The 53992-nt window shown below is 71.1% G+C and carries 50 protein-coding genes and 1 pseudogene; 25 read left to right on the top strand and 26 right to left on the bottom strand.

Features of this window, described 5'->3' with window-relative positions; genetic code table 11:
- Window positions 1-223: 223 nt before the first annotated feature.
- The 3 genes from ACFWYW_RS53795 (at window position 224) to ACFWYW_RS53785 (ending at window position 2674) form a co-directional block, all read left to right on the top strand.
- Window positions 224-628 (top strand): RrF2 family transcriptional regulator, encoded by a 405-nt coding sequence (locus tag ACFWYW_RS53795; RefSeq protein WP_379624445.1) that lies wholly within the window; start codon window positions 224-226, stop codon window positions 626-628.
- Window positions 629-820: 192 nt separating this feature from the next.
- Window positions 821-1132 (top strand): hypothetical protein, encoded by a 312-nt coding sequence (locus tag ACFWYW_RS53790; RefSeq protein ID WP_379624443.1) that lies wholly within the window; start codon window positions 821-823, stop codon window positions 1130-1132.
- Window positions 1133-1243: 111 nt separating this feature from the next.
- Entirely contained in the window at window positions 1244-2674 is a 1431-nt protein-coding gene (locus ACFWYW_RS53785) for a Gfo/Idh/MocA family protein (RefSeq protein WP_379624441.1), read from the top strand.
- A gap of 51 nt (window positions 2675-2725) precedes the next feature.
- Here ACFWYW_RS53785 and ACFWYW_RS53780 read toward each other — a convergent pair whose 3' ends face one another.
- The gene (locus ACFWYW_RS53780) at window positions 2726-3373 is read right to left on the bottom strand and encodes a TetR/AcrR family transcriptional regulator (protein ID WP_379624439.1); all 648 of its coding nucleotides are present in this window, start codon (window positions 3371-3373) and stop codon (window positions 2726-2728) included.
- A gap of 75 nt (window positions 3374-3448) precedes the next feature.
- On the opposite strand from ACFWYW_RS53780, the gene ACFWYW_RS53775 reads away from it, so the two are divergent.
- Window positions 3449-4348 carry an arylamine N-acetyltransferase gene (locus ACFWYW_RS53775; RefSeq protein WP_379624437.1) on the top strand — a complete coding sequence of 300 codons (900 nt, stop codon included), beginning with the start codon at window positions 3449-3451 and terminating at the stop codon, window positions 4346-4348.
- Here ACFWYW_RS53775 and ACFWYW_RS53770 read toward each other — a convergent pair.
- Together ACFWYW_RS53770 and ACFWYW_RS53765 are read right to left on the bottom strand one after the other, a co-directional pair.
- Window positions 4296-5069 carry a BTAD domain-containing putative transcriptional regulator gene (locus ACFWYW_RS53770; protein ID WP_379624435.1) on the bottom strand — a complete coding sequence of 258 codons (774 nt, stop codon included), beginning with the start codon at window positions 5067-5069 and terminating at the stop codon, window positions 4296-4298. The two genes, ACFWYW_RS53775 and ACFWYW_RS53770, sit on opposite strands and share 53 nt — an antisense overlap.
- 102 nt (window positions 5070-5171) lie before the next feature.
- Window positions 5172-6110 carry a LysR family transcriptional regulator gene (locus tag ACFWYW_RS53765; protein WP_379624433.1) on the bottom strand — a complete coding sequence of 313 codons (939 nt, stop codon included), beginning with the start codon at window positions 6108-6110 and terminating at the stop codon, window positions 5172-5174.
- A 113-nt stretch (window positions 6111-6223) separates the two neighbouring features.
- Between ACFWYW_RS53765 and ACFWYW_RS53760 the strand changes: the two genes are divergently transcribed.
- Window positions 6224-7129: an NAD(P)H-binding protein gene (locus ACFWYW_RS53760; RefSeq protein ID WP_379624431.1), complete on the top strand. Its 906-nt coding sequence runs from the start codon at window positions 6224-6226 to the stop codon at window positions 7127-7129.
- Between the two features lie 19 nt (window positions 7130-7148).
- Here ACFWYW_RS53760 and ACFWYW_RS53755 read toward each other — a convergent pair whose 3' ends face one another.
- The 4 genes from ACFWYW_RS53755 to ACFWYW_RS53740 all read right to left on the bottom strand — a co-directional run bounded on the left by ACFWYW_RS53755 (window position 7149) and on the right by ACFWYW_RS53740 (window position 9457).
- The gene (locus tag ACFWYW_RS53755; protein ID WP_379624429.1) at window positions 7149-8387 is read right to left on the bottom strand and encodes a serine hydrolase domain-containing protein; all 1239 of its coding nucleotides are present in this window, start codon (window positions 8385-8387) and stop codon (window positions 7149-7151) included.
- Window positions 8388-8449: 62 nt separating this feature from the next.
- The gene (locus ACFWYW_RS53750; RefSeq protein WP_379624427.1) at window positions 8450-8776 is read right to left on the bottom strand and encodes a DUF1048 domain-containing protein; all 327 of its coding nucleotides are present in this window, start codon (window positions 8774-8776) and stop codon (window positions 8450-8452) included.
- Window position 8777: 1 nt separating this feature from the next.
- Window positions 8778-9134, bottom strand: coding sequence for a DUF1048 domain-containing protein (locus tag ACFWYW_RS53745; protein ID WP_379624425.1), 357 nt, complete (start codon window positions 9132-9134; stop codon window positions 8778-8780).
- A complete protein-coding gene (locus ACFWYW_RS53740; RefSeq protein WP_379624423.1) occupies window positions 9131-9457 on the bottom strand; it encodes a PadR family transcriptional regulator in 327 nt (108 codons plus the stop codon). Before ACFWYW_RS53740 ends, ACFWYW_RS53745 begins: the two co-directional genes overlap by 4 nt.
- Before the next feature lie 169 nt (window positions 9458-9626).
- Between ACFWYW_RS53740 and ACFWYW_RS53735 the strand changes: the two genes are divergently transcribed.
- Window positions 9627-10751 carry an MBL fold metallo-hydrolase gene (locus tag ACFWYW_RS53735; protein WP_379624421.1) on the top strand — a complete coding sequence of 375 codons (1125 nt, stop codon included), beginning with the start codon at window positions 9627-9629 and terminating at the stop codon, window positions 10749-10751.
- 172 nt (window positions 10752-10923) lie between these two features.
- On the opposite strand, the gene ACFWYW_RS53730 is transcribed toward ACFWYW_RS53735, so the two are convergent.
- Window positions 10924-11886: a transcriptional regulator gene (locus tag ACFWYW_RS53730; protein ID WP_379624419.1), complete on the bottom strand. Its 963-nt coding sequence runs from the start codon at window positions 11884-11886 to the stop codon at window positions 10924-10926.
- A 58-nt stretch (window positions 11887-11944) separates the two neighbouring features.
- Between ACFWYW_RS53730 and ACFWYW_RS53725 the strand changes: the two genes are divergently transcribed.
- The gene (locus ACFWYW_RS53725) at window positions 11945-13195 is read left to right on the top strand and encodes an MFS transporter (RefSeq protein WP_379624417.1); all 1251 of its coding nucleotides are present in this window, start codon (window positions 11945-11947) and stop codon (window positions 13193-13195) included.
- On the opposite strand, the gene ACFWYW_RS53720 is transcribed toward ACFWYW_RS53725, so the two are convergent.
- The 5 genes from ACFWYW_RS53720 to ACFWYW_RS53700 are packed head-to-tail and all read right to left on the bottom strand — an operon-like array spanning window position 13113 to window position 18124.
- Window positions 13113-14198 carry an ABC transporter ATP-binding protein gene (locus tag ACFWYW_RS53720; RefSeq protein WP_379624415.1) on the bottom strand — a complete coding sequence of 362 codons (1086 nt, stop codon included), beginning with the start codon at window positions 14196-14198 and terminating at the stop codon, window positions 13113-13115. The two genes, ACFWYW_RS53725 and ACFWYW_RS53720, sit on opposite strands and share 83 nt — an antisense overlap.
- Window positions 14174-15253, bottom strand: coding sequence for an ABC transporter substrate-binding protein (locus tag ACFWYW_RS53715; RefSeq protein ID WP_379624413.1), 1080 nt, complete (start codon window positions 15251-15253; stop codon window positions 14174-14176). Before ACFWYW_RS53715 ends, ACFWYW_RS53720 begins: the two co-directional genes overlap by 25 nt.
- On the bottom strand, window positions 15250-16062 hold the full coding sequence (locus ACFWYW_RS53710; RefSeq protein WP_379624411.1) for an ABC transporter permease: 813 nt from the start codon (window positions 16060-16062) through the stop codon (window positions 15250-15252). Before ACFWYW_RS53710 ends, ACFWYW_RS53715 begins: the two co-directional genes overlap by 4 nt.
- Window positions 16059-16976: an ABC transporter permease gene (locus tag ACFWYW_RS53705; protein ID WP_379624409.1), complete on the bottom strand. Its 918-nt coding sequence runs from the start codon at window positions 16974-16976 to the stop codon at window positions 16059-16061. Before ACFWYW_RS53705 ends, ACFWYW_RS53710 begins: the two co-directional genes overlap by 4 nt.
- 8 nt (window positions 16977-16984) lie before the next feature.
- The gene (locus ACFWYW_RS53700) at window positions 16985-18124 is read right to left on the bottom strand and encodes a M28 family metallopeptidase (RefSeq protein WP_379624406.1); all 1140 of its coding nucleotides are present in this window, start codon (window positions 18122-18124) and stop codon (window positions 16985-16987) included.
- 150 nt (window positions 18125-18274) lie between these two features.
- On the opposite strand from ACFWYW_RS53700, the gene ACFWYW_RS53695 reads away from it, so the two are divergent.
- Window positions 18275-18904, top strand: coding sequence for a helix-turn-helix domain-containing protein (locus ACFWYW_RS53695; RefSeq protein WP_379624404.1), 630 nt, complete (start codon window positions 18275-18277; stop codon window positions 18902-18904).
- Window positions 18905-18923: 19 nt separating this feature from the next.
- Here ACFWYW_RS53695 and ACFWYW_RS53690 read toward each other — a convergent pair whose 3' ends face one another.
- From ACFWYW_RS53690 to ACFWYW_RS53680, 3 genes are read right to left on the bottom strand one after another with little or no spacing between them, the layout of a single operon-like run.
- Entirely contained in the window at window positions 18924-19826 is a 903-nt protein-coding gene (locus ACFWYW_RS53690; RefSeq protein ID WP_379624402.1) for a hypothetical protein, read from the bottom strand.
- Window positions 19823-20146, bottom strand: a complete 324-nt coding sequence (locus tag ACFWYW_RS53685; protein WP_379624400.1) for a PadR family transcriptional regulator — start codon at window positions 20144-20146, stop codon at window positions 19823-19825. The genes ACFWYW_RS53690 and ACFWYW_RS53685 overlap by 4 nt, the downstream gene beginning before the upstream one ends.
- A gap of 37 nt (window positions 20147-20183) precedes the next feature.
- Window positions 20184-21650 carry an MFS transporter gene (locus tag ACFWYW_RS53680; RefSeq protein ID WP_379624397.1) on the bottom strand — a complete coding sequence of 489 codons (1467 nt, stop codon included), beginning with the start codon at window positions 21648-21650 and terminating at the stop codon, window positions 20184-20186.
- On the opposite strand from ACFWYW_RS53680, the gene ACFWYW_RS53675 reads away from it, so the two are divergent.
- A complete protein-coding gene (locus ACFWYW_RS53675; protein ID WP_379624395.1) occupies window positions 21649-21960 on the top strand; it encodes a hypothetical protein in 312 nt (103 codons plus the stop codon). The genes ACFWYW_RS53680 and ACFWYW_RS53675 overlap by 2 nt on opposite strands.
- Here ACFWYW_RS53675 and ACFWYW_RS53670 read toward each other — a convergent pair.
- The 3 genes from ACFWYW_RS53670 to ACFWYW_RS53660 are packed head-to-tail and all read right to left on the bottom strand — an operon-like array spanning window position 21893 to window position 24917.
- The gene (locus ACFWYW_RS53670) at window positions 21893-23374 is read right to left on the bottom strand and encodes a tripartite tricarboxylate transporter permease (protein WP_379624451.1); all 1482 of its coding nucleotides are present in this window, start codon (window positions 23372-23374) and stop codon (window positions 21893-21895) included. The genes ACFWYW_RS53675 and ACFWYW_RS53670 overlap by 68 nt on opposite strands.
- A 41-nt stretch (window positions 23375-23415) precedes the next feature.
- Window positions 23416-23922, bottom strand: coding sequence for a tripartite tricarboxylate transporter TctB family protein (locus ACFWYW_RS53665; protein ID WP_379624393.1), 507 nt, complete (start codon window positions 23920-23922; stop codon window positions 23416-23418).
- Window positions 23919-24917: a Bug family tripartite tricarboxylate transporter substrate binding protein gene (locus tag ACFWYW_RS53660; RefSeq protein ID WP_379624391.1), complete on the bottom strand. Its 999-nt coding sequence runs from the start codon at window positions 24915-24917 to the stop codon at window positions 23919-23921. The genes ACFWYW_RS53665 and ACFWYW_RS53660 overlap by 4 nt, the downstream gene beginning before the upstream one ends.
- 104 nt (window positions 24918-25021) lie before the next feature.
- On the opposite strand from ACFWYW_RS53660, the gene ACFWYW_RS53655 reads away from it, so the two are divergent.
- The 5 genes from ACFWYW_RS53655 to ACFWYW_RS53635 all read left to right on the top strand — a co-directional run bounded on the left by ACFWYW_RS53655 (window position 25022) and on the right by ACFWYW_RS53635 (window position 31022).
- Window positions 25022-26638: an ATP-binding protein gene (locus ACFWYW_RS53655; protein WP_379624389.1), complete on the top strand. Its 1617-nt coding sequence runs from the start codon at window positions 25022-25024 to the stop codon at window positions 26636-26638.
- Window positions 26635-27306, top strand: a complete 672-nt coding sequence (locus tag ACFWYW_RS53650; RefSeq protein WP_379624387.1) for a response regulator — start codon at window positions 26635-26637, stop codon at window positions 27304-27306. Before ACFWYW_RS53655 ends, ACFWYW_RS53650 begins: the two co-directional genes overlap by 4 nt.
- Window positions 27307-27358: 52 nt before the next feature.
- Complete coding sequence (locus ACFWYW_RS53645) at window positions 27359-27946, top strand: dihydrofolate reductase family protein (RefSeq protein WP_379624385.1); 588 nt, start codon at window positions 27359-27361, stop codon at window positions 27944-27946.
- Between the two features lie 10 nt (window positions 27947-27956).
- Window positions 27957-29063 (top strand): serine hydrolase domain-containing protein, encoded by a 1107-nt coding sequence (locus ACFWYW_RS53640; RefSeq protein WP_379624383.1) that lies wholly within the window; start codon window positions 27957-27959, stop codon window positions 29061-29063.
- A 114-nt stretch (window positions 29064-29177) separates the two neighbouring features.
- Window positions 29178-31022 (top strand): M4 family metallopeptidase, encoded by a 1845-nt coding sequence (locus ACFWYW_RS53635; RefSeq protein ID WP_379624381.1) that lies wholly within the window; start codon window positions 29178-29180, stop codon window positions 31020-31022.
- On the opposite strand, the gene ACFWYW_RS53630 is transcribed toward ACFWYW_RS53635, so the two are convergent.
- A complete protein-coding gene (locus ACFWYW_RS53630) occupies window positions 31012-31950 on the bottom strand; it encodes a TetR/AcrR family transcriptional regulator C-terminal domain-containing protein (protein ID WP_379624379.1) in 939 nt (312 codons plus the stop codon). The genes ACFWYW_RS53635 and ACFWYW_RS53630 overlap by 11 nt on opposite strands.
- A 155-nt stretch (window positions 31951-32105) precedes the next feature.
- Between ACFWYW_RS53630 and ACFWYW_RS53625 the strand changes: the two genes are divergently transcribed.
- The 5 genes from ACFWYW_RS53625 to ACFWYW_RS53605 all read left to right on the top strand — a co-directional run bounded on the left by ACFWYW_RS53625 (window position 32106) and on the right by ACFWYW_RS53605 (window position 38507).
- Entirely contained in the window at window positions 32106-33452 is a 1347-nt protein-coding gene (locus tag ACFWYW_RS53625; RefSeq protein ID WP_379624378.1) for a carotenoid oxygenase family protein, read from the top strand.
- Between the two features lie 145 nt (window positions 33453-33597).
- Window positions 33598-36180, top strand: a complete 2583-nt coding sequence (gene rph / locus ACFWYW_RS53620) for a rifamycin-inactivating phosphotransferase (protein WP_379624376.1) — start codon at window positions 33598-33600, stop codon at window positions 36178-36180.
- A gap of 355 nt (window positions 36181-36535) precedes the next feature.
- Window positions 36536-36724 (top strand): FAD-dependent monooxygenase, encoded by a 189-nt coding sequence (locus ACFWYW_RS53615; protein ID WP_379624374.1) that lies wholly within the window; start codon window positions 36536-36538, stop codon window positions 36722-36724.
- A gap of 426 nt (window positions 36725-37150) precedes the next feature.
- Window positions 37151-38137: an ArsR/SmtB family transcription factor gene (locus ACFWYW_RS53610; RefSeq protein WP_379624372.1), complete on the top strand. Its 987-nt coding sequence runs from the start codon at window positions 37151-37153 to the stop codon at window positions 38135-38137.
- A gap of 28 nt (window positions 38138-38165) precedes the next feature.
- Window positions 38166-38507: a hypothetical protein gene (locus ACFWYW_RS53605; RefSeq protein WP_379624370.1), complete on the top strand. Its 342-nt coding sequence runs from the start codon at window positions 38166-38168 to the stop codon at window positions 38505-38507.
- 156 nt (window positions 38508-38663) lie between these two features.
- Here ACFWYW_RS53605 and ACFWYW_RS53600 read toward each other — a convergent pair whose 3' ends face one another.
- From ACFWYW_RS53600 to ACFWYW_RS53590, 3 genes are read right to left on the bottom strand one after another with little or no spacing between them, the layout of a single operon-like run.
- A complete protein-coding gene (locus tag ACFWYW_RS53600; RefSeq protein WP_379624368.1) occupies window positions 38664-40406 on the bottom strand; it encodes an ABC transporter family substrate-binding protein in 1743 nt (580 codons plus the stop codon).
- 29 nt (window positions 40407-40435) lie between these two features.
- Window positions 40436-42415, bottom strand: coding sequence for a serine hydrolase (locus tag ACFWYW_RS53595; RefSeq protein ID WP_379624366.1), 1980 nt, complete (start codon window positions 42413-42415; stop codon window positions 40436-40438).
- Window positions 42412-44007 (bottom strand): amidohydrolase family protein, encoded by a 1596-nt coding sequence (locus tag ACFWYW_RS53590; RefSeq protein WP_379624364.1) that lies wholly within the window; start codon window positions 44005-44007, stop codon window positions 42412-42414. Before ACFWYW_RS53590 ends, ACFWYW_RS53595 begins: the two co-directional genes overlap by 4 nt.
- Window positions 44008-44158: 151 nt before the next feature.
- Here ACFWYW_RS53590 and ACFWYW_RS53585 point away from each other — a divergent pair, with 151 nt between their 5' ends.
- The 3 genes and pseudogenes from ACFWYW_RS53585 (at window position 44159) to ACFWYW_RS53575 (ending at window position 48060) form a co-directional block, all read left to right on the top strand.
- Entirely contained in the window at window positions 44159-45139 is a 981-nt protein-coding gene (locus ACFWYW_RS53585) for an ABC transporter permease (protein WP_379624449.1), read from the top strand.
- Window positions 45132-46004, top strand: coding sequence for an ABC transporter permease (locus tag ACFWYW_RS53580; RefSeq protein WP_379624361.1), 873 nt, complete (start codon window positions 45132-45134; stop codon window positions 46002-46004). The genes ACFWYW_RS53585 and ACFWYW_RS53580 overlap by 8 nt, the downstream gene beginning before the upstream one ends.
- Window positions 46001-48060: pseudogene (locus tag ACFWYW_RS53575) on the top strand (dipeptide ABC transporter ATP-binding protein). Before ACFWYW_RS53580 ends, ACFWYW_RS53575 begins: the two are co-directional and overlap by 4 nt.
- A 4-nt stretch (window positions 48061-48064) precedes the next feature.
- On the opposite strand, the gene ACFWYW_RS53570 reads toward ACFWYW_RS53575, so the two are convergent.
- Window positions 48065-48319 carry a hypothetical protein gene (locus ACFWYW_RS53570; protein ID WP_379624359.1) on the bottom strand — a complete coding sequence of 85 codons (255 nt, stop codon included), beginning with the start codon at window positions 48317-48319 and terminating at the stop codon, window positions 48065-48067.
- Window positions 48320-48433: 114 nt separating this feature from the next.
- Between ACFWYW_RS53570 and ACFWYW_RS53565 the strand changes: the two genes are divergently transcribed.
- Window positions 48434-49720, top strand: coding sequence for a cytochrome P450 (locus ACFWYW_RS53565; protein ID WP_379624357.1), 1287 nt, complete (start codon window positions 48434-48436; stop codon window positions 49718-49720).
- Window positions 49721-49826: 106 nt separating this feature from the next.
- Window positions 49827-50396 (top strand): hypothetical protein, encoded by a 570-nt coding sequence (locus ACFWYW_RS53560; protein WP_379624355.1) that lies wholly within the window; start codon window positions 49827-49829, stop codon window positions 50394-50396.
- Between the two features lies 1 nt (window position 50397).
- On the opposite strand, the gene menD is transcribed toward ACFWYW_RS53560, so the two are convergent.
- Together menD and ACFWYW_RS53550 are read right to left on the bottom strand one after the other, a co-directional pair.
- On the bottom strand, window positions 50398-52053 hold the full coding sequence (gene menD / locus ACFWYW_RS53555; RefSeq protein WP_379624353.1) for a 2-succinyl-5-enolpyruvyl-6-hydroxy-3-cyclohexene-1-carboxylic-acid synthase: 1656 nt from the start codon (window positions 52051-52053) through the stop codon (window positions 50398-50400).
- Window positions 52050-52994 (bottom strand): o-succinylbenzoate synthase, encoded by a 945-nt coding sequence (locus ACFWYW_RS53550; RefSeq protein WP_379624351.1) that lies wholly within the window; start codon window positions 52992-52994, stop codon window positions 52050-52052. Before ACFWYW_RS53550 ends, menD begins: the two co-directional genes overlap by 4 nt.
- A 30-nt stretch (window positions 52995-53024) precedes the next feature.
- On the opposite strand from ACFWYW_RS53550, the gene ACFWYW_RS53545 reads away from it, so the two are divergent.
- The coding region (locus tag ACFWYW_RS53545) for an AMP-binding protein (protein WP_379641365.1) at window positions 53025-53992 on the top strand (968 nt) is incomplete at its 3' end.

Below are 53992 nucleotides of genomic sequence, written 5' to 3'. Positions count from 1 at the left end.
GTTTCGTGATGGCCGCGCTCGGCACGCCGAGCGCGGTCTTCGCGCTGCCGCTGGCAGACGAGCTTCGCGCTGCCGGTGGAGAGCTTTGCGCTGCCGCCGGAGACGAGCGCGCCGCGGCCGTCCGGGCCCACCCCTGCCGCCCCACCCGCCCGCACCTCCCGTCAAGGACACCCCGACACCAAGGAGCCCCTTTCGTGAAGCCGAGCCATCACCGGAGCGGCACATGACGCGCACCTCCGCCCGTACCCAATACGCCCTGCGAGCCATGGTCACCCTCGCCGCGGCCGACGGACCCCTGACGGCCGGGCGCATCGCGACCGGCCAGGACATCCCCCGCCGGTTCTGCGACAACATCCTGCTCCAGCTACGCCGCGGCGGCCTCGTGATCAGCATGCGCGGCCCTGAGGGCGGCTACCGCCTGGCCCGCCCGCCCGAGACGATCTCCCTGGCCGACGTCATCGTGGTCGTCGAGGGCATCGACCAGGACCAGGACCACTTCCCCGGCGCGGCCGCGCCCCTCGCCGCGGTCTGGAGCGAGATCCGCGAGCACGAGACCCGGCTCCTCAGCGAGATCACCCTCGCCCAGATCGTCACCACCTTCCGCGGTCGCAGCACCCGCGCCTCCTGAGCCCTCCCCACCGGCGGCCCGTCCGCGATCCCGGCCCCGCCCGGACGCCGGGTCGCCGGACGGGCGCGCGGGGTTGACGTGTCACCAGGGGCACGTATCTTTCGCTTAGGAAAGTTTCCTAAGAATTCCCTCTGCCGCACGACCCGGAGTCGGGGCGTGCGGAACCATCCGTCACCAGTACTAGGAGAGGGTATGAGAAGAACCCTGCGCGCCTTAGCCGCGACCGCGCTCGCGGCGGGAGCCATCACCGTCGCGTCGGGCGCGCTGAGCCCGGCATCAGCCCAAGCCGGTGACTGTGAGTACGCCATCGGCCAGAACTCGTTCTCCGCCCGATGCGCCACCAGCGGTCCCGCCTATCAGTTCCGCGCGTGGGTCCAGTGCGTCAACGGCCGCCGGGACGGCGGCTGGACGACGACGAACAGCGGCCAGTGGAGCATCGCCAGCTGCGGACCATGGTGGATCGACCGCCTGAGCTACGGCCTGGACACGCGCCCGGTCCCCTGACGTGGACAAGGCGGTACCGCCGCGGCGATCGCCTTGATCTCTGACACCGGACAGTTGACACTGCTCACTATCGGGGAAAAGTCACTGTCCGCCCTCCAGGGAGTGATCGCCGTGGCCCCTCCGCATCCTCACACCCCCTCCCGCCGCCGATTACTGAAGTCCGGCATCGTCCTGGGCGCCGCCACCGGCATCGCAGGCACCACCACCGCCGCCGCCTGGGAACCCGCTCGCGACCCGCGCGAGAAGAGCATGGTCAACGTGCCGTTCGAGGGTTTCGAGAAGGTACGGACCGGGCTCATCGGGCTCGGCAACCGGGGCGGCGGCCAGGATCTGCGGTTCGCCGCCGTCTCCACGGTCACCGCCGTGTGCGACATCCGGCCCGAACGGGTCAGCCGCACCATCGCCCGCATCATGGAGCAGGGCTTCCAGGACGTCGAGCCGGTCGGATACTCGGCGGGCGAGGAGGACTTCCTCAAGCTCGTCCAACGCGACGACATCGACCTGATCTATATCGCCACCCCCTGGGAGTGGCACTACCGCCAGGCCAAGGCGGCCATGGAACACGGCAAGCACGTCGCCGTCGAGTTGCCGATCTCCCCGCATCTGGAGGAGATCTGGAACCTGGTCCGCACCTCGGAACGGACCCGCAAGCACTGCATGCTCCTGGAGAACGTCAACTACTTCCGGCCGGAACTGCAGATGTTCAACATGGTACGGGCGGGGCTGTTCGGCGACCTGCAGCACGGTTCCGGTGGCTATGTGCACGATCTGCGCTGGCCGTACCTGTTCGGCGGCGCCTACCACCCCGAGCACTGGCGGCGGCGCTGGCAGACCCGGATGAACGCCCTGCACTACCCCATGCACGGCCTGGGGCCGGTGTCGGCGTCCATGGGCATCAACCGCGGCGACCGCTTCGACGAACTGGTCGCCGTGGCGTCCCTGCCCAAGGCGCTGGCCCTGTTCCGCGAGGAGGACTCCAGGGTGGGCCCTGACCACTCGTCGTGGCAGGACAGGCCGTACATCTCGGGCGACCGGCACACCTGCTTCGTCACCACCGCCGGTGGCCGGTTCATCCGGGTGGAGCATGACGTGAACTCCCCGCATCCGTACACCAGGGAGACCACGCTCACCGGGACCAGGGGGTCGATCGAGCTCGACAACGCCCGGGTCTACCTCGAGTCGCTCGGCCACCACGACCACGCGTGGCGGACCGGCGGCGCGTACACCGGCATTCTGAAGCAGCACGACCACTGGCTGTGGCCTTTGCTGGAACGGCTGGCCGGCCAGTACGGCGGGCACGGCGGCGGCGACTTCGTCTCCATCTTCCGCCTCGTCCAGCTGATGCGGCTCGGCATGACCCCCGACATCGACGTCTACGACTCGGCGGCGTGGTGCTCGGTGATCCCGCTCAGCCACGAGTCGCTGAAGACCGAGCGGCTGCGCCCGGTCAAGGTGCCCGACTTCACCCGCGGCCACTGGAAGGACGCACGGCCCACCTTCGACCGCCCCCAGCCGGACGACCCGCAACTCCGGGGCAGATAGCCGGCTGGCGGCGCGTCTCGGTGCCCCGCGATGTCCGAGCGAAGGGTGCCGTCAATCGCCGCCGAGGTCGGCCAGGCCGATGTCGCCGTCGGGCAGGCGCCGGTTGTCCGGGTGGGCGCGCAGGCCGTCGAGCATGAGCGCCAGGTAGCGGTCCACGCCGCGCTGGGTGAGCTCGGTACGCAGGCCGGGCATGGGCCGCAGCAGCAGGGCCGTCATCATCGCCAGGTCGCCGGCGTCCACGTCGCGGCGCAGGACGCCGTCGGCCTGGGCGCGGTGGACGAGCCGGTCGAGGATCTTCAGCAGAATCCGGCGCAGCCGCCGTTGCTCGGGGTCGTCGTGGACCCGCTCCCAGGTACTGGCGAACCAGATCGACAGCCAGGTCGCCAGCCGCAGCTCGGCGGCGGCCCGGTGGATGAAGCGCGACAGCGCCTGCCAGGCGTCCGGCTCCTCGTCCTCGGCGTCGCGCGCGATGGCGACCACGCGGTGGAAGCCGTCCAGCGCGACCTCGCGCACCAGCGCCTCGCGGTCGGGAAAGCGGCGGTAGAGGGTGGCGGTCCCGACGTCGGCGCGGCGGGCCACCTCGTCCATCGGCACCTCGGCGCCGCGCTCGGCGAACAGCACGCGGGCCGCCTCGATGATCTGCTCACGGTTGAGCCTGGCGTCGGCTCGGAGCTTGCGGCCGGGGCTCTCGTTGTCCACTCCAGCAGTATACGGAAGGATCTCAGTCATTTATGCTAAGTAAGTGGGTGATCTTCTCTCACTTAGGAGGCGTACATGACCGCAGAGATGACCATCGGCCCGATGCTCCACAGGATCGGGCATCACGGGCCCGTGGCCGCCGACCTGGAGACGCTTGTCGCCCTGCACCGGGCCTGGCGGCAGGCCGTGCCGTACGAGAACCTCGACATCCAGCTCGGCAGGCCGATCAGCCTCGAACCTGAGCCGCTGTTCGACAAGCTCGTACGGCGGCGCCGCGGCGGCTACTGCTTCGAGCAGAACGGCGGCCTGGCCATGCTGCTGCGCCTGGCCGGCTTCCAGGTGACGATGGTGGAGGCGGCCGTCATGCGCGCGGCTCGCGGCGCGGCGATGTGGGGCAACCACAGCGCGCTGCTCGTCGACCTCGACGGCCGCCGCTGGCTGGCCGACGCGGGCATCGGGGACGGCTTCGTCGAGCCGCTGCCGCTGCGCGAGGGGTCGCACACCCAGGGAAACCTGACCTACCGGCTGGAACGGCTCGACCCGGACACCTGGCGCTTCCACCACCACCCCGGCGGAACGATCGCCTCCTACGACTTCCGGCTGCGACCGTGCGACATCGCCGACTTCGCCGCCCGCTCCCGTGAACTGTCCACCTCCACCGAATCGGCGTACGTCACCACGCTCATCGCCGCCCGGCCGAGCTCCGGCCACACGCTGGTACTGCTGTCCCGCACGCTGCGCCGGCTGGGCGCCGGCGACAAGGAACCCCGCACCATCGGCGACGCGGACGAGTTCGCCAGAACGCTGTCCGCGGACTTCCTCGTCCCGCTCGGCGACCTCGGCCGCAACGGCATCGCCCAGCTCTGGCACAAGTCAGGCGCCCAGGACGACCTGTGGCGCGCACGCGTCAGCAACACCCCCCCTAACCCAAGGACGACGCATGCCCACGGGCGTCCAGAGCCGGGTCTCGCCTGAGCACCGCCTGGTGCAGGGTACGCAGTGCCGGTCCCGGCTCGATGCCCAGTTCGTCGGCCATGACGCGGCGGATGTCCCGGTACACGTCGAGCGCTTCGGAGGGGCGCGACGCCCGGTAGAGCGCCAGCATCAGCTGCGCACGCGGTCGTTCCCGCAGGGGGTGCGCGGTGACGTGACCGGCCAGCATCGGCATCAGCCCGTGGTGGTCGCCGGCGGCCAGGCGCAGGTCGGCGTGGTCCTCCTGGGCGGCCAGGCGTTCCTCCTCCAGGCGGGCGGCCTCGGCACGGGCCCACGGGGCGCGGACGCCCGCCAGCGCCTCCCCCCGCCACAAGGTCAGCGCCCGGTGGAACAGGCCGTCCGCCGTCGTCAGGTCTCCCTGCGTCTTCGCGGTACGCGCCCGGCGTACCAGGAGCGAGAACAGCAGGGCGTCCACGTGTTCACGCGGAACGTTGAGCTGGTATCCGCCGGAAACGGTGGCGATGCCCGCGTGCGGCGAGAGCAGGCCACGCAGTTTCGACACCACGATCTGTAACTGCTTGGCCGCCGTCGTCGCGGTGCTCTCGTCCCAGACCTGGGCGAGCAGGTGGTCCGCGGAAACCGGCTGCCCGGCACTCAGCGCCAGCCTGGTCAGAACCCCGACCCGTCGCGCGCCTGCCAGCGGCAGCCGCGTACCGCCTGCGCTGATCTCCCAGGGTCCCAGGACGTTGATCTGCATTCCCATCAGAGCGTGCTACCGCGACCTTTCCGTCCGCCTCTCAGGTGATTTCCACTGTAAGGATGGGCCGGGCCGGGCAATGTCCGGTGAACGCCCTACATCGGGATCTCATGGCCTGTCGGCGCGACGGAGTACGCGGCGCACGGCGCCACGCAGCCACTGGTGGCCCCCGTCGGCGGTGTGGCGCGGGTGCCAGGCCATGCCGATCGTCAGCGGTGGCAGCGGCAGCGGGATTTCCAGCAGGCGCAGCCCCATCGTGTGCGCGGCGTCGCTGAGTGGTGAAGGGGGTTCGCCCGGTAGCGCGGCCGGCACCAGGCAGACCACGTCGCCGGCCGCGGCCAGCGCCATCGCCGCCAGATGTCCGGGCAGGACGGCGCTGACCCGCCGGGTGAGCCCCTCCTCGGCCAAGGCCGCGTCCAGCGGGCCGGTGAAACGTCCCCGGCGGCTGACCGCCACGTGCTCGGCCCCGGCCAGCCTGGCGGGTGTCAGCGTTCCGCCGGCGAGCGGGTGCCCGGCCCTGACGCCGGCCGCCATCCGCAGCGTGACCAGCTCTTCCACCCTGGTTTCCGGGTCGACGTGGTCGATGGCCCCGATCTCCAGATCGATCCGGCCTTCGCGCAGGGCGGGGCCCGCCTCCCACTCCTCGGCCAGTACCCGCAGCGAGACGCCCGGCGCCCGGCGCCTGGCCAGGTCGAGCAGTCCCGGCGCCAGCGCCGTACCGACCAGGTCCGAGGCCTGGACGGTGAAGGTGCGCCGCAGCGCGGCGGGGTCGATCCCGCCGCCCGGGGTGAGCAACGCCTCCAGCTGACGCACCACCGCGGCGGCCTCGTCCCGCAGCGCCTCGGCGCGGGGTGTGGGCACCATCTTCTGTCCCGCCCGTACGAGGAGCGGATCCTGGAGCACCCGGCGCAGCCGGCCCAGGGTACGGCTCATCGCCGCGGGCGAGGTGCGCAGCCTCGCGGCGGCCCGGGTGACGCTCTGCTCGGTCAGCAACGCGTCGAGGGCAATGGCGAGGTTGGCGTCGAGGTTCGGATCTGGGCTGGTCACCGGAATCATTCCATTTCGGGCAATGATTGGATGCTGAAGTTCCCATTGTGGCAATACGGTGGGACTCCTCACGATGGGGGCTGTACCGATCCGGCACCTACCGCGAGGTTTTCATGATCGTCATTACCGCTCCCACCGGGAACATCGGCCGGCGGCTGCTGTCGCTGCTGGTCGAGGCCGGGCCCGCACTACGCGTCATCGTCCGCGATCCCGCCCGGCTCCCCGAGACCGTGCGCGAACGGGTCGAGGTGGTCACCGGCTCGCACGGCGACGCCGCGACCGTCGAACGCGCCTTCACCGGGGCCGACGCCGTCTTCTGGCTGGTGCCGCCGGACGCCTCCCTCACACCGGACGAGGCGTACAGCGGCTTCACCCGCCCGGCCGCGCGGGCGTTCGCCGCCCACGGCGTCGGCCATGTCGTCGGCGTCTCGGCGCTCGGCCGCGGCACCCCGCAGGCCGCCCGGGCCGGGCTGGTCACCGCCTCCCTGGCCATGGACGACCTGATCGCCGGCTCCGGCGTCGCCTACCGGGCCCTGGCCAGCCCGTCGTTCTTCGAGAACCTGCTGGAGGAGGCCGATTCGATCCGCGAGAACGGCGTCTTCACCGACACCGTCGCCGCGGACCGCCCGGCCCCGCTGGTGGCCGTCGCCGACATCGCCTCGACGGCGGCCGGGCTGCTGCTCGACCGTTCCTGGACCGGTGTCGGCAGCGTTCCGGTGCTCGGCCCGCAGGACCTGTCGCCGGACGACCTGGCCCGCATCATGACCGAGGAGCTGGGCCGCCCGGTCCGCTACCGGCGTCAGCCGCTCGGGGAACTGCGCTCCACCATGCTCGGTTACGGCCTCAACGAGGCGTTCGTCGAGGGCATGGTCGACATGAAGCGCGCCAAGGACCAGGGCCTCGACTCGGGCGTGGACCGCTCACCGCAGGCAGGCCCGGCCACCGGATTCGCGCAGTGGTGCGCGCAGACCCTCAAGCCCGCCGTCCTCGCCAGGGCCGAGGCGGTCGACGCCCCCTGACGGAACCGGCCCGTAGATGTCAGCCGAGGCAGGAACGGACGGCCTTGGCCAGGTTCGCCGCCCTCGGGTCGTCGGGCCGGAAGTTCCAGAGGTTCGTGACGTAGCAGAAGCCGACCTCGCCGTCGGGGTCGGCCAGGGCGATCGATCCACCGGAACCCGGGTGGCCGAACGACCCCGGCCCGATCATCGGCGCCGGCGGGCAGGCCCGCCAGAACCCCAGCGACATGTAGAAGGACCGGTCGGCCGGGATGTCCAGGCCGGGCGGCAGCCCGTACATCCGCGTCTTGTCGGTCTGGACGGCCGTCATCGTCTCGACCGCGGGCGGATCGAGCAGCCGTACCCCGTCGACGTCGCTGACCGTGGCGGCGTACATCCGCGCCAGCGAGTGCGCGTCGGCGAGCATGTTCGCGGCCGGGAACTCGGCCGCGCGCCAGGCCCGCGTGGTGTGATAGTCGGAGGTGTTGTCCAGGGCGCCGCCGAGCTCGCCGGCGCGCATCTGGATCGAGCCCGGACTCCACAGGGATTGGACCCATGCGGTGACCGTCTCCGCGTCGAGGCCGGTGGACGCGATCATCCCGGCGAGCAGTTCCTCCACGCTGAACGCGTCGGCGTAGTGGAGGCGGGCCACTCGCTCCTCGTGCTCTTCCGGCAGCCCGATCCAGGCGCTCAGCCCGAGCGGGGCGGCCACCTCCTCGGCGAAGAACGTGCCGAGCGACTTGCCGGTGATCCGGCGCACGACCTCCCCGACGAGAAAGCCGTAGGTGACGGCGTGGTAGACGTGCTCGGTGCCCGGCTGCCACAGCGGCTTCTGCGCCTCGATCGCACGGATGACCGGGTGCCACGCGCACGCCTCCTCGAACGTCAGCGGTCCGTCGAGGAGCGGGAGGCCGGCCTGGTGGGACAGCAGCCAGCGTACTTTGATCTGTTCCTTGCCGTTGGCGCCGAACTCCGGCCAGTACTGGGTGACCGGGGCGTCCAGGTCCAGCTCACCGCGCTGTGCCAGCATGTGGGCGCAGATCGCGGTGGCGCCCTTCGTCGTGGAGGCGACCTGGACGATCGTGTCTTCGCGCCACGGCCGGTTCGCCTCGCGATCGGCGAGGCCGCGCCACAGGTTGGCGACGGGGCGGCCGCCCACGTAGACGCTGCACGCCGCGCCGACCTCGCCGGGGGCGTCGAAGTTCGCGTGGAACGCGTCGGCGACCTTTCCCCAGCCTTCTTCGACACCGCTTTGTGGGGAGTTTTCCTGGTTGGTGGTCATGCGGCTATCCGTTCTCTCGTTCGTGGCTTGTCACTTCGCGGCTCACCGCCGGCCGATGGGTGTTACTTCTCGGTCGTGCCGGGATTGTCGATGAGGGACTTCTGGTAGAAGTCGGCGTGGGTCGGCGTGTCCTTGATCAGGTCGTCACAGAAGGCGGCGACGTCGTTGCCGATGAGCTGCAGGACGCCCTTGCCCGCGGCGACGCCTTCCTCGAAGAAGTCGACGATCCCCGGCAGCAGCGGCCCGTCGGGCAGGTCGACCGGCCCGACCTTGAAGAAGTACCGCTGCATCTCCTTGTAGACGATCTGGTAGTCCGGCGGCAGCGCCTTCACCCGCGCCATGTGCGCCCGCCACTGCTTCTTGCCCTCGATGATGTCCTGGATGCCCATGTCAGCCTCCTAGCCGGCCAAGTTTCCTGGCCACGTTCCTGTTCAACTGCTCGCGCCAGCGATCGCGATAGCTGCGAGCCCGCTCGCCCCCGGCCAGCGCCGCGCAGAAGCCCGCGATGTCGTCGCCGAGCACCTCGTCCACGCTCTGCCCCTCGGCCGCGCTCTCTTCGAGCAGCCCCAGCACGCCGTCGAAGATCGGCATCAGGTTGCGGCCGGTGAAGTCCCCGTGCAGGGTCAGATGACCCTTGATCTCCTCCCAGGCCCCCCGGTAATCGGCGGGCAGCGCCCCGGCCCGAGCCTCGAACGCCTTCCATTCCCTGGTGAGATCACTGCCTGTGATGGTCTCCCAGAAGTTCATCGCCCACCCTCCTTGAGTGTGTCGATCCGTGATGTCACGTACTCCCACTTCACCCAGAACTTCGCCAGCTCCGCGCGCCCGGAGTCGTTGAGCGCGTAGAACTTGCGCGGCGGGCCCTGCCCGGACGGCCGCTTTGTCACCACGACCAGCCCGTTCCTCTCCAGCCGCAGCAAGATGGTGTAGACCGTGCCCTCCACCACATCGGCGAAGCCGAGCTCGTTCAACCGGCGGGTGATGGCGTACCCATAGGTCTCCTCACCGCCAATGATCTCCAGCACGCAGCCCTCCAGCGTGCCCTTCAGCATCTCCGTCAGGTCGTCCATCGCGGTCCTCTTCGCCCTCTCGGTACTTTGTAGTACCGAGTACCACTATACAGTACCACAGAGTAGTGAGGTAGGTAGATATCACCGACGCGAAAGCGCGGGGCGGCGTGGAAGTGTCATCTCGTCGAGGCTTCACCGTGGAGAGGCCGCACCGTGGAGAGGAACGTCTGTGAACAATCACGACCATGCCCATACGCCAGGTCCGCTGAGCCGGCGAACGCTCCTGCGCTCAAGTGCCATCGCCGCGGGCATCGCGTCGGTCGGAGCCCTCTCCCAGCCGGCGCCCGCGCTGGCGAGGACACCCTCCGGCGGAACCGACCTGGTCCTGCTGGGAACCGCGGCCGGTCCGACGCCTTCGAGCGGGCGCTTCGGCATCGCCAGCGCGCTCGTCGTCCGGGGCAACGTCTACATGGTCGACTGTGGCCGCGGGGCGGTGTCGCAGTACGTACGCGCCGGCCTGGACCCGGCAAAGCTCAAGGGCATCTTCGTCACCCACCTCCACGCCGACCACATCGCCGACTACTTCAACCTCGCGATGTACATGGCTCCCGCGATCATGTCCCAGACCGGCGCCCTGCCGAGCATCGACGTCTACGGCCCGCCCAGCGCGGGCGCCCTGCCCGACGTTCCCGGCGCGAAATGGGTCGCCCCGCACCGCCCGACCCCCGGCCTCGCCGACCTGACCAGGCTCTCCAACGAGGCCTTCGCCTACTCCAGCAACACCTTCATCGCCGAGAAGATCGGATTCGACCCGGCCGCCGCCCTCCGCGTCCATGAGATCAAGCTGCCGGACGTGGGCGCGTCCCCCATCGGCAACACGGCGCCGGCCATGAAGGCTTTCCCCGTGATGAGCAACGACGATGTCAGGGTGACGGCCATCCTGGTCTCCCACGGCGTCGTCTTCCCCAGCCTGGCGTACAGGTTCGAGACCGAACACGGCAGCGTGGTCTTCTCCGGAGACACCACATTGACGCCGAACATCCCCACCCTCGCCGAGGGCGCGGACATCCTGGTCCACGAGGCCAACGATCCCCAGTGGTGGCACGAGCACGGAGCTTCAGAGCACTTCGTGGAGCACATGCGCACGACCCACACGGACGTTCTCGACCTGGGTACGGTGGCCCGGCAGTCGGGCGTCGATTCCCTTGTGCTCAGCCATATCGGAGATTTCCAGCCGCACGCGCAGTGGCAGGAGCGCGCCCGTGCCGGCGCGCAGAAGGCCGGCTACCGCGGCAGGATGATCGTCGGGAAGGACCTCATGCGCCTGAACGTGCGTCACCACGCCCCGCGCTGACCTCGTCTTTCGCCCGCCCGCGAAACCTTGGCGTCCGGCCGCCGGAACCCGATGAGATCCCCGCACGGCTTGCCCAGGCCCTGGGCACTCCGCGCCACGTCACGATCCGCACCGTGTCCTTCCTTCGCGGCAAGGCGGGCGGGCCGTGGAGATCGTCTCGCGCGCGGAGCGACTACAGGCCTTCGACCAGGGCCTGGCCGAGATCGGTGCGGGAGTAGAGAACCGAGCGGCCCACCCGCCGGCGCCGGATGAGGCGCGCGTCCAGGAGAACCTTGAGGTGGCGCCCCACCGAACCGAGTCCCTGCCCGGTCAGCGCCACGAGCTGGGTCGTGCTCTTGGGGCCGGCGAGCAGCACGAGAACGCCGGCCCGAGCCTGCCCCAGCAGTTTGCTCAAGGCGTCGGGCACCGGCACCCGCTCACCTTCGGCGAGCGCTCCCCGGCAGGGGTAGATCACGGCGTAGCGGTGTGGCAGGCGCCAGCTGACCCACCGCCCGCAGCCCGGGGTCACCGGCACGAACAGCAACTGGACGCCGGACAGTTCCCGGGGCGGGTTGTCGTGCGCGTTGATCTGCAGCCGGCCCTCCCCCAGCCAGCGCATCCCCGGCCGCATGCCGTCCAGCACCGCGGCCCACCCGCCCTGGCTCAGCCGCTCCGACCTGGCGGCGATGTCCGCCTCGACGACCCTGCGGCGCCGCGGCCAGGAGGGCGACACCGTCTCCCGCCACACCCACGCCAGCAGGTCGGCGGCGCGTTCTCCCAGGTCGGCGCGGTCCAGCGGGGCGGGGAGCGGCCCGCCGAGCGTCACCTCCAGGTCCGCGTGGATGATCTCGGCGGGGGTCTCGCGTACGCGCTCCAGTTCGTCCTCGAACCTCGTGGCTCCGTCGTCAGGCGTGGGGATGAGGAAGTCGGCGATCCAGTGGCGTCCGAGCGCGGCGCGCAGCAGCAGCGCGCTGAGCGGATCATCGGCCATCCGGCGCCGGTAGGCGGGCCGGTGGGCATCCAGCCACGCGCGCTCACCCGGATGCGCCGCGCTCCCCATCGCCAAGGTCAGCAGGCTCGCGGTGGTCTCGGCCAGCGCGGACACCACGAACCGGCTCCTGGCGAGGGTGTCGGCGTTGACTTCCCAATAACCCATGTTTCGCTCCCCCGCGAAACCTTACCGGCCCGGCCATCGGCACCGATGAGATTCCCCCATGCGTACGTATGGGGACCTCTTCCGGGTGCCGGAGTTCACGCCGCTGTTCGCCGCCTCCGCCGCGCAGACGATGGCCTCGACGGTGAGCGGCCTGGCGCTGGGCACGCTCGTCTACGCGGCGACCGGCTCGCCGCTGCTCGCGGCTCTGAGCATGTTCGGTCCGTCCCTGGCCCAGGTGGTGGGCGCGACGGCGTTGATGTCCGCGGCGGACCGGCTGCCGCCGCGTGCCGCGCTGAGCGCCCTGGCCGCGGCTTTCGGCGTCGGCACGGCCGTCATGGCGGTTCCCGGGCTGCCGGTGTGGTCGATCTTCGCCGTCCTGTTCTGCCTCGGGCTGATCGCGTCGCTGGGCGGCGGGGTGCGGTTCGGGTTGCTGAACGAGATCCTTCCGCGTGAGGGATACCTGCTCGGCCGATCGGTGCTGAACATGTCGGTGGGCCTGACGCAGATCTGCGGGTTCGCGCTGGGCGGCCTGCTGGTGAACGTGTTGTCGCCGCGGGGCACGCTGCTCGCCGCCGCGGTCCTCGCCCTGGCCGGCGCGCTGATCTCGGGTTCGGGACTGTCCCGGCGGGCGGCGCGTGCTCCCGGCCGCCCGTCGGTCGCCGTCACCTGGCGCACCAACGTGCGGCTGTGGTCGTCGGCGCCTCGCCGGTACGTCTATCTGGCGCTCTGGGTGCCGAACGGGCTGATCGTCGGCTGTGAGGCGCTTTTCGTCCCGTACGCGCCCGGCCACGCGGGGCTGCTCTTCGCGCTGGCCGCGTTCGGCATGCTGACCGGGGACGTGCTCGTCGGCCGGTTCCTCGCGCCGCGGTGGCGGGAGCGGCTCGCCGTACCGCTGCGACTGCTGCTGGCCGCTCCCTATCTGATCTTCCTGCTGGAGCCCGCACCGCCTTTGGCGGCGGTGGCCGTCACGCTGGCCTCGGCGGGCTTCGCGAGCAGCCTGCTCCTGCAGGAGCGGCTGATCGCGCTGACTCCCGCCGAGATCCGAGGGCAAGCCCTGGGGCTGCATTCGTCCGGGACGATGACCATGCAGGGTGTCGGGGCGGCTCTGGCCGGGGCCATCGCGCAGTACACCTCTCCCGCCGTGGCCATGTCCGTGATGGCCGCGGCGTCGGTCCTGGCGACGTTGTGCCTGGTACGCGGGCTGCGACCCGGCACCGAAGACGACGTCAGGCCTGCGGCAGGGGAACGACGTGGTCGGGATGGAAGGCGAGGCGCACGTTCTCGTTCTCGCCCGGGGCGGGCTGGGTGACCGGCAGGGTGACGCGTAGCGTGGCGCCCGCCTCGGTCTCGGCGGTGACGCGGATATCCGAGGCCACTCTGATGACGTCCAGGGTGCGGGCGGGCACGCCGTACCAGCCCTGCGGAAGGTCCTCGGACGCGGCGAGCACCCGCAGCCGCTCCGGGCGGATCGCGACGCCCTCGGCCGGGAGACGGGCGGCGGGAACGGGGATCCGCGCGCCGCCCAGTCCGGGCACGACCAGCCCGGCCTCCCCCGTCACGGCGGGAAGGACGTTCGACTCGCCGATGAACCCGGCGACGAAGGCCGTCTCCGGCCGGTCGAAGATGTCTCCCGGTGTGCCCGCCTGCTCGACCCGGCCGCCGCGCAGCACCGCGATCCGGTCCGAGAGTGTGGCCGCCTCCTCCTGGTCGTGGGTGACGAACACGAAGGTGGTGCCGCGCTCGGTGTGCAGGGCTCGCAGCTCGCGCTGGAGCTGCCTGCGCAGTTGCAGGTCGAGGGCGGCGAACGGCTCGTCGAGCAGCAGCGCGCGGGGCCGGCACACCAGGGCCCTGGCCAGGGCGACACGCTGGCGCTGGCCACCGGACAGCGCGGCCGGGCGGCGATCGCCGAAGCCGCTCATGCCGACCAGCTCCAGCGCCTCGCCGGCCAGCGCGCGCCGGGCCTTGCGGTCCATCCTGGCCATCCGCGGTCCGAACGCGACGTTGTCCAGCACGCTCAGGTGCGGGAACAGCGCGTAGTCCTGGAACACCGTGTTCACCGGACGGCGGTTGGGCGGGGTGGCCACCATGCTCACCCCGTCGATGAGGATGTCACCGGCATCGGGGCCGATGAACCCGGCCAGAAGGTTCAGCACGGTAGTCTTGCCGCAGCCGCTCGGGCCGAGGAGCGTGAGGAACTCCCCTTCGGCGACGGTGAGGTCGACGTCGTCCACGACGAGCTGGCTCTCGTAGCGCTTGCTGACCTTCCGCAGCTCAAGCTGTCCGCCGGTCATCGCGGCACGGTCCTGGTCCATGCGTCCGTCCATTTCGCTTTGTTCTCGTTGACCATGTCCCAGTCCACGTAGCGCAGGTCGTCCAGCGAGCCGTCCGGCCCGTACGGCATGCGCTCGCGCACCGAGGCAGGGATCACCGCCGTGGTGCTGGCCGGGGCCAGGTAGAGCGTCTTGACCAGTCCCTCCTGCGCCTGCTTACGGGAGGCGAAGTCCAGGAACTTGTAGGCCGCCTCCGTGTTGTGCGCCTTCGCGGTGACGTGCCAGCGGCTGTCGGCGGCCAGCGCTCCCTCCTTGGGCGCCACCCACTTCATGGGCAGGCCCTGGTCGGCCAGGGGCCAGGCGCCGGAGTTGTAGTGGGCGGCGATGGCGACCTCGCCGGACTGCAGCAGGTTGCTGGCCGCGCCGGAGGAGTCGAAGAAGGACACGGCGTTCAGGTCGCTCAGCCTCGTCAGGCCGGGCGTGATGTCGGCGCCGCCCTTGGCCTCCAACTGACCGGCCGCGAGCAGCGCCAGCGGCAGCCCGCCGGTGGTCGCGGGCGCCGGGATGGCGACCTTGCCGGCGTTCGCGGGCGCCCACAGGTCCTCCCAGGAGCCGGGCGGCGTCTTCACCTTCTCGCTGTTGTAGGCCAGGCCCAGGGCCCAGTAGCCCATGGTGAGGGCCCAGACTCCGTCGCGGTCGCGCAGCTTGGCGCGATCGGCCAGCTCGGACATCGCCGGGATCTTGTCCTCGGGCAGGGCGGCCACCAGCTTCTCGGCGCGCGCCGCCTCGGAGATGCCCGAGTCGAGCAGGGCGACGTCGACGGCGTCCGGCGACTGGCGCAGCTTGCCCAGCGTGACGGTGGAGGTGCCGATCTCGGCCTGCACGCGGATGCCGGTCTCCTTCTCGAAGGGGGCGATCACGCTCTGCCTGATGCCCTTCTCCCAGGAGCCGCCGAAGATCGCGACGCGAAGCAGCTTGCCGCCGCCGTGGTCCTCGCCGGACTTGGCCTGGTTCTGCGCGTCTATGACGTTCCCGCACGCGCTCACCAGCAGCGCGGCCGCGGCGAGGGCGGCGAGCCCGCGTCCTGTCCGGGTCATGAGGGTGCTCCCGCCGCTTTGAGACCGGACACCCGGTCCACGATCAACATGGCCACGAAGGCCAGTGCCACGGTCAGGGTGGAGACCGCGGACACCCCGGGATCCACCGTGTACGCGACCTGGTTGAGCAGTTTGACCGGCAGCGGGTTCAGCGCCGGCGTGGAGAGGAACATGCTGACCTCGACGTTGACGTAGCTGGCCGCGAAGCCGAGCAGGCATCCGGCGCCCAGCCCGGTGCGCATGAGCGGCAGGGTGACGTGGGCGAACCTGCGCCACGGGCCGGCTCCCAGGTCGGCCGCGGCCTGTTCGAGCGTTCTGGGCGCGCCGCGCAGCGAGGTGAGCACGCTGCGCAGCACGAACGGCAGCGCCAGGATCACGTGCGCCATGACGAAGCCCGGGTACGTCCGCCCCACCCCGAGGACGAGCAGCAACTGGAGCAGCCCGACGCCCAGCACGATCTGCGGCACCAGCATCGGCATCGTCAGCAGCGCCTCGACGGTGTCGCGGCCGGGCATCCGCGGCGAGGTCAGCGCCAGCGTCGCGGGGACCGCCAGCGCCGCGGCGACGACGGTGGCGATCAGCGCGATGTTGGCCGACGCCACGATCGAGTCCACCCACGCCGGGTCCGACAGCACCAGCGCGAACCACCGCAGCGTGAGGCCCTCGGGCGGGAAGGCCAGGTACCCGGTGGTGGTGACCGCCGTGCCCAGCAGCACCACCGAGGGCGCGAGCAGGAACAGCGACACCAGGATCAGCCACAGCCTGCCCGCGGTCCTGGCCACGCGGCCGGTCTCCATTCCCTGGCTCATCGTGCTCCTTCCATCGCGTACCGCCTGAGCATCCGCAGGTAGAAGATGACCGCGGTGAGCGAGAGGACCAGCAGCAGCACCGCGAGTACGCTGGCCGTCACCCAGTCGAAGGTCACCAGGGTCTGCTCGTAGATCAGCATGGACAGCACCCGCACCTGGCCGCCGGACAGCACGGCCGGGGTGACGTACCCGGTGACCGCCATCGCGAACGCCATGAGCGCCCCGCTGGCGACGCCGGGCACGGTCAGCGGCAGCGTCACGGAGGTGAACCGGCGCCAGGCGGTCGCGCCCAGGTCCGCCGCCGCGCGTTCGAGCCGGCCGTCCAGCGCCTCGAAGGCCGACAGGATCGACAGGGTGGTGTAGGGCAGCAGGATGTAGACCAGGCCGATGATCACGCCGGTCTCGTTGTAGAGCAGCGACCAGCCCTCCCGCGACAGCCCGAGCGCCCTGACGACATCGTTGACCAGCCCTTCCTTGCCCAGCAGGACGAGCCACGCGAACGACCTGACCACCGCGGAGATGAACAGCGGGGTGACCAGAAGCAGGAGCAGGGCCCGCCGTACCGCCGCGCTGCGCACGCAGCGGGCCATGCACCAGGCGGTGGCGTACCCCACGACCACGGTCACCGCGGTGGCGATCAGCGACACCCGCAGGGTGGTGACGGTCACCTCGAAGTAGAGCCCGTCGGTCAGGACCCGCCCGTACGCCGACGCCCCGCCGGTGAAGCTGGCGGCGACCATCTGCCCCAGCGGGGCGACGAAGAGAAGAAGCGTCGCGAGTACGGCGGGCGCCACCAGGGCCCACTGCCGCCACGAGAGTCCGCCGGCGAACGCCGTGGCGGTCCGCCGCCCGGCGGGCCGGGTGGCGGACGGGGTGTCCGCGGGTGGTGACGGCGTTCGCGTGGTGGTGGACATCCGGTTCCTCACATCTGCTTGGCGAGCGAGGCCAGCAGTCGTCCGGCGGCCTCGACGGCGACGTCGACGCGGCCGAAGTCGACCTTGTCGAACGTGTCGCCCGGCTTGTGGTAGTCGGCCTGGCGCCACCACATGAGCAGGAGGGCGGGGATGCCCCGCTCGTGGAAGGCCCAGTGGTCGGCGCCCGGCTTGTTGTCGTCCACCCTGACCTCGCCGATCTCGGCGACCTTGGCCCCCTCGATGGCCTCGAGCGCGGTGGCCCGCAGGTCCGGGTCGGTGCACCACAGCCAGAAGAAGTCGCCGCCGGAGATCTGGTCGAGGCAGACGCAGTAGCGCACGTGGCCGAGCAGGCCGCGCTCGGTGAGGTCGTTGACGAAGAAGTGGGAGCCGAACATGCCCACCTCCTCCCCCGCGATGCCGACGAACTTGACGTTCATCACGATGTCGTTGGCCCGCAGGTGTTCCAGTACGCCGAACATGCCGGCCGTGCCGGAGGCGTTGTCGTAGGCGCCGGGGGTGTCGAGCTGGGTGTCGTAGTGCGCGCAGACCACCACGTAGTCGCCGGAGGACGGGTCGCCCTCGTAGGTGGCGATCACGTTGTAGGAGTAGGCGTCGGGGTCGAGCCGGGTGCCGATGGACACCCGCGCGGTCGCCGGTGTGCCCGCGTCGATCGCGGCGAGCAGCCGTTCGCCGTCCTTGGCGGACACCACCACCATCGGGACGCGATACAGCGCGCTGGGGTTGATCAGCGGGATCGCGTCGCCGCTCGCGTTGACCACGATCTGGGCGACGGGGTTTCCGGCGCCGTCCACGAGTTCCATGGTGGGCATCTCGTACAGGCCCTCGATGAGCACTTTGACGCCGTACCTGCGCAGTGTCCCGGTCAGGTCGTCGGCCGGTGCGGAGTAGACCACGGGCGCCACCTCCAGGGATTCCTCGGCGCCGCCGATCGCCACGGTCAGGCTGGGCGCGCGCGTCACCGACCAGCCGACGAAGCTGAGGCGCTGCAACGTGGTCGGCAGGCCCTGCTCGCGGAAGCACTCGGACAGGAACTCGGCGGCGCGGTGCTCGCCCTCACTGGCCGAGAAACGGACGCCGATGGTCTCCGAGAGACCTGACATGACCCGGGCAACGATCTCTGACGGCATGCAAACTCCCTGCTCGTAGCTCTACAATTCGACGAATCGAACGATGACATCGCATACTGAACGCCGAGCACCCCAATCGTCAAGCCCCCCTTCCGCCCAGAGGAGCCTTCAAAGGGCGCGAGAATTCACCCGGAGGTTGTGATGGGTAACGTGGAGATCATTGACTTGCTGGCCGCGAATCTGCGGCGGTTGCGGCGGTTGCGCGGCCTGTCGAGCGCGGAACTGGCGCGGCGGGCCGGCGTCGGCCCCGCCACCTTGTCCTTGCTGGAACGCTCGCAGGGCAACCCGACGCTGGAGACCGTGACATCACTCGCCGCCGCTCTGGGCGTGCCGGTGACCGACCTCATCGACGGCGCCAGGCGGCCGCCCGTCACCGTGGTGCGGGCCGACCAGGGCGCGCGGGTCACCCGGCCGAATCTGGATCTGCGCTTCATGCACAGGTTCAGCTCCAGCGGCCTGGACACGGTGGAGTTCTACGAGATGATCGTGCTGCCCGGCCAGGAGTACCGCTCGCGCGGCCACGCCGGGGTGGAGAACATCGTGGTCACCGCGGGCACGCTGACCGCCGGGCCGGTGGACCAGCCGGTCACGCTGTCCACCGGCGACTTCGTGGCCTTCTCCGCCGACGCGCCGCACGTGTACGCGACCATCGGGGACGTCGCGGCCAGGGCCGTACTGGCGCTGCGCCATGCCCAGGGCGACCTGGGGCCGGAACCGGTCAGCGGCTCGGTCATACTCTCCCTGGCCGACGAGATCCCCGACGCGGACTGGCAGGAGTAGGCAGGAGCGGTGCGACGCCTCAGGCCGGGAGGCGGCCGATCGAGGAAGGCCCGACCGGGTCGTGCGGGGCCCGCCTGAGCACGGCCCGCGCCACCAGCGCCGCCATGCCGGTGCTCACCAGCGCGCTGGCCGCCACGGCCATCGCGAACCACGGCGAGGCCTGCCTCAGCCCGATCGCCAGGAGGGTCGCCACGGCCAGCCAGGCGATCGCGTTCAGGATGGCGGCCACCGCGAGCGACTTGCCGGCGGCGCGTACGGCGTCCGCGAGCCGGGGAGACGCCGCCGCGGTGAGGGGCAACGGCAGGACGAGGGCCATGACGATCGGCGAGAAGAAGCCGCCCAGCATGGCCTCCCCGAGGGGCCCGACGGGATGGCCGACGTCCAGGAATCCGAGGCCGACGTAGGCGGCGACGACGAACCCGGCCGGGACGGCGACCAGGGCCGCCACCATGACCATCCGCCCCCTGATCGCCCGGTCCTGCGCGTCCTTCCCGGCGGCGCGTACCCTCACGGCGACCTGCCAGAGCGACAGCAGCGCCAGAAGCCCCGTCATGGCGAACAACGCCGTGGCCGTCCTGTGCAGTTCGGCGGCGATCGCGCCCGCTCCGGCCGCCCGCTCCCACACGCCGTGCAGGCTGGCGGCGTCGCGTACACCCGGATTCCACAACAACCCCAGCGCGCCCGCGCCGACGGCCAGGATCGCCGGGAGCGGCACGCGCGGCGGCCGGGCGCCGGGAACGCGCCGGTGGTGCACCCACGCGTCGGCCACCCCGCCGGCCAGGTCGGCCACCGTGCGCAGCCGCACCGGCCGCGAGTCGACCAGGTCGGCGACCTCCTCGCCGTAACGCTCCCGCCACGGCTTCGGATAGAGCCCCAGCACGACCCCTGCCACGATCCGCAGCACGCCCCTACGCCGTCTCACGCCTGCCCCCATGCCACTCGCCTGAATCCTGCCCGTTCGACCCGGCGCAGCGTGGCGAGCTGCTCACGCAGCGCGTCACGTCCGCTCTCGGTGATCCGGTACGGCTTGCGCCGCTCGGTCGACTCCACCCGCTCGATCCAGCCACGCTCCTCCAGCCGCATCAGCGCGCCGTAGAGCGTGCCCGGCTCCAGCGACGTCCCGGAAAACTCCTCGATATCGCCGATCATCCGGTATCCGTGCTTCTGCCCCTCCGCGAGGCTGATGAGCACCAGCAGCGCCACGTCCGTGAAGCGGCCGAGCTCCGATGTTCTCCCTGCCATGTATTCAGTAAAACTTAGTAAGTACAACTGAGCAACTTCAATCCGCGGACACGGCGGCGCGCGCGGGCAGCAGCAGCATGAGCACCGCCGCGAGCACGTAGAACCCGATCTGCCACGGAAGGATCGCGGCGAACGCCTGCGCGAATCCGTCGGACACGGCCGTCCCGGCGGCCAGCGCCCCATCGACACCGGCGAAGAAGACTCCGCCGAGCACCGCGACACCGACGGCGCTGCCGATCTGGCTGACGGTCGTGAGCACGCCGCCGGCCGAACCCGCGGCCCTCGCCGGCACCCCGGCCAGGATCACGTTGACGAGCGAGGGCGCGGTCAGGCCGAGGCCCAGGCCGCCGATGAACAGCGGCAGCGCCAGGAGCCAGTAGCCGGGGTGAGCCCCGGTGCCCACGACCACGAGCAGGACGACCTGGGACACCGCCAGGACCAGAGCTCCGCCGATCAGGAGCGCCCGCCCGGCCCGGCCGGCGAACTGGACGCCGATGCCGGAGGTCACGATCGCGCCGGCCGCGTAGGGGACGATCACCAGCCCGGTCTCCCACGCGCTCATCCCCAGCCCGAGCTGCAGGTACAGCGAGAACAGGAAGAAGAACGAACCGACGGCGCCGAAGAAGAGCAGCGAGGCGGCGAGCCCGCCGGAGAAGGATCGCACCCTGAGCAGGGCGGGATCGAAGACCGGCTGCTCCCCGCGCGATGAGACCCGGCGCCCCCAGAGCAGGAACAGCCCGCCGGTCAGCAGGGAACTCGCCATCATCGCGTAGCCCCACCAGGGCCAGCCCCATTCGCGGCCCTGGACGAGCGGCAGCAGCACCAGCACGGACGTCACCGCGCCCAGAACGGCGCCGGGAACGTCGAGCCGCGGCTTCTCCTCGGCCTGCGATTCGGGCAGGTATCTCGCGCCGAGGATCAGGCCGGCGATCGCGATGGGAATGTTCACCCAGAAGATCGCGCGCCACCCGAGGCCGAACAGATCGGCGTCGACGAGGAACCCGCCGAGCAGAGGTCCGGCGACCGACGCGAGGCTGAGCACCGCCCCGTACGCGCCGAACGCCTTGGCGCGGGCGGCGGGGCGCAGCGAGGAGCGGATGATCCCGAACACCTGCGGCACCATGAGTCCACCGGCCAGGCCCTGCAGCACACGAGTGGCGATCAGCGCCTCGGGACTCGGCGCCAGGGCGCAGAGCACCGACGCGACGCCGAATCCGGACAGTCCGCCGAGAAAGACGCGCCGCCTGCCGAACTGATCGCCCAGCCGCCCTCCGGTGATGAGCACGGCGCCCATCGCGAGCGTGTAGCCGGCGACCGTCCACTGAATCGCTGATTCGCTCGCGCCGAGCTCACGCATGATCTCGGGAGCCGCGACGCTCACGATCGTGGCGTCGAGCAGCTCCATGAAGTCGGCGAGGAGCACTACGGCGACGGCGATCAGCGCCACGCGGCCACTGGTGATCATCGAGGAGTCCGGCGGCGAAGCGGTATGTGGGGAAGCCATGCGGGCACGGTTCCACCAGAGGCGGACATCGAATGGCCGCCATTCACTCCTCCTGCTCTCGCTCCTTCAGGCACGCCGCGACTGGTGCGAGGTGCCGCGTTTCGACTACGCGGCCACGGCGGCGCAGGAGGCGGAGGAGGCGGAGGAGCCGCCGCCCCTCCGGGTGGAACCACACCGCCTTCTCGTCTGGGATCTCGATCGGGCGCGGTGGCGGGTGTTCCGCGGCGGCGGCCCTCCGGAGCTCATCGAGGCGTGCGGCGAGCTGGCGGCGCGCTACGCCGCCGTGGGGGCCGCCGGGCGAAACGCCTGATCCACGGCCAGGCCAGCACGATGACGATGACGGCGTAGACGAGGAAGGAGACGGGGCCGCCGAGCAGGCCCGGCAGTTCTCCGCCGGACAGTTGCAGCGAGCGGCGGCCCTGGAGCTCGGCGCGCGGGCCGAGGATGACGCCGACGATCAGCGGCAGCACCGGGAGCCCGAAGCGGCGCATGCCGAAGCCGAGCAGGCCGAGCCCGAGCAGCAGGAGCAGGTCGAACGGCTGGGCGTTGACGGCGTAGGCGCCCATGGAGGCGAAGAACAGGATGCCCGCGTACAGGTAGGGGCGCGGGATCCGCAGCAGCCTGGCCCAGGCGGGAGCGAGCGGCAGGTTGAGCACCAGCAGGAGCAGGTTGCCCAGGAACAGGCTGGCGATCAGGGTCCAGACCAGGGCCGGCTGGCGTTCGAACAGCAGCGGCCCCGGCTGGATGCCGTAGGACTCGAAGGCGGCGAGCATCACCGCGGACACGGCCGTGGTGGGCAGGCCGATGGCCAGCATCGGCACGAGCGTGCCGGCGGCCGAGGCGTTGTTGGCGGCCTCCGGTCCGGCGACGCCTTCGATCGCGCCGTGACCGAACTCTTCCGGCCGTTCTGCGAGCCGCTTCTCCGTGACGTACGACAGGAAGGTGGGGATCTCCGCGCCGCCGGCGGGCAGGGCGCCGAACGGGAAGCCGAGCGCGGTGCCGCGCAACCACGGCTTCCAGGATCGCCGCCAGTCCTCCGCGCCCATCCACGGCCGCCCGACGGGGACGACGGGGACGGCCGTGCGGCGCAGGTGCGCGGCGACCCACAGCGCCTCGCCGACGGCGAAGATGCCGACGGCGACGACGACCACGTTGATGCCGTCGGCGAGCTGGGGGATGCCGAGCGTGAGCCGCTGCTGGCCGGTGACGCCGTCGATGCCGACCGTCCCGATGACCAGCCCGATCAGCAGGGACGCGAAGCCGCGTACCCGGGAGGCGCCCAGCGTGGCCGAGACGGCGACGAAGGCCAGCAGCATGATGGCGAAGTAGTCGGGCGCGCCGAGGCTGACGGCGAAGCTCACCACGAACGGTGTGACCAGCACGAGCGCCAGCGTGGCGATCGTGCCGGCGACGAACGAGCCGATCGCCGCGGTCGCCAGCGCCTGGGCCGCCCTGCCCGCCTTGGCCATCTTGTTGCCCTCGATGGCCGTGATGACCGAGGAGGACTCGCCCGGCGTGTTGAGCAGGATGGACGTGGTCGAGCCGCCGTACATGCCGCCGTAGAAGATGCCGGCGAACAGGATGAACGCCTGGGTGGGGTCCAGGCCGTAGGTGATGGGCAGCAGGAGTGCCACCGTCATGGCCGGGCCGATGCCGGGCAGTACCCCGACACCGGTTCCGGCGATCACGCCGATGAGGGCCATCAGGAGGTTGCCCGGGGCCATGACGTTGGCGAAGCCGTCGAGCAGGAGGTTCAGATTGTCCGTCACAGGATGCCCCGCAGCACGCCGGCCGGGAGGTTCACGCCGAGGCCGATCGCGAACGCGTAGAAGGTGACCAGGGCCAGCGTGACCGCGATCAGCAGGCCGCGCACGTGATGCCGGTCGCCCAGGGCGAAGGCCGCTCCCCAGAACAGGATCGAACCGCTGACGACCCAGCCCAGCCAGTCGATCAGCGCCGCGTTGAGCAGGAAGACGCCGATCAGCAGCAGCACGGTACGCCAGTCGGCGCGGGTGGTCAGGTCGACGTCCTCGCCGGGCTCCGGCTCGCCGCGACCGCCGCGGGCGACGTCGGCGGCGTACCCGATCGCCACCCCGAGCAGGCAGACGCCCAGGATGACCGGGACCGGGCGCGGCCCGATGGGGTCGTTGCTGCTGGTCAGATGAGTGATCCCGAGGCTGTCGGCGATCACCAGGACGCCGGCGAGGGCCAGGACCGCGCACACGCCGTACTGCGCGCGGTCCTTCGCCGCCGCCGGGGTGCCGTGGCTCATGCCAGCCCGAGTTCGGCGAGGATGCCGACGACGTTCTTGTCCTGTTCGGCGAGGTAGGCGGTGAACCGGTCGCCGGTGAGGAAGGAGTCGGTCCAGCCGCGCTTGGCCAGTTCGGCCTTCCACTCCCGCGAGTCGTGCATCCTGGTGATGGCGTCGATCCAGGTCTTCCTGTCGGCGTCGCTGATCCCGGGCGGCGCCACGATGCCGCGCCAGTTGCTGAAGACGAGGTCGATGCCGGACGCCTTGAGCGTGGGCACGTCCTTGACGACGTCGATCGGCTCCGCGCTGGTCACCGCGAGGATGCGTACGGTGCCCGCCTCGACCTGGTCGAGGAACTCACCGTAGCCGCTGGCCCCGAAGCCGATCTTGTTGCCCAGGATGGCGGGCAGCAGTTCGCCGCCGCCGTCGTAGGAGACGAAGCTGACCTGCTTGGGGTTGATGCCGACGGCCCTGGCCAGTTGCATGGGCAGCAGGTGGTCCGGCCCGCCCGGCGAGGACCCGCCGCCGACCGTCACCTTCCCGGGGTCCTTCTTCCACGCCGCCACCAGGTCACCGATCGTCCGATACGGCGAGTCCTTCGACACCACGATCGCGCCGGCCTCCTCGATGAGCTTGGCGATCGGGGTGGTCTGGGTGAGGGTCGCCTTGGACTTGGCGGCGTACGAGGCGCCGGCCACGCCCAGGCCCATGAGAAGGGCGAGCTTGCCGTTGCCCTTCTCGTTGATCGTGCGCTGCAGGCCGACCGTGCCTCCGGCGCCGGGCAGGTTGAACACCTGAACCCCTGTGGCGATCTTGGTGTCCTCCATGACCTTCGCGGCCGTGCGGGCGGTGGTGTCGTAGCCGCCGCCGGGGGTGTTGGGCACCATGATGCGCAGCCCGCTGATGGGCGCGCCCGCCCCGCCCGCGCGCGTGCCGTCCGGTTTCGGCGCGGTCGCTCCGCAGGCGCTGAGCGCGATCATCGACAGCGCCACGAGAGCGCTGAGGTGAATTCTCACAGTGGGTCTCTTTCGTCGGGAGAAGCGCGGCGCCATGATTATGCGAACCCGGACGACGGGCCGTCTGCCTTGTGTGACCAGCGGAGATTGTGTTCATTGTGTTCGTGAGACGCCGCCGCCCGACCCTGGCCGGCGAGATGTTGATCCTGCAACTGGCCGTTGTGGTGGTCGTCCTGTTCGCCGTGGGCGCGATCTCTCTGGCGCAGTCGGCCGCCACGTTCGACCGGGTCGAGGGACGGCGGGTGAGCGCCCTGACCGAGCAACTGGCGTGGAACCCGCTGATCCGCGCCCAGATCGACCAGCCGGCGCCGCGTGAGGTGCTCGCCCCGCTGGTGCATGCGACGCTGACGCGCTCCGGCGTCACGTCGGTGACCGTCGCCGACGTCCACGGCACGATCATCAGCTCGACGAACACCACGCTCCTCGGCGGCGAGCTGCCGCTGGGCGACCCGGGCGTCGCGCAGGCGCGGGGATGGTCCGGCCACCTGGTCGTCGACGGAGTCACCGAGGTCGCCGCCCAGGTGCCGGTCCTCGACGACGCCCCCGGCAATCACGGCCGTCACCTCGGGACGGTCTCGATCGGCGTGGCCGCTCCCACCGTCTGGGAACGGCTGGCCGGCGCCTCCTCCTACCTGCTGACCTACCTCGGGGTGGCCAGCCTGCTGGGCGGGCTCGGCTCGTGGCTGCTCGCCCGGCGGATCAAGCGCCAGACCCTGGGCATGGAGCCGCGCGAGATCGCGGGCCTGGCAGAACACCGCGAGGCCATGCTGCACGGCATCGCCGAAGGTGTCGTCGCGCTCGACCAGCAGCGCAGGCTCACCCTGGTCAACGACGTGGGCAGGACGCTGCTGGACCTTCCCGAGCACTGCGTCGGGATGAGCCTGACCGCGCTGGGCATCCAGGATCGCCTGTACGACGTGCTGAGCGGCGCCGACGAGGCCCGCGACGAGATCGCCATCCACCGTGGGCGCGTGCTGGTGATGAACCGCATGACCATCAGCAAGGACGGACGCCGCCTCGGCTCGGTGACCACCCTGCGCGACCGCACCGAGTTCGCCCGGCTCGAACGCGAACTCGGCTCCTTCCGCAGCTCCACCGAGCTGCTGCGGGCCCAGGCACACGAGTTCGCCAACCAGCTCCACGTCATCTCCGGGCTCATCCAGGTGCGCGAGCACGACGAGGTCGTCCGCTACATCCGGGCCATCCGCGAGCACCGCGAATCCCTCGACCTGAACCTCAGCAGCCGCATCGGCGACACCTCGCTCGCGGCGCTGCTGATGGCGAAATCCTCGCTCGCCGCCGAACGCCGCGTCGAGCTCCGCCTGTCCGAACGCACCGCGCTGGACCGGCTGGACCCCCTGGACGCCGCGGACGTCGCCACGGTCACCGGCAACCTGGTCGACAACGCCATCGACGCCGCCGCCGGCACCGCCGACGGCGCCTGGGTCGACGTCGAGCTCCGCCAGGACACCTCCAGCGTCGAGATCGTGGTACGCGACTCCGGCCCCGGCGTCGCCCCCGAACTCGCCCAGGAGGTGTTCACCCGCGGCTTCACCACCAAAGCCGCGCAAGGCGGCGAACGCGGCATCGGGCTGGCGCTCACCCAGCTCGTCTGCCGCCGCCGCGGCGGCGAGGTCGCGGTCGCCAACACCGCCGACGGCGCCGTGTTCACCGCCCGCATGTCCATCGGGCGGCAGGCCGCCGAGGAGATCCTGCGATGATCGACGTACTGGTCGTGGACGACGACTTCATGGTCGCCAAGGTCAACAGCGGCTTCGTCAACCAGGTCGCCGGATTCCGCGTGATCGGCACCGCCGGCACCGGCCGGCAGGCCCTCGACCGCGTCACCGAACTGCGGCCCGACCTGGTGCTGCTCGACCTCTACCTGCCCGACCTGTTCGGCCTGGAGGTCATCACCCGCCTGCGCGCCGCCGGGCACGACTGCGACGTCATCGTGATCAGCGCCGCCCGCGAGTCCGACACCGTGCGCGGCGCCGCGCGCCGGGGCGTCAGCGACTACCTGCTCAAGCCGTTCGACTTCGACGACCTGCGCGTCCGGCTGGAGCACTACGCGGCCCAGCGGGCCGGCCTGGGCACGACGGTCATCACCAGCCAGGCCGACGTGGACCGGCTCCTGGCCGGGGCCGGCTCGCCGGCGCCCGCCGTACTGCCCAAGGGCATGAGCGTCGAGACGGCCGAACTGGTCAAGCGAGCGCTCCACGCGACCGGCGGCACGCTGTCGGCCACCGAGTGCGCCGCCCAGGTGGGCATCTCCCGCGTCAGTGCCCGCCGTTACCTCGAACATCTCACCGCCATCGGCCAGGTCGAGGTCTCTCTGCGGTACGGCGGCGCCGGCCGCCCGGAGCGCCGCTACCAGTGGCACCGATGAGTTTCGCCGGGGCCGCGAGTCTGTACTTCCGACCGCACCCGAGGAGGGCATCATGACCGCTTCCTACACCTTCGACGTCTTCTCCAGCCTCGACGGCTTCGGCGCCGCCGGCGGCGACTGGGGCGGCTACTGGGGCAAGCAGGGCCCCGAACTGCTGGAGCGCCGGTTCGCCCTGTACGGGCAGGAGCAGCGGATGGTCTTCGGCGCCACCACGCATCGGGCGTTCGCGCGGATGCTGGCCACGAGCACCGAGGACTCGGATGTCCGTGACCCCTGGGTCACCCGGATGCTGAACCTGCCGGCGACGGTGGTGTCGGCCACGCTGCGGGAACCGCTCGACTGGCCGGACGCGAGCGTCGAGAGCGGTGACGCGGTCGAGGTCGTGGCCCGGCTCAAGGAGACGTCCGGGGTGCCGTTGCGCTCACACGGCAGCCTGTCGATGAACCGGGCGCTGATGGCCGCCGGCCTGGTGGACTACGTCCAGGTGACGCTCTTCCCCGTGATCACCGGCCGGACCGGGCAGGACCCCGTCTTCAAGGGCGCGCTCGACTTCGACCTCGAACTGATCGAGCACCGGACGCTCGACGGCCACACCCAGGAGCTCATCTACCGGCCCGCCCTGCATACCCCCACGGGGTAATGTGGATGCCATGAGGACACAAGGTTTCGCCGAACCCGGCTACGAACGCGTACGCGAGGTCTTCCAGGACCTCCTCGACAGCGGCCGGGAGACCGGCGCCGGCGTCTCGGTCTGGCGCGACGGCCGCGAGGTGGTGAACCTGTCCGGCGGCTGGGCCGACGCCGGACGCACCCGGCCCTGGCGGCCCGACACCCTCGTCATGCCGTACTCCCTGTCCAAGGCCTTCGTCACCATCGCCGCCCTGGTTGCGGTGCGCGACGGCGCCCTGACCCTGGACGAACCCCTGGCCGCACGCTGGCCGGAGTACGGCGTCAACGGCAAGCAGGCCACCACCCTCCGCCACGTACTCACCCACCGGGCCGGCCAGCCGCGCTTCCCCGCCGAGGCCGCCGGCACGGACCTGCTGGACGAGACGGCGCTGCGAGAGAGCCTGGTGCACGCGCCCCCGGAGTACACCCCCGGCACCAGGCTGGGCGAACACGCCCTGACGTACGGCCACCTGGTGGACGCCGCCCTGCGCGCGACGGCGGGCACGACCCTCGGCCGGATCCACCACGACGTGGTACGCCCCGCGCTCGACCTGGACGCGTGGTTCGGCGTACCCGAGCGGCACCTGGACCGCGTCGCCGACCTGGAGTACGCCGACCCGGCCTGGCCCCGGCACCTGCACGCCGCCCCCTGGCTCCAGATCCCCGCCGGAGCCCTCGACACGACCCGCACCAACGCCATCCCATGGCGCCAAGCCGTCTTCGGCGCGGTCAACCTCCAGTCCACCGCCACCACGATCGCCCGCTTCTTCTCCCACCTCACCGATCCGGCCGGTCCCGTAGGACAACTCCTGGGCCGGGAACTCCACGAGGAACTGCTGGCCGCCCAGGTCACCGACTTCGACGAGGTCTTCGGCACCCGGATCACCTGGACCCTCGGCTTCGTCCGCGACTCCGGCAAGATCGCCAAAGGCGGCATCGGCGGCTCGGCCGGCTGGTGGTCGCGCACCCACGGCCACGCCGCCGCCTACCTGACCCGCCATCTGGCCGACCACTCCCGCGCCGCCGAGATCGCCGGCGCCCTCGGCGACGACCTGCGCGTCGTGGGCGAGGACCAGCAGCCGTCCTGACTCGGACATTGACCGCGTGTGTCTCATCGGATCGAATGCAAGAGGCTCCTCCCCCATTCGTAGCCGGCGGCCCGGCACCCGCCCGCCGCCGCCCAGCTCGAAGGAGCGCCTCCCGTGAGACGCCGTGTCGCGTTAGCCATGGTCACGGGCACCGTCAGCGTGCTCGTGACCCTCTCGATCCCGCCCGCCGCCGCCGACCCGCCGAAGACGCCGGATCGCGTCACCGCGGCCACCGACCACCTGGTGACCTCCAGGCCCGCCCTGCTGCACAGCTCGCCCAAGGACGCCTACACCCGCCATCGCGTGATCGCCGGTCAGGGCGGCCTGCGCTACACGCCCTACACCCGCACGTACGCGGGCCTGCCGGTCCACGGCGGCGACTTCGTCGTGGTCACCGACGCCGCCGGCGGCGTACTGAGCACCTCGGTCTCCCAGGAGGCCGCCCTGGACGTGGACACCACCCCCAGCCTCAGCGCGGACGAGGCCGCGCGCCTGGCCAGGGCCCAGCTGAGCGAGGTCACGTCGGTCGCCGCCCCGAAGCTGAGCGTCATGGCGGAAGGACGCGGCCGCCTGGTCTACGAGGTCGTGGTCACCGGCGCCGACCGGGGCAGGCCGAGCAGGCCGCACGTCTTCGTCGACGCCAGGACCGGCGCGATCGTGCAGAGGTCCGACGAGGTCATGGCCGGGGTGGGCAACAGCTTCTACAACGGCGACCCCGTCACCATCCCCACGCGCCTGTCCGGCGGCACCTACTCCATGACCGACCCGATGCGCCCGGGAATCGGCTGCGGCGGGCAGAACGGCGTGGCCTACACCGGGCCCGACGACTCCTGGGGCGACGGCAGCGGGACCAACCTGGAGACCGCCTGCGTGGACACGCTGTACGCGATCGGCAAAGAGTGGGAGATGCTCGACGCCTGGCTGAACCGCGACGGCTTCGACGGCTTGGGACGCGGCTTCCCCGCACGCGTCGGGCTGAACGCCGTCAACGCCTACTGGAACGGGATCAACGCCAGCTTCGGCCGCACCGCCGACAACCGCCGCCAGGTCACCTCGATGGACGTGGTGGCGCACGAGTACGGGCACGCCGTCTTCGCCCACACTCCCGGCCAGGATTTCGGCACCAACGAGAAGATGATCCTGAACGAGTCCGCCGGCGACATCTTCGGCGCGCTGACCGAGCACTACGCCAACCAGCCCGCCACCCTCGACCCGCCCGACTACATGGTCGGCGAGGAGGTCAACATCGCCGGCAGCGGCCCGATCCGCTACATGTACCGGCCCTCCACGGAGAGCGGCCACCCGGACTGCTTCTCCAGCCAGGTCCCGCCCATGATGCCCCAGATCGGAGCCGGCGTTCAGAACCACTGGTTCTACCTGCTGGCCGAGGGCAGCAACCCGGCCAACGGCCAGCCGCCCAGCCCGACCTGCGACAACTCCATCATCGCCGGGCTCGGCATCCGCAAGGCCGGCCAGATCTTCATGGGCACGCTGCTGCGCAAAACCCAGATCTGGACGCATCAACGCGCCCGCAAGGCCTCCCTGGAGGCGGCCGGCCAGCTGTTCCCCAGCTCCTGCGTGGAGCTGAAGACCGTGCGCACCGCCTGGAACGCCGTCCGGGTCCCCGCCGTGGCCGGTGAGCCCCCGGGCTGCCGCAACACCTTCGCCGTAACCCTCACCCCCGCCGCCGCGACCGTGCTGGCTGGCGGCCAGGTGAGCGTCGCCGTCTCCACCGTGACGACCGCGCCCCCCGCGCAGGACATCAGCCTGTACGCCACCGGCCTGCCCCCGGGCGCCACGGCCGGCTTCACCCCGCCCGCCATCACCTCCGGCGCCGCCTCCACGCTGACCGTGACGGCCGGCGCCGGCACGGCACCGGGCACCTACTCCATCGCGGTACGCGCCAACGGCACCTCCGCCGACCGCGTCGCCGTCCTCACCCTGACCGTCACCGCGTGAGCGTCCGCGCAGGGTTCCGAGCCCGGAGCCCTGCGCCGCGCCGGCCGACGAGCACGGCGATGCCGTCCAGCACGCGCTGCAGCCCGAACTCGAAGAACGCGGTCAGGTCGAAGTCCTGGGGTGTCTCCTGCGCGGGCAGCGCGCCGGACGGCAGGCCCGCCTGGAAGATCGGCATGTGGGAGGTGAACCACTGGTCCGAGGTCAGGCCGGTGTCGCGTTCGGACTCCGCCTGCTGCTCCAGGTTGGTGGCCGTGCCCCTGACGTAGTTGGCGACCGTCCACCACGCCATCTGGCCCGCCTCGGGGTCGAGCCCGAGCTCGTGCACGGCCCTCATCGCCCAGTCCGCGTAGCGGAACATGTTCGGCATCGGCTGGGGATGGGTGAGCGAGACCAGCCGGGGCAGCCAGGGATGGCGCAGGTACAGGCGCCATTGGAGGCGGGCGGCGAGCTCCAGCCTGGGCCGCCAGCCCGCCGGTGGCGGGACGGGGAACTCCAGTTCGCCGAAGGCGGTGTCGGTCATCAGCGCGGCCAGGTCCTCCTTGCCGCGCACGTGGCGGTACAGCGACATCGTGGGCAGGTCGAGGGCGGTGGCGACGCTGCGCATCGAGACCGCGTCGAAGCCTTTGGCGTCGGCTATGGCGATCGCCGCGCCGACGACGCGTTCGCGGCCCGGTTTCGGGGGTGACGGAGCGGGCGCCGGCCGTACGGGGCGGCTGCCGGCCTGCTCCGCCACCACGGTGCCGGCCCGCGGGACGGTCACCACCACGCCCTCCTGGCGCAGCGCGGTCAGCGCCTTGGCGGCGGTCGCGGTGGCCACGCCCCACTGCTCGGCGACCTGCCGGGTGGACGGGACGCGGTCGCCGGGACGCAGCTCACCCTCGGTGACGCGCCGCCTGATGTCGGCCATGATCTGCCGGTACCGGTCCATTGTGCTAGTACACAGCACGAGGGGCCGGGGTGCCAAGTCTCCGAGGTCGAGGGCGGGTTTCCGCTCGTCCGCTGGCCTAGTACACCTTCTCAACCGCCTGTCTGCTGTTCTGTACGGCGTACCGTCGTCCTCGTACACCGTACAAAGGAGTGAACATGAGCAACCGTTATCTGGAAGGTCCCTTCGCCCCGGTCAAGGAGGAGGTCACCGTCCACGACCTGCCGGTGACCGGCCGCCTCCCCGCCGACCTGGACGGGCGCTACCTGCGGATGGGCCCCAACCCCCTCGGGGTGGAGGATCCCGCCGCCCACTTCTGGGCCTTCGGCGCCGGGATGGTGCACGGGGTCCGGATCCGGGACGGCCGCGCCGAGTGGTACCGCAACCGCTGGGTCCGCTCGGCCGAGGTCGGCGACGCGCTGGGCAGGATGGAGCGCGGGCAGGAGCCCGGGTTCGTCGTGCCCTCCCCCAACATCCACGTGATCGGGCACGCCGGGCGCACACTCGCCCTCATCGAGGGTGGCGGGCTCCCCCACGAGCTGGGCAAGGACCTGGAGACGATCGGGCCGTGCCCGGTGGGCGCCACCCCGGAGGGCTTCAGCGCCAACGCGCATTCCAAGGTGGACCCGCGCACCGGTGACCTGCACTCCCTGGCGTACCTGATGGGGCAGCCGTTCGCGCAGCACATCGTCACCGACCCATCGGGAACGGTGACCCATGCGACGAACATCCCGCTGCAGGGAGTCCAGACCCCGTTCCTCCACGACTTCGCGCTGTCGCAGAACTTCGTCATCGTCTTCGACATCCCGCTGGTCTTCACCATGGAGGCGATGTCCTTCCAGTGGGACCCGGCGTACCAGGCCCGCGTCGGCGTCCTTCCCCGGGCGGGCGGCGAGGTCCGCTGGCTGCCGGTCGGCCCCTTCTACGTCAGCCACGTCCTCAACGCCCACGACGACGGCTCCACGATCACCGTCGACTTCATCCGGGCGGACGGCCCGGCCGACATCTTCGACCCGGGCGCGATCGAGCCGACGCTCGACCGCTGGACCATCGACCCGGCCCGCGGCACCGTCGATCAGCGGCGTCTCGACGACCGGGCGCAGGACTTCCCGCGGGTGAACGACGCGTTCGCCTCGCTGCCGCACCGCTTCGGTTACTCCGCCGTCGGTCCCGTGTACGGCGTGCCGTTCACCCCCGACGGCCCCCACCCCGACGAGGCGTTCACCAACGCGCTCGTCAAGCACGATCTCCTGCACGGCACGACCGAGGTCCACGGGTTCGCGCGCGACGCGGCGGCCGGGGAGGCGACGTTCGCGGCCAACCCGTCCGGCGGCGGCGAGGAGGACGACGGCTACCTGATGGCCTACGTCGCCGACCCCGACCGGGGCGCCTCCGACCTGGTGATCCTGTCCGCCCAGGACTTCACCGGCCCGCCCGTGGCCCGCGTCCACCTGCCCGTCCGCGTTCCGCTCGGCTTCCACGGCAACTGGATCCCCGACAACTGAGCGTCAGGCTGATCGGCTCGCGCTCTCCGCTCTCTGGCACGGCAGCAGCCCAAGCACCGCGGGGGCGGCTTGGGCGGTGCCGGCCACAGATCGCCTACCGCGGATACTCGATGGGAGGGTGCGCGACCGCGTCGGAGGTATGGCGATGATCGAGAAGTACGTGTGGGATCTGCGGGAGGCTGACGAGACGAAGGTCGCCGTCGTCGGCGGCAAGGCCGCTCATCTGGGCGGACTGTCGCGGATCGACGGCGTCCGCGTGCCGGCCGGGTTCTGCGTGACGACGGCCGCCTTCCGCCGGATCATGGCGGAGGCGTCGATCGACGACCCGCTCGATCGGCTGTCGCGCCTGAACCCCGATGACCGGGAGGCGATCCGGACGCTCAGCGCGGAGATCCGCCGGAGCATCGAAGGGCGGGCCATCCCGGACGATCTGGCCGCGGCGATCACCGGCGCGCTCGGCCGGCTCGGCGGGCGCACCGCCTGCGCCGTGCGATCCAGCGCGACGGCCGAGGACCTGCCGACGGCGTCCTTCGCCGGCCAGCAGGACACGTACCTGAACATCGTGGGGCAGGAGGCGATCCTCCGGCACGTCAGCAAGTGCTGGGCGTCGCTGTTCACCGAGCGGGCCGTGACCTACCGCCTGCGCAACGGCATCGGCCACCGCGCGGTGCACATGGCCGTGGTCGTGCAGAAGATGGTCTTCCCGGACGCGGCCGGCATCCTGTTCACGGCCGACCCCGTCACGGGCAACCGGAAGGTCGCCACCGTGGACGCCGGGTTCGGCCTCGGCGAGGCCCTGGTCTCCGGCCTGGTGAACCCGGACGTCTTCAAGGTGCGCGACGGCGAGGTGATCGCCAGGACGCTCGCCGCCAAGACGCGGGCCGTTCAAGCCCTGCCGGCCGGCGGGACACACGAAGTGGCGATCGAGCCGCGGCGGCAGGAGCAGCCGGCGCTGACGGATGCGCAGGTGGTACGGCTCGTGCGGCTCGGACGGCGGATCGAGGCGCGTTTCGGCCGCCCGCAGGACATCGAATGGTGCCTGACCGGCGACGACTTCCAGATCGTGCAGAGCCGGCCGATCACCACGCTGTTCCCCATCCCCGCGGCCCCCGACGGCGAGAACCGCGTCTACCTCTCCGTCGGGCACCAGCAGATGATGACCGACCCCATGAAGCCGCTGGGGTTGTCCATGTGGCAGCTGACGGCGCTGACACCGATGCGGGAGGCCGGCGGGAGGCTGTTCGTCGACGCCACCCTGCGCCTGGCCGCACCCGGCTTCCTGGAGATGGTGGGCCGATCCGATCCGCTGACCAGGGACGCGGTGGAGACCGTACTCGACCGCGACGACTTCGTCCCGGCGTTTCCCGGCGCCGGTCCCGGGGGGCCGCCGCCCGGCGGCGCGCCCGCCCCGATCGAGACCGACCCGGCCATCGTCTCCGGGCTGATCGAGCGCAGCGAGGCCTCCATCGCCGCGCTGCGGCGCGACGTCCGGACGAAGACCGGGCCGGCGCTGTTCGACTTCCTGCTGGAGGCGTTCCAGGAGCACAAGCGAGACCTCGGCGATCCCCTGAGCATGCGGGCGATCATGGCGGGGATGGACGCCACCTGGTGGCTCAACGACCGGTTGCGGGACTGGCTGGGCGAGAAGAACGCGGCCGACACCCTCACGCTGTCCGCCCCCGGCAACATCACGTCGGAGATGGGACTGGCGCTGCTCGACGTGGCCGACGTGGTCCGTTCGCATCCGGAGGTGGTGGCGTTCCTGCGGGGCGTCCACGACGACGGCTTCCTGGACGAGCTGCCGGAGTTCGCGGGCGGGAGCGACGTGCGCGACGCCATCGAGGGCTACCTTCACCGGTACGGCATGCGCTGCGTCGGCGAGATCGACATCACGCGGCCGCGCTGGCGCGAAAGCCCCGCCACGCTCGTGCCCGTGATCCTCGACAACGTCAGGAACTTCGAGCCGGGCGCCGCCAAGCGGCGCTTCGAGCAAGGACGCCAGAAGGCGCGGGAAAAGGCGGAGGAGGTCCTCGAACGCCTGCGGGCCCAGCCGGACGGCGAGCACAAGGCGGTCGAGACCCAGCGGATGATCGACCGGGTCCGGACCTTCATCGGCTACCGGGAGTACCCGAAGTACGGCATCATCAGCCGCTATTTCGTCTACAAGCAGGCCTTGCTGGGTGAGGCCGAGCGCCTGGTGCGGGCCGGCGTGCTCACCGACGAGGAGGACGCCTTCTACCTCACGTTCCAGGAGTTCCACGACGTCGTGCGCTCGAACCGGGTGGATGACGAGCTCATCCGGCGGCGCAAGGAGGCGTTCCGGTCCTACCACGCGCTCACGCCGCCCCGGGTGCTCACCTCCGACGGCGAGGCCATCACCGGGGCGTACCGGCGCGACGACGTGCCGGCCGGCGCGCTGATCGGCCTGCCGGTCTCCGCCGGGACCGTCGAAGGGCGCGCCCGCGTCATCCTGGACATGGCCCAGGCCGATCTCGAACCGGGCGACATCCTCGTCACGGCCCACACGGACCCGAGCTGGACACCCCTCTTCGTCGCCGTCGCGGGCCTGGTGACGGAGGTGGGAGGCCTGATGACACACGGCGCGGTGATCGCGCGGGAGTACGGCCTGCCGGCCGTCGTCAGCGTGGTCGACGCCACCCGGCTGATTCCCGATGGGCAGCGGATCCGCGTACACGGAAGCGACGGGTACGTCGAGATCCTGCCCTGACCGGACGGCCCGTCGCCCGTTTCGACGGACTGCCCGGACTGCCCTCCAGCCTGTTGCTGCTCCGCGATCGCCTCTATCGCGCGCTCATGGACGAGGCCCTCGGCCGGGGGGATCACGGTCGAGTTCGGCAAACGCCTGACCGCTGTCGAGGACGAGGACCACAAGGTCACCGCGCACTTCGCGGACGGATCGTCGGCCATCGGCGAGGTCCTGGTCGGCGCGGACGGCATCACCGCAGCGCTGGCTCGCCGCCCTGCGCGAACGGCACGCCGACGATATCCCGGCCCGTGACATCGTCGCGCTGCTGAGGCCCGAGGACGTCGCCCAGCCAGGACCGCTGGAGGACATCCCCACCGTGCGGACATGGCACCGCGGCCGGGTCGTCCTGGTCGCCGACGCGGCCCACCCGACCTCAGCCGGCTCCGGCCAGGGCGCGTCCCAGGCGATCGAAAGCTCGCTCGAACTGGCCCGCGCGTTGCGCGACGCCCCGACCGTGGCGGGCGCGTTCGCCGCCTACGAGTCGGTACGCCGCGAGCGCGTATAGGCGCGCAGCAGGTCGAGCCCGGTCCGCCTCCGTGTCGGCATGCCGGGTTCGGTGGTGGGGTCACCCGACCGCCGGGCGAGCTGGTGACCGCAGCGACCGAGCTTGTGTGCGCGTCGGTAGCAACCCCTGGCGATTGTTCGCGGTTGATTGATTGGGACCACTGCTCTGAATCCGATCAACTGGCGCGTGCTACATCGGCAATAGACAGCTTTATGGGCGACACGGTAGCCCAGTGCTGTCTTCTCGTTCCCCCTGGAAGGAGTCGCCCGATGTGGAAGACCGAGATACCGCGTCATAAGCGGACACCCCAGCTTGGCCGGGACCCACCCGCCGTCGTTGAAACAGACGGACTCAGAACTCCATCGCGTGTACCTGCGGCACGACACCCCAGGAAGGTCAATGCGTATCAGGCGCTACACCTTATCCGTGGAAGACCTGGCCAAGACCCGGTTGATCGGGACGCTGGGACCGCTTGCCGAGACGGCGTTCGCCCTTCAGACGCTGCAGCACACCGCCAGTCCCGCTCTGTTCGAGGCGTGGCGCAAAACCGCGAGGCAACGTATTCCGCCGCAGGCGGCGGCCCTCACGCGATTCATCGCCCCGGCCAACAGCGTCATTCTGGACGTGCCTTCACTCGTGGGCGTACACGCGGAAATGGATGACGCGCTCGACCGGCTGCACGGCGTACCCCAGTGGATGCTGTATGCGGAGGTCGACTATGTGGTGGGCTCGCGCCGGGTGCCCGATCCCGTCGGTCAGCTCGCCTATGGCGATGGGCCCGCGCGTACGGCGCTGGTGCGGGCGCTCAAGACGGGATTCTCCGCCACGGTCGAGCCGTATTGGGACCGGGTCAAAGGGCATCTCGAGGCGCGGACTCTGGTCGCCTCGCGGGTTCTTGCCGCGCGTGGTATCGCCGGGTTGCTGAGTGCGCATCCGTCGCTGACGTGGAATCCGCCGGTCCTGGAGCTTCGCAGAAGAACTGCCTCGAATGACCCCTGGAACGCGACGTTGAGCGACTTCTGCTTGGAGGGACGCGGACTCGACATCGCGTTCTCCCTGTTTTCTCCTTGGCCCAGCATGCTCCATCCCGAAGACACGCAGCGGCCCTTCATTCTCGTTCTGCCGGCGCGGCCGACGTTGCAGGCGGGTGCCGACATCTGGTCCAAGGGTGAGCAGGCCGACCTTCGGCGCTTGGCCACGTTGCTGGGCCGTACCCGCGCCGCGGTTCTGGAGTCCGTCGCCGAGGGGCGCACGACCGGTGAGATCGCCCGCCACCTGAACATCTCCGCCGCGGGCGCCAGCCAGCACGCGACCGTACTGCGTGAGGCCGGGCTGATCACCACACAGAGGCATCGCAACACCGTGATCCACACCCTGACCGCACTGGGGGCCATGCTCCTCAACGGCGGGTGAAGAGAAACGCTCGAACGGAGGAAAAATCATGAGAAAACCCGCAGTGCTCGCCCTCGCCGGCATCGCCATGGTCGGCGCACTCACCGCCGCCCCCACTCCCGCCGCCGCGGCCGCCGGACGCCTTGTCCTGACGACCGACACAGGCTCCTCAAGCCAGCTCATCTACGGCGGCTGCCAGAACCCCCTGCTCTCCCAGGCTCCCTCCGGCTTGGCGACCTTCGACAACACGCCCGCACCGGGCTGCGCCGTCTGGCTCAGCAACGGGAGCCAGACCTTCGTGCTGTGCGCAGGCCAAGGCACCGTGCCCGCCGTCTACGCCAGCAACGCCCTCATCCACATCCGCCAGGGCACCAGCGTTCCCTGCCTCTAGGGCTCCCAGCAGTAGCGCCGTCCACCACACGCGCGGGGCTGACGGGCAACTCGGATAACGGTCGGGCCGAGCGGGCGGGACCACCCGGCACCTGACGAACGACGGGCAGGCGGGTGGGGCGGAGGAGAGTGGCATGTCGCGCCGCCCCGGGGCGGGTCAGGACCCGTTCAGCAGGCCCCACTGCTCGCTGTTATAGGTAGGAAACGACAGGCTGTTGTCGCGGATGTTGCCGAGCTTCGCGTCGTATGCGAGGAACGATCGGTTCTGGTACAGCGGCAGGATCGAGTAGTCCGATGAGACGATCTTGTCCGCCTCCTGCAGCTTCTTCGTCGCCTCCTCGGCGCTGGTCGCCGACAGGGCGGCGTCGAGGAGCTTGTCGACCTTGAGGTTGCGGTAGTTGCCCAGGTTGAACCGGCAGAAGTTCACCCCTTCCTCGCAGCTCAGGAAGTACGGGATGTTGCTGGTCGCGGTGAACGGCGACTGCGACACCGTGCCGACCGTCATCGCCCAGTTCCCCTCCTGTACGGCATCGACCGTGTTGGACACCGTGGCCACCTGCACCTCGATCCCCAGCGGGGCGACCGCCGCCTTGACCAGCTGGGCTTCGGAGGCGCGCAGCTGGTCGCCGGCCTGGACGGCGAAGCGCAGCGCGGGCACCGGCTTGCCGTCCGGCGCCACCAGCTTGGCGCCGATCCCGGTATACCCGGCATCGCCCAGCGTCTTCTTCGCCTTCTCGGGGTCGCCGATGCCGTACTCGAACTCGCTCACCACGTCGGCGTAACCGGGCGCGCCGCTCAGGAACATCTGGCTCAGCCGGGGCTCGGCCGTACTGTCGAACTGGCCGATCGTCTTGGCGATCAGGTCCTTCACGCTCACCGCCTGGAAGATCGCCTTGCGCAGGGCGAGGTCTTTCAGGGCCGGGGCGTTGTGGTTCAGCCAGATCTGGTGCACGGACGCGCTCGGCGACACCTGGTAACGGACCGCGGGCAGGTCGTCGACCTGCTGGACGATGTCGACCTGCGGGTTCGGGTAGATCACGTCGACCTCCTCGTTGGCGAGCGAGGTCGGTTGCTGTGAGACGTCCGTGATGAGGCGGAAGATGAGCTTGTCCAGGTTCTGCGGCTTGCCGTACCACTTCTCGTTGCGGACCATCACCACCGAGCCGTCCGCCGTGAACTCCTCGATCCTGAACGGCCCCGCCGAGAACTTCGGGACCGACTTGGCGAAGCCCTCGTTGAAGCTCTTCTCCAGGCCCGCGGCGGTGTCGGCCGGCCCGTAGGTCTTCGCGACGTGCGCGGGCAGGATCGGCGAGAACAGCGCCTTCCAGTCCACATACGGCCGGTCGAACACGACCGTGACGGTACGGCCCTGCTCGGAGCCCTTGACGGACTTGATCCGGTCGTAGCCGGCGTTGTTGGCCGCCTGGCATTTCGGGCAGGTGCGGGGGTCGAGCGCCCGCCAGGTGTACTCGAAGTCGTCGGCCGAGATCGGGGTGCCGTCGGACCAGACGGCCTTCGGATCGATCGTGTACGTGATCGTCTGCGGTGAGTCGGCGGTCTTCTCCGCGCTGGTCACGAGTGTGGTGTTCTGGGTGACCGAGCCGTCGGGCTGGATGGAGAACGCGCCCGGCAGCAGCACGCTGGAGATGTCGATCACGGAGTACGTGGCGCCGCCGGCGTTGAGCACGTTCCAGTTCGAGATCGGATACGTGATCGTGTAGGTCACGGTGCCGCCGGTGCCGACGGTCGCGGTGTTCACCGTGTTCACCTCGCCGGTGACGCGGCCGTCGCCGGACGTCGCCGTCTTCGTGCCGCCTCCGCCTCCGCCCGCGCAGGCGGTGAGCAGGAGCGCCAGGGCGCCGGCCGTCAAGGCCTTCGGATAGGTGCGGCGCAAAGCCATGTTCGGCTCCAAACGGGGGGTGAGTTGGATCAGGAACGCTCGCCGCGCAACTGGGCGACGGCTTCGGCGGCCGCCCAGCCGATCAGCGCGTCGAGGTGTGGGGCGTTCGGGGTGGGGTCGGCGGCGCGGGTGAAGACGCCGACGGCGTACCTGCCGCCGTCGCGGAACTCGAGCACGCCGGCTTCGTTGCGGATCAGCGGCAGGGTGCCGGTCTTCCCGCTGATCACCACGTCGTCTCCCGGAAAACCGCTGCTCAGGCGGTGCGGCCAGATCTGGGCGCCCATCCAGCCGCGTACCAGGGCGCAGGCGTCCGGCACCGCCGCCTCCTCGCGCCAGATGCCGGCCAGCAGGCGGGTGATCTCCTCGGGCGTCGTGCGGCAGGTCCGCGCCGGGTCCAGCGCGCGCAACGACCGCAGTCGCTCCAGCGGCACCTCGCTCAGCTCGCGTTCGTCGTCGCCGTAGGCGGTGCCGAGGTCCTGCGCCACACTGGCCAGAATCTCCGCGCAGTTCTGCGGTACGGCCGTGCCCCCGAGACCCAGCTCGGCCAGCAGCGCGGCCACCCGGTCCTTGCCCACCCGATCGAGGACCAGGTCGGTGGCCACGTTGTCGCTGATGACCATCATGAGCTGGGCCAGGTCGCGGTAGGAGGCGACGACGTGGTCACGGTGCGCGGCCAGGCCGTACGGCGACGGCACCCTGCCCTCCTCCGGGACGGTGACCCGCTGGGTGAGGTCGATCTCACCGGCCGCCGCCTGACGGGCCAGTTCGAGGGCCACCGGCACCTTGAAGACCGAGGCGGTGACCACCGGGGTGTTCTCGCCGATGCCGACCGACTTGCCGGTGTCGAGATCACGCGCGTGCAGCCAGATCTGGGCGCCGAGCCCGGCCGCGTGCTCGCGGATCGCCTCGGGCGTGGCCGCCCTGACCGTACCCGGCCTCCGCACGCCACTCCCCCGCGATCGCAGGTGATCGGCCGCCGATCGCACGGGAGCGTCCGCTGACCACACGAGCGTGTCCGATCGCTCAGGGGCATCCGCCGACCGCAAGTGAACGTCCGATCGCGCTTGGTCACTGGATGAGCACGGCTGATCGCCGGACGACCACTGGTGGTCGCCACCGGACGAGCGTGGGTGGTCGGCGGATGATCGGGGGTGGTAGCCGGCGGATGAGCGCAGGTGGTCGACGGCCAGGCGGCCGAGGGTGCCGACGCAGGCGTCGGCGGCGGGCTGGCGGTAGCGGTGGTCCTCGGTTCTGATGAACACCGCGACGGCGAACCGCCCGCCGTCGGCCTCCACCACCCCGGCCTCGTTACGCCAGAACGGCAGGGTCCCGGTCTTGGCGCTCACCCGCGTCCCAGGCTCGGTGAACCCGGCCCGCAGCCGATGCGGCCACGCCTGCAACCCCAGAATGCGCCGCATCTCGGCGCACTCCGCGGCCCCGGCCGCCTCGTCCTTCCACAGGGAGGCGAGCAACCGGGTGATCTCGCGCGGCGTACCGGAGTGCTGGGTGCGCTCGGGATCGACCGCGCGCGCGGCGCGCAGAGCGTCGGGACCCGCGCCTTCCGGCACGTCCTGGTACAGCGTCTGGTAGAGGTCGTCGCAGGTGCCGTCGACCCTGGTCCTGGTCAGGCCCAGCTCCCGCAGCGTCGCGTTGATCGCGTCGGTGCCCAGCAGGTTGACGAGGATGTCGGTGGCCGCGTTGTCGCTGACGCTCATCATCCAGTAGGCCAGGTCACGCAGCGAGAGCTCGATCGGGTCGGCCATGACGGACAGCCCGGTGGGCCCGGCCGAGCGTCCCTCGGCGGGAACGTCGAGCCGCGTGTCAGGAGACAGCCGCCCGTCCCCGAACCGGCGGAACAACTCCACCAGCACCGGAATCTTGAAGACGCTGGCCAGCGCGACCAGCCCGTACTCGCCGTACCCGATCTCCGCGCCGCTGTCGAGGTCGACGGCGTGCACCCACGCCCGCGCGCCGATCGGCCCGAGAACCTGCTCGACCTGCTCTTTCATGACGACCTCCCCCGCCTCAGCGCCCGTCCGGGCAACCGCCCGGTGGGCGCGCCGTCGGCGAACGCGGTCTGGCCGTTGACCACCACGTGCCGCATCCCGCGCGCGTACTGGTGCGCGGACTCGTAGGTGGCCAGGTCGCCGACGGTCTCGGGGTCGAAGACGACGATGTCGGCATAGGCGCCGGGGGCAAGGCGGCCGCGGTCGCGCAGGCCCAGGTTGGTGGCGGGCAGGCTGGTCATCCGCCGCACCGCCTCGCCGAGGGTCAGCAGCCCCTGTTCCCGCACGTACCGGCCGAGGATCCGGGCGAAGGTCCCGTAGGCCCGCGGATGCGTGGGCGCGTCGGTGTAGGGCGGCTCGGCGGCGAAGGTCTCGGCGTCGGACCCGACGGAGACCCACGGGTTGCGCAGGGCGGTCCGCAGCACGTCCTCGTCCATCATGAAGTACATGGCGTGCAGCCCGGGCTCCTCCTCGACCAGCTGCAGCAGCGTCTCGACGGGGTCGGCGCCCCGGTCCCGCGCCGCCTGCCCGAGGCTGAGCCCGCGGTAGGCGGCGGCGGGCCCCTTCGGGTCGGGCAGCAGCATGACGCCGTCCGCGCCGCCCGAGGCCAGGTAGATGTTCTCCCAGCGCTCCGACGGCGTCCGCACCCCTTCGCGGATGCGGGCCCGCTCGGCCGGGTCGGCCAGCCGGGCGGCGAGCGCCTCCTGACCTCCCTCGTGGAAGTGCGGCGGGATCGAGGCGGCGAGGTTGGTCTGCCCGGCGAGGTAGGGGTAGATGTCCGCGGTCACCGCCTGCCCGGCGGCGCGGGCGGCCTCGACGCGTTCGACGGCTCGTGCCATCTTGGGCCAGTTGGCGCGTCCGGCGGCCTTGAGGTGGTAGATCTCCGCCCGCACCCCGGCCCGGCGGCCGATCTCGATCAGCTCGTCGACCGCGTCGAGGAAGTGGTCGCCCTCGCTGCGCATGTGCGAGATGTACATGCCGTCGTGCCGGGCGACGACCTCGCACAGCGCGACCAGCTCGTCGGTCGGGGCGAAGCAGCCGGGCGGGTAGATGAGCGCCGATCCCAGGCCTAGGGCTCCATCGGCCATTTCCTCGTCGAGGACGCCGCGTACATGGGAGAGCTCTGCGGCGGTCATCGGCCGGTCGTCCGTGCCCGCGCCGATCATGCGCAGGTTGTGCGCGCCGACGAAGCTGACGACGTTCTGGACCACGCCCTTGCGCTCCAGGTGCGATAGGAACTGCGACAGCCGTTCCCACTCCAAGGACTCGAAGCCCGCTCCGAGCTCGGCCCTGATCGCGGGGGTGAAGGGCCCGATCGACAGTCCTTCGCCGAAGACCTGCGTGGTCACGCCCTGGTAGAGGTCGGACAGGCCACGACCGTCCTTCTCCAGGGTGAAGTACGCGTGGCTGAGCACGTTCACGAAACCGGGGGCGACCACCAGCCCGGTGGCGTCCAGGACGGGCACGTCGTGGCCGCCCGCCGAAGGGCCGACGGCGACGATCCGATCGCCTTCGACCAGGACGTCCGCGACCCGGCCAGGGCCGCCTCCACCGTCATGAACTGTGCCACCGCGAATCACCAGAGAAGCCGACATGCGGGCATCCTGCGACGTCACGCTCACCGAATGTTCATCGAATCCGATGAAGTGGCGCAGATCTTACGTCGCATCCGACGAAGTACGGGCGAGTCGGAACGACTGCACTGGGTGACCAAACCTCAGCCACAGAGAGCCGGTGACCCCTATCGTGCTCACCTTCACCTTCCGCCGCCTCCTGATCTCCATCCCGGTGATCGTGGCGTCGACGTTCGTCGTGTTCCTGCTCGTGACGATGTCCGGTGATCCGCTCGCCAACCTCAAGGGCCGCAACCCGCCGCCGTCCCCGCAGGTCATCGCGGTCGAGGCGCATCGGCTGTACCTGGACCAGCCGGTGCTGCAGCGCTACTGGACCTGGATGACCGGCGTGCTGCGCGGGGACTTCGGCCCTTCGGTGCGTACCAACCTGGACATCGGCCACGAGATCGCCGCCCGGTTCGGCGTCACGCTGCGGCTCATCGCGGTGGCCGTCGTCCTGGCCCTGCTGCTGGCCGTGGTCGTCGGCGTGCTGAGCGCGGTCAAGCAGTACTCGGGCATCGACTACGGCTTCACCTTCGCCGCGTTCCTGTTCCTGTCGATGCCGTCGTTCTGGTTCGCGGTCCTGCTCAAGCAGGGCGGGATCTCGCTCAACCAGCTCGTCGGCGATCAGGTGGTGTACACGATCGGGGAGAAATCGGTGGTCGTGGACGGCGGCGCCTGGGCCCAGCTGACCGACGCCGCGGGCCACATGGTGCTGCCGACGATCTCGCTGGCGCTGATCTCGTTCGGCGCGTGGAGCCGGTTCCAGCGCGCCTCGATGCTCGACGTGCTCAACAGCGACTACGTGCTGTTCGCGCGGGCCAAGGGACTGACGCGGCGACGCGTGGTCGTCCGGCACGCGCTGCGCACCGCGCTCATCCCCATGACCACGGTGACCGCGCTCGACTTCGCCTCCCTGATCTCCGGCGCCGTCATCACCGAGACGGTCTTCCAGTGGCGCGGGCTCGGCGACTTCCTCGTCACCTCGATCAATCAGCGCGACGCCTACGCGGTGCTCGCGTGGCTGCTCGTGGTGGCCGTGGCGGTCATCGTGTTCAACCTCATCGCCGACCTCCTGTACGCCCTCCTCGACCCCAGGATCCGCTATGAGTGACGCCACGGCCGTCCGCCGGCGCAGCCAGCGCGAGCTGGTGCTGCGCCGCTTCCTCAGGCACAAGGCGGCGGTGGCCAGCCTGGTGCTGTTCGCCGCCGTCGTCCTGCTGGCCTTCGCAGGCGGCGCGCTGTGGCGCTACGACTACGCCGACATCACCTCGGCCGTGTCGGTCCCGCCCTCCCTGGAGCACCCGTTCGGCACCGACAACCTCGGCCACGACACCTTCGCCCAGGTACTGCGCGGCACCCAGCGCTCGATCGAGATCGCCCTGCTCATCGCGCTGCTCGCCGGGCTGGTGGGCACCCTGTGGGGAGCCTTCTCCGGCTACTACCGCGGCATCACCGACAGCGTCATGATGCGCGTCGCCGACCTGGTCCTGACCCTGCCGCTGCTGGCGGTCGCCGCGGTCCTGACCCGCGGCACGTCGGGCTCGTGGTGGTTCGTCGCCCTCGTCATCGCCTCCCTGCAGTGGGCCTACGTCTCCCGCGTGGTACGCGGCGTCGTCCTGTCGCTGCGCGAGAAGGAGTACGTCGAGGCCAGCCGCGCGCTCGGCGCCACCGACCGGTGGATCATCTTCCGCCACCTGATCCCCAACGCCCTCGGGCCGATCATCGTCAACGTCACGATCCTCGTGGCCGCCGCCATCCTGGTCGAGACCGCGCTGTCGTTCCTCGGCCTCGGCGTCCAGCCGCCCGACACCTCGCTCGGCCTGCTGGTCAGCGAGGCCGACACGGCGGTCAGCACCCGGCCCTGGCTGTTCTACTTCCCCGGCGCGTTCATCGTGGTGATCGCCCTGACCATCAACTTCATCGGGGACGGGCTGCGCGACGCCTTCGACCCGACGCAGCGGAAGGTGCGCACATGAGCGAGCGCGAGATCGTGCTGGAGGTCGAGGACCTCACCGTGTCGTTCCCGACCGAGGACGGCCTGGTCAGGGCGGTCCGCGGCGTCAGCTACGAGCTGCGCCGGGGCGAGGTGCTCGGCATCGTCGGCGAGTCCGGCTCGGGCAAGTCGGTCACCTCCATGGCGGTGATGGGCCTGCTGCCGGGATCGGCGAAGGTCGGCGGCTCGGTCCGCTTCCGCGGCCAGGAACTGGTCGGGGCGCCGGACAAGGAGCTGCGGGCCATCCGCGGCGGCCGGATCGCGATGGTCTTCCAGGACCCGATGACCTCCCTCAACCCCGTCCACCCGGTGGGTGACCAGATCGCCGAGGCGGTCAGGGCGCACAACGACGTCAGCGCCGCCGCGGCCCGCGAGCGCGCGGTCGAACTGCTGGCGATGATGCAGATCCCCCGGCCGAGGGAACGCGCCCGCGACTACCCGCACGAGTTCTCCGGCGGCATGCGCCAGCGTGTCGTCATCGCCACCGCGATGGCCAACGACCCCGACGTCATCATCGCCGACGAGCCCACCACCGCGCTCGACGTCACCGTCCAGGCGCAGGTGCTGCGGGCGCTGGAGACCGCGCGGACGGCCACCGGCGCCGCCATGGTGCTGATCACCCACGATCTCGGCGTCGTCGCCGGCACCGCCGACCGGGTCCTGGTCATGTACGCGGGCCGGCCGGTCGAACTCGGGCACGTCGATGCCATCTACTACGAGCCGCGCATGCCGTACACGCTGGGACTGATCGGGAGCCTGCCCCGGCTGGACGACGCCCGCAGGGGCGAGCGGCTGGTCCCGATCACCGGCTCGCCGCCGTCGCTGCTCGACCTGCCGCCCGGGTGCCCGTTCGGGCCGCGCTGCCCGATGCGGCAGGACCGGTGCCACAGCGCCGAGCCGGAACTGCTCGCCACCGCCCCCGGCCACCTGGCCGCCTGCCACTTCTCCGCCGACCTGGAAGGCCGCCGCCCCGAGGACGTCTTCGCCCTGACCTCGGCAGACCACGAAGGAGGCGCGGCATGAGCGAATCGCCGCTGCTGTCGGTGCGGGATCTGGTCAAGCACTATCCGGTACGCGGCAAGGGCCTGATCCCGCGTACCACGGGACAGGTGCACGCCGTCTGCGGCGTCTCCTTCGACCTGCACCGGGGCGAGACCCTCGGCCTGGTCGGCGAGTCGGGCTGCGGCAAGTCGACCACCGGCCGCGCCGTGCTCAAGCTGCAGCCGCCCACCTCGGGGACGGTGCTGTTCGACGGCAGGGACCTCGCGGCGGCCGGCGCCGCGGAGACGCGCAGGCTGCGCCGGCACATGCAGATCGTGTTCCAGGACCCGTACGCCTCCCTCGACCCGCGGATGACCGTCAGCGACGCCATCGCCGAGCCGCTGCGCATCCACGACACCTACCGCCAGGAGGGCCACGAGCGGGTACGCGAGCTCCTGGCCACCGTCGGGCTCAACCCCGAGCACGGCAACCGGTATCCGCACGAGTTCTCCGGCGGCCAGCGCCAGCGCGTCGGCATCGCCAGGGCGCTGGCGATGCGGCCCGAGCTGATCGTGCTGGACGAGCCGGTGTCGGCGCTCGACGTGTCGATCCAGGCCGGCGTGGTCAACCTGCTCCAGGACCTGCAGGAACGGCTGGGCCTGGCCTACCTGTTCGTGGCGCACGACCTGTCGGTGGTCCGCCACATCGCCCACCGGGTCGCGGTCATGTACCTCGGCCGGGTCGTGGAGATCGGCGACAGGGACGAGCTGTTCGACCGGCCCGCCCACCCCTACACCCAGGCGCTCATCTCTGCCATCCCGCTGCCCGACCCGCGGCTCGAACGGGTCAGGGCACGTGAGCGGATCGTCATCGGCGGCGACGTGCCCAACCCGGTCAGCCCGCCGAGCGGCTGCCGCTTCCGCACCCGCTGCCCGAAGTTCACGCAGCTCACCGAGGGCGAGCGGACGATCTGCGTCGAGCAGGCGCCCGAACTGGTCGACCGCGGCCACGGCCACCCGGCCGCCTGCCACTACGCGGAGGTGGCCGCCGTCGTCTGACGCCCTACCGCCACGGCTCGCCGTGCTCGTCCCCCGGCCTGCGGCGCCGGGCGGGCGGCGGCGGGGGCGGGTCGTCACGGCGGGAGGAGTGGGACTCCCCCATGATCTGGATGACGACCCACACCACCGCCACCGGGACCCCGACGATGAAGATGGAGATCTTCCAGCCGCCCGGCACCACGATCGCCACGATGAGGGCCACGACGAGCAGCGCGAACGCCCCCACGAGGCCAAGACCGAGCTTCTTCCACAGCGACATGCGACCTCCCGGAAACGGCTGGAACGCGACAAAGTATCCCCGACACGGTGATCTACCGCATCACCCGCCAGGGTGGGGTGGCGGGGCACGGACGCGTGTGCGAGGGTGGCGAGCATGGTGATCCCGGGGCCGGCGCCGTCCGCGTCGGGCGACAACCTCGACGACATCGCCGCCGCCGGTGGCCTGCACACCTTCCAGCTGGCCCTGCACCGCGACTACGGCGACGTGGCCGCGTTCAGGATGCCCGGCTCGCGGCTCGTCTCCGTCGCCGATCCGTTGCTGCTGGAACGGGTGGCGCGGGTCGACAAGCGGCCGGAGAAGCTGTTCGAGTTCCTCGCCCCGCTCTTCGAGACGGGCAACCTGCAGGTGATGCCGGCCGAGGAACACGTGCCGTGGCGCAAGCTCGTCCTGTCCGCCCTGGCCGGGCGCAAGTCGCACGAGGCGCACTACCCCTCCTTCGCCCGCATGACCGCCGCCATGGCCGACCGCTGGGCCGCCGCGGACGGGCCGGTGGCGCTGCAGAAGGAGCTCAGCGAACTGTCCCTGCGCATGATCTGCCAGTACGCGCTGGGCATGGAGATGGACGAGGGCGACCTGCCCCGGCGGGTGGTGGGCGCCTTCGAAGAGGTCCTGTCGGAGTATCTGGGCAAGCTGTACGGCACGCCGTACCGGGAGGGCGGGGCGCAGGAAGGCCTGGCGTTCCTGCGCGACGCGGTCGACCAGGTGCTCGCCGGGCGGCGCCCGCCGGACCGGCCCGACCTGATCACGCTGATGGCCGAGGCCGGCGAGCGGCCGGCGCGGGTACGCGACACCGTGCTGTCGATGATGCTGGCGGCCCACCACACCACCGGCGTGGCGATCTCCTGGACCCTCTACCTGCTGGCCGCGCACCCGGAGGTGACCGAGCGGATCCGCGCGGAACTCGCGGAGGTGCCGGACGTGCCCGGATTCGCCGACCTGAGCCGGCTGCGGGTGCTGGAGATGGCGCTGAAGGAGTCGATGCGGCGCTACCCGCCCGGCCCGTACGGCGCCCGCGAGACCACCGAGCACCTCACGCTCGGCGGCTACGACCTGCCGGCCGGGACGACGGTGTTCGTGCCGATCTGGGCGGTGCACATGAATCCGCGCGTCTGGACGGATCCGGAGCGGTTCGACCCCGACCGGTTCGCGCCCGAACGGATGCCGGAGCGGCCACGGCTGGCCTACATCCCGTTCGGTTTCGGCCCGCGCGCCTGCGAAGGGGCGTCGCTGGCCATGCTGGAGGCGCGGCTGGTGCTGGCCGTCCTGCTCAAACGCTTCACCTTCCGCCCGGTCGAAGGGCACCCGGTGGTGCCGGTCGAGCGGTTCGTGCTGTGGGCCGAGCACGACATCGAGATGACGGTGCTGCCGGCGCCGTCCTGACCGGTTCTTTCGGGCTGCTTACGTCAGGCCCGCGCCCCTCCTCCCGAGGGGTCCGGGACGCTCATGATACGAGCGACAAAGCCCCGAAACATCGGAGTCAACGACCATGTTCCGACTCACCGCGGCCGCCGGATTCCTGTGCGCGGTCGTCCTCGCCGTCAACACCGCCCGCCGCGCCGGACTCCTGCCGGAGACGGCGCTCACCCACGCGATCGCGCCCCTGGCGCCGCTGGCCGGCCTGTTCGCGATCACCGGCTGCTACTTCCTCATCTCCCGTACGGCCGGCCGCCTCGGCCTGATCGGCTTCACGCTCAACGCCGCGGGCCTGGCCGGCGCCTTCGCCGTCGAGTACACCCTGCACTTCGTCTTCCCCGCCCTCGGCCGGAGCACGGTCGCCACCCTGGTCGCCGGGGGCACCGGCCGGGCGTTCCTGGTGACGTCCCTGGTGCTGATGGCCGGCGTCCTCACCTTCGCCGTGGCCGCCATCAGGGCGGGCGGCCTGCCCACCGGCGCCATCGTCCTCTACGCGGCGGGCATGATCCCCGGCTCGCTCAGGAACGTCGTCCCCGAACCCCTCTACCTGCTGGGCCTGCTGGTCGCCGCCGCCGGAGTGGCCTGGCTGGCCGTGAGCCTGTGGCGGGCGGAACCCGCGCGCGCGGCCCTGGCACAGGCCTGACTCAGAGCGCCGCCCGGATCGCCGTCTGGGCGGCCTCGCGCAACTGGGCGTGGATCAGGGCGTTGGACTCGCGCTCCGAACGCACCTCGACCACCCGCAGCCCCTCCCCGCGCAACGCCTTGCCCAGCTCCGAGATGTCACTCACCAGCGTGTACGGCGTCCCGGTGGCCGCCGCCACATACCCGAGATCGACCCCGTGCGGCGTGCCGAAGACCCGCTCGAACGGATCGCGCACCGCCGCCTGCGGCAGCAGCGAGAAGATCCCGCCGCCGTCGTTGTTCACCACGACGAAGCACAGGTCGGGCCGGGGCTCGCGGGGCCCGAGGATCAGCCCGTTCTGGTCGTGCAGGAACGACAGGTCCCCCAGCAGCGCGAACGACGGCCCGTTGTGCCCGAGCGCCGCCCCCATCGCGCTCGAGACCAGCCCGTCGATCCCGGAGGCGCCCCGGCTGCTCAGCACCCGGATCCCGCGCCGGGGCCGCATGGCCTGGTCGAGGTCCCTGATCGGCATGGAGGAGCCGCTGAACAGCAGCGCCCCGTTCGGCAGCGCGTCCACCAGGTCACGGGCCAGGCGCGGCTCGCTGAGCCCGGAGGCGTCGAGAAGCTCGTCGATCGCGGCGCGGGCGGCCAGGTCGGCGGCGCGCCAGGAGTGCAGCCACGTGTCGTCGCCGGAGGCGACCGGGATCTCCACGGCCTGCGCGACCTGCGTGGCCGAGCGGGTCGGATCGGGCCAGCGGGCCAGGTCGGGCGCGACCACGATGTGCTCCTGCGCCCGCTTCAGCCACGTCAGCAGCGGGCGCGACAGACCGGGACGGCCCAGCGTCACGACCACGTCGGGCTGGTGGGCGTCGGCGAACTCGGGCGTGCCGAGCAGGAAGTGGTAGGTGGAGATCGCGTGATCGCCGTAGCGGCCGCCGCCGTTGGGCTCCGACAGCACCGGCCAGCCGGCCATGCCCGCGGCGGCGATGTAGCGGCGCACGTTCGCCGCGCCGTCGCCGACGACCAGGACGCCGCGGCGGGTGGGCGGGATGTGCAGCGCCACGGGCGGCGGGGCGACGCGGGCGCGCACCCACGGGCCGTTGACGTCGCCGTCGAGCGACTCGCACCAGTTCGTGTCGCCGTCGGGGATGAGCGGCTCGCGGAAGGACAGGTTGAGGTGGACCGGTCCCGGATCGGCGGGGCCGAGCGTGCGCTGGTAGGCGCGGCAGGCCAGCGAGCGCCAGTACGCCACCTGGCCGGGGCGATCCTCCGGCACCCCCACCTCGGCGAACCAGCGGACGGCTGAGCCGTACAGCTTGATCTGGTCGATGGTCTGGTTGGCGCCGGTGCCGCGCAGTTCGGGCGGCCGGTCGGCGGTCAGGACCAGCAGGGGTACGCCCGATTCGCCCGCCTCGATGACGGCGGGGTGGAAGTTGGCGGCGGCGGTCCCGGACGAGCAGAGCAGGGCGACGGGCCGTTCCGATCGTTTGGCCAGGCCGAGCGCGAGGAACGAGGCCGAGCGCTCGTCGATGCGCACGTGCAGGCGGACCCGGGACTCGGCGTGCAGGGCCAGCGCGAGGGGGGCGGAGCGGGAGCCGGGCGCGAGCACGACGTCGGTGAGTCCGCAGCGCACCAGCTCGTCGACCAGCACGGAGGCCAGCGCGGTGGCGGGGTTCACGGGGCAGCCTCCTGCATCCGGCGAAGCCACGAGGGGGATTCGATCTCAAATTCCGACAAATACGAAAAATCCACGTTCGGGCGGCGGACCGCTATCTGTCCGTCTACCGGCATGAGGGAGTCTTTCACGACATCTCCCGAAAGGAGGGTCATGGTGCCCAGACCGCACGCATAGGGCAGCTCGGGCAGGGCGGCGGCCAGCGCCAGACCCGCCGCCAGGCCGACGGAACTCTCGACCGCGCTGGAGACGACCGCGGGCAGCCCGCACGCCTCCACCACCCGCAGCGCGTTACGCACACCGCCGAGCGGCTGCACCTTCACCACCGCGATGTCGGCCGCCTCCGCCGCGCGCACCCGCAGCGGATCCTCCGCCTTGCGGATCGACTCGTCGGCGGCGATCGGCACGTCACACCTGCGCCGCACCCGGGCCAGCTCGTCGAGGGTGGCGCACGGCTGCTCGGCGTACTCCAGGTCGAAACGGCCGAGCTCCCTCAACCGGCGCACCGCCTCATCCACGCTCCAGGCGCCGTTGGCGTCCACGCGCACCTTCCCCGAGGGGCCGAGCGCGTCGCGCACCGCCTCCACCCGGGCCAGGTCCTCGGCGAAGCTCTGGCCGCGCTCGGCGACCTTCACCTTGGCGGTGGCGCAGCCGGCCCGCCGTACGAGCTGGAAGGCCTTGTCCGGCGGCACGGCGGGGATCGTCGAGTTGACCGGGACGGCGGCGCGCACGGGCGCCGGCCAGCCCTCGTCGGCGGCCTCGCGGGCGCAGGCCAGCCAGCGTGAGCACTCGCGCGGACCGTACTCGGGGAACGGCGAGAACTCCCCCCAGCCGGCGGGCCCGTGGATGAGCACGCCTTCCCTGACGGTCTGCCCGCGAAAACGCTCGCGCATGGGGATCCGGAAGACGACGGGAGAACGCTCCACGACCCTCCCCGCACTCATATCCGAACTGTCGCCACTAACCTTACGAGCATGGTGAGCAAACCGTTGCACGCCCTCGCGCTGCCACCCGGTCCGCGGCTGTTCGCGGCGATTCGCGATGCTCTGACCGGCGATGGTCCCGCCGTGCTCCCCCTGCCGCCCGCCGACGCCGGCGCCACCCTCACGGCTTTGCGCCCCACCCATCTCGACGGGGTACGGCAGGCCGGCGGGGAAGGCGTGCCCGAGGACGTCGCGGTGGTGATCGCGACCAGCGGCAGCACCGGCGTGCCGAAGGGCGTCATGCTCACCGGGCGGGCGCTGCGCTCCTCCGCCGAGGCGTCGCTGCGCCACCTGAAGGCCGCCAAGGGCGAGCGCTGGCTGTGCTGCCTGCCCCCCTCGCACGTGTCCGGACTGCAGGTGCTGGTCAGGTCGGTGATGACCGGCAGCGAGCCGGTCATCCACGACGGCTTCTCCCCCGAGGCGGTGCTGGGCTCCGGGGCCCAGCACGTGTCGCTGGTGCCGACCCAGCTGCACCGGCTGGTGGAGCGGGGCGCGGACCTGTCGGTGTTCCGCTCGATCCTGCTCGGCGGCGCGGCGCCCCGGCCGGGGCTGCTGCAGGAGGCGCGGGCGCTCGGTGCCCGGATCGTCACGACGTACGGGATGAGCGAGACCAGCGGCGGCTGCGTGTACGACGGCCGGCCCCTTTACAATGTAGATCTCAAAATCGGGGGCGACGGCCGGGTGCGGATCGCCGGTCCCGTCCTGTTCTCCGGATACCGTTTCGGCGCGGCGCCGTTCGAGGACGGCTGGTTCGTCACCTCCGACCTCGGCGAGCTGAACGGCGGGCGGCTGCGCGTGCTCGGCCGGGCCGACGACGTCATCAACACCGGCGGCGAGAAGGTCGTGGCCGGGGTCGTGGCCGCCGTGCTCGGCGAGCACCCCGAGATCGCCGACGTGGCGGTCGTCGGCGGCCCCGACCCCGAATGGGGCGAGCGCGTGGTCGCGGTCGTGGTGCCGGC

The sequence above is a fragment of the Nonomuraea sp. NPDC059023 genome (genome assembly GCF_042740095.1).
Lineage (GTDB): Bacteria > Actinomycetota > Actinomycetes > Streptosporangiales > Streptosporangiaceae > Nonomuraea.
The sequence above is the reverse complement of the archived record's forward strand: the minus strand, read 5'-3'. Positions and strand labels throughout refer to the sequence as shown.

Coding starts and splice junctions, on each gene's coding strand:
- ACFWYW_RS53685 (WP_379624400.1), bottom strand. CDS start 20,146: ATGGCAGGGAGAACATCGGAGCTCGGCCGCTTCACGGACGTGGCGCTG.
- ACFWYW_RS53740 (WP_379624423.1), bottom strand. CDS start 9,457: ATGGACGACCTGACGGAGATGCTGAAGGGCACGCTGGAGGGCTGCGTG.
- rph (WP_379624376.1), top strand. CDS start 33,598: ATGATCGAGAAGTACGTGTGGGATCTGCGGGAGGCTGACGAGACGAAG.
- ACFWYW_RS53705 (WP_379624409.1), bottom strand. CDS start 16,976: ATGTCCACCACCACGCGAACGCCGTCACCACCCGCGGACACCCCGTCC.
- ACFWYW_RS53670 (WP_379624451.1), bottom strand. CDS start 23,374: ATGGCCCCGGGCAACCTCCTGATGGCCCTCATCGGCGTGATCGCCGGA.
- ACFWYW_RS53665 (WP_379624393.1), bottom strand. CDS start 23,922: ATGAGCCACGGCACCCCGGCGGCGGCGAAGGACCGCGCGCAGTACGGC.
- ACFWYW_RS53590 (WP_379624364.1), bottom strand. CDS start 44,007: ATGTCGGCTTCTCTGGTGATTCGCGGTGGCACAGTTCATGACGGTGGA.
- ACFWYW_RS53680 (WP_379624397.1), bottom strand. CDS start 21,650: ATGGCTTCCCCACATACCGCTTCGCCGCCGGACTCCTCGATGATCACC.
- ACFWYW_RS53755 (WP_379624429.1), bottom strand. CDS start 8,387: ATGACCACCAACCAGGAAAACTCCCCACAAAGCGGTGTCGAAGAAGGC.
- ACFWYW_RS53675 (WP_379624395.1), top strand. CDS start 21,649: ATGCGGGCACGGTTCCACCAGAGGCGGACATCGAATGGCCGCCATTCA.
- ACFWYW_RS53580 (WP_379624361.1), top strand. CDS start 45,132: ATGAGTGACGCCACGGCCGTCCGCCGGCGCAGCCAGCGCGAGCTGGTG.
- ACFWYW_RS53570 (WP_379624359.1), bottom strand. CDS start 48,319: ATGTCGCTGTGGAAGAAGCTCGGTCTTGGCCTCGTGGGGGCGTTCGCG.
- ACFWYW_RS53605 (WP_379624370.1), top strand. CDS start 38,166: ATGAGAAAACCCGCAGTGCTCGCCCTCGCCGGCATCGCCATGGTCGGC.
- ACFWYW_RS53700 (WP_379624406.1), bottom strand. CDS start 18,124: ATGCCGTCAGAGATCGTTGCCCGGGTCATGTCAGGTCTCTCGGAGACC.
- ACFWYW_RS53595 (WP_379624366.1), bottom strand. CDS start 42,415: ATGAAAGAGCAGGTCGAGCAGGTTCTCGGGCCGATCGGCGCGCGGGCG.
- ACFWYW_RS53775 (WP_379624437.1), top strand. CDS start 3,449: ATGACCGCAGAGATGACCATCGGCCCGATGCTCCACAGGATCGGGCAT.
- ACFWYW_RS53725 (WP_379624417.1), top strand. CDS start 11,945: ATGCGTACGTATGGGGACCTCTTCCGGGTGCCGGAGTTCACGCCGCTG.
- ACFWYW_RS53550 (WP_379624351.1), bottom strand. CDS start 52,994: ATGAGTGCGGGGAGGGTCGTGGAGCGTTCTCCCGTCGTCTTCCGGATC.
- ACFWYW_RS53715 (WP_379624413.1), bottom strand. CDS start 15,253: ATGACCCGGACAGGACGCGGGCTCGCCGCCCTCGCCGCGGCCGCGCTG.
- ACFWYW_RS53795 (WP_379624445.1), top strand. CDS start 224: ATGACGCGCACCTCCGCCCGTACCCAATACGCCCTGCGAGCCATGGTC.
- ACFWYW_RS53730 (WP_379624419.1), bottom strand. CDS start 11,886: ATGGGTTATTGGGAAGTCAACGCCGACACCCTCGCCAGGAGCCGGTTC.
- ACFWYW_RS53720 (WP_379624415.1), bottom strand. CDS start 14,198: ATGGACCAGGACCGTGCCGCGATGACCGGCGGACAGCTTGAGCTGCGG.
- ACFWYW_RS53625 (WP_379624378.1), top strand. CDS start 32,106: ATGAGCAACCGTTATCTGGAAGGTCCCTTCGCCCCGGTCAAGGAGGAG.
- ACFWYW_RS53560 (WP_379624355.1), top strand. CDS start 49,827: ATGTTCCGACTCACCGCGGCCGCCGGATTCCTGTGCGCGGTCGTCCTC.
- ACFWYW_RS53710 (WP_379624411.1), bottom strand. CDS start 16,062: ATGAGCCAGGGAATGGAGACCGGCCGCGTGGCCAGGACCGCGGGCAGG.
- ACFWYW_RS53770 (WP_379624435.1), bottom strand. CDS start 5,069: ATGGGAATGCAGATCAACGTCCTGGGACCCTGGGAGATCAGCGCAGGC.
- ACFWYW_RS53760 (WP_379624431.1), top strand. CDS start 6,224: ATGATCGTCATTACCGCTCCCACCGGGAACATCGGCCGGCGGCTGCTG.
- ACFWYW_RS53650 (WP_379624387.1), top strand. CDS start 26,635: ATGATCGACGTACTGGTCGTGGACGACGACTTCATGGTCGCCAAGGTC.
- ACFWYW_RS53640 (WP_379624383.1), top strand. CDS start 27,957: ATGAGGACACAAGGTTTCGCCGAACCCGGCTACGAACGCGTACGCGAG.
- ACFWYW_RS53600 (WP_379624368.1), bottom strand. CDS start 40,406: ATGGCTTTGCGCCGCACCTATCCGAAGGCCTTGACGGCCGGCGCCCTG.
- ACFWYW_RS53645 (WP_379624385.1), top strand. CDS start 27,359: ATGACCGCTTCCTACACCTTCGACGTCTTCTCCAGCCTCGACGGCTTC.
- ACFWYW_RS53630 (WP_379624379.1), bottom strand. CDS start 31,950: ATGGACCGGTACCGGCAGATCATGGCCGACATCAGGCGGCGCGTCACC.
- ACFWYW_RS53790 (WP_379624443.1), top strand. CDS start 821: ATGAGAAGAACCCTGCGCGCCTTAGCCGCGACCGCGCTCGCGGCGGGA.
- ACFWYW_RS53750 (WP_379624427.1), bottom strand. CDS start 8,776: ATGGGCATCCAGGACATCATCGAGGGCAAGAAGCAGTGGCGGGCGCAC.
- ACFWYW_RS53565 (WP_379624357.1), top strand. CDS start 48,434: ATGGTGATCCCGGGGCCGGCGCCGTCCGCGTCGGGCGACAACCTCGAC.
- ACFWYW_RS53745 (WP_379624425.1), bottom strand. CDS start 9,134: ATGAACTTCTGGGAGACCATCACAGGCAGTGATCTCACCAGGGAATGG.